Raw genomic sequence first — 57,671 nt, forward strand, 5'->3', positions numbered from 1 at the left:
TCTGACCTTGGATCACGCTCTTTCAGTTGATTCACTGATGAATCACTTCATTGTTCAGTGGGGTACTAATGGTTTCTCAGACGTTGGAGCTTTTGGTTCCAATGGTACCAATCTTTACACTTCTGGCAAGCATATCTATGGTGTAAGACTGGTGGACTGGGGTACCTATGACATTGCCGATTTCACCATTGGCTACGGACTGTTCTGGGGTTACATCAACCATGGTAAACATTCAGACGGCTCCTGGAGCAGACCTAACGATGGCTGGGAGTACAGCATCACTGTGAGACCTTCTTACAAGTGGACAGAATACACCCGCACCACTCTTGAGGCCGGATATTCACAGAAGAAGACTGATCACGGTCGTTGGGGCTGGTTCCAGAAGAATCCTAACCATGATCCTGATATCTACAAGGTTACTCTCGCTCAGGAAGTTACTCCGGGTAAGGGATTCTGGCAGCGTCCGGCTATCCGCTTCTATGCTTCCTACCAGGGTGGCGATCAGTTCGAGAGCAAGGTTGGTCTTAAGAAACTTGGAAATCATAACTTCCAGTGGAGTTTAGGCTCTCAGATTGAAGCTTGGTGGTAATAAGAGGTTTCAGTTTTTTCGTCCTGACGCGAGCCAGAGGATCCTATAATCAGTATCCTCTTGGCGAGGGGATAGAAAAACTCTCTAGGTATTAGCTCTTTCACGGATTTTTGAGAAATGAAGTGAAAGGGCTTTTTTGATCACTGTTATATTTCCACTTTCCTTTTAAAGCCTCATAACTCTGCTACATAAAAAGTCACTTCTAAGTGTTGCCTTGCTTATTCACATCCAATTTTCTCATTCAAAGCAATCATTAAATATCTAACTGTGCACCGCCGTATTCTTCATGGTCTGGCCTGCAGTGTTAGATTTGCAAACCGTGGTTTATTAACTGCTAAACTTTCCTATACCGATATCGGAATAATATTTTGAGAAAACTTCAGAAAATCCCGGATTAGGAATGAATGCGACATTACTCTTCCGTAGTTCAGCAGTCATGTCGGTAAGTTGGAACCAGGCATCTGCAAAGACCGTACTACAATCACGAAATCCGCCCTTAATTGTCTGAGAAGCACATAAAAAAACCGCGACATTTAGCCACGGCTTCAATTTTTCAGAAAACTTCAAAACGGGAAGCTGATAACAATTCCCTTCCGCTCATTATCTGGAGCTACTTCTTCATGGACTGCACGGCATCAATGAATGTCTGCTGCGCCGAAGCAGAACCGGCTCTCTGAGCTTCTCCTACCAAGGACATGGCTCTTGAAAGATCTCCGTTTCTTACGCTGTCCCTGATAAGCTTGTTGTAAAGATCTTCAGTTTCCTTAAGCATGGATCCTGCGGGGGCACTGCTGTTCAGTGAAGTATTCTGCAGACTGGGAGCATTATTGCTGGAGGAATTTACAATTTCATTACCCTTGCCATCCAGTGAAACCACTGCTGTGGAACCGATGGACTGGGAAGACGTGGAAATAGCCTTGCCGTTGGCAAGAATGACGTTCTCTTCACGATTGCTCTTGCCCTCTCCGCCGAACAAAGGCTGATCGAAGTAACTAATGATATCGTTGGTAACATCATCCTCCTTCTGGCGGAAGCGGAAAGAAATTTCAACCTCACCGATAGCGGAATGCTTTACCTGAACATTGGGGAGTGCAGTTTTCTGAAGCTGCAACGCTTCCTGACGGCGAATTTCCGGATTAATAATGGAGGTGGTATCAGCCTTGGCTTCATCGGTGGTGTAAATCACCATATAGGCAAATTCATGTCCCGGGGCAGCGCCGGCATTGTTAATGGCCAGCTTGGCTGAAAGATAACCGTCTCCGATGTAGCTTGCCCTATAACGGAAAGCCGAAGGCTTCAGGGTACTGACCAGCTTGCGATCCTTGTTGTAAAAATCCACCCGGGGCTGAAAAACAGTATTGATAATCGTAGCGCTCATTTCAACCTGAAGGTACGCAATATTCAAAGGTAACTGGAATACCTTGAAGAAACTTTTTCCGGTAGGGAAATTAAAGGCTCTGGCATTATTGGCATCGATAAAATACTTTTCTTCCAGTGCTGAAGTTACACTGATCATTTCCTTATCAAGAATATTGCCATCGGCACAGCAGGCTTCCGCTTCCTGGATCTGCTTTTCTCCTTCGGCCGCAGAAAGGAAGGAAGGACTGGGTTTGGTAAATACATCAGTAACAGTAGAACATGCCGTCAAAGTTAAAAATGAAGTTAAAAGAAGTAACTTTCGCATAAAGCCTCCGTGCTAATGACTCCTATTTTATCCTATAGGACACCTAATTTACGAAAAAGTTTGACGAAAGATCATTTTCAGGAAGATTTCGACGTGCTGCAGATGTGTTGGACCGGATTCAGATACCGAAGATTCCACCACATGAGCCGAATTATTTCTCAAGAAACACAAAAACCGGAAACGAAAAAGGGCAGCTTAATTATGCTGCCCTCTTATTATCAAAATTTAACCAGGAAGTTAAACTTCTCTATTACCACCAAGCTTCAACCTGAGAACCGATGGTGTACTGGAAGTTATGACGATCCTTGTTGTGGTTCTTGTAGCCAGGATTCCAGCTATCACCGAACTGATCACCGCCGATGTAGGAAACATAGAAGCGGATAGCAGGACGAGACCAGAAGCCCTTACCCGGGGTAAACTGCTGAGCCAGGGTAACCTTATGAACCTCAGGATCCTTGCCGGCATGGATAGTAGGATCAACAACCCAGCCAGTGGTCTTCATCTGAGAATAGCCAACTTCGAGAGTGGTACGGGTGAATTCAGTCCACTTGTACTCAGGACGGAGAACAATGCTGTACTCCCAGCCAGAACGGGTATAAGTCCAAGCAGCAGATCTGTTCTGGTGCTTATTCTGGCTGTTCAGGTGGCCCCACAGGAGGGAGTAGCCTAAACCGAAGTTACCCATATCGAGAGTACCCCAGTCGATGAGACGAATACCCTGTACACCGAAATCAGGAGTGTAGTTATCACCAGCGTGGTTCTTGAAAGCACCTACGTAGCCAAAGCCGTTGGTACCAAACTGGAAGATGAACTTATTCATCAGGCTCAGGGAATCGGTGTTTACACTGGAAGAATGGTCGAGGGTGAGGAGAACACCAGAATCAGCCTGGTTTCCACGACGGTCGCCGTCATAAATATCTCTCTGATGGTCAGAGATGTAAGGGAGAGCATAAATTACAGATGCATCAAGGGTGCCGAAGCCAACAGGAATACCATTCCAACGGGCATCAAGCTTGTATACATTTCTCCAAACATCATCATCACCGGCACCGTTGTCATTGGCCCACTTAATAACAGCAAGAGACACATTGCCCAGACCAACGTCAATATTTTCAATACCGGTACCATAGCCGGAGTTGTTCAGGTAGTAGAAATCCAGAATGTGGATATCCTTACGCTGATAGAATCTCTTACCAGCCCAAATGGTGTAGCCTTCAGCAGGAGTGTAGCCAGACCAGAGTTCACGAATAGACTCTCTCTGACCGCCCCAAGGACCATTGCCGCCAATTCCCTGCCAGCCATTGCCCTGCTTGTCAACAGTACCTTCAGTGGTGCCGTAAGCAACGAGAGTATGAACATCAAACTTGGTATTAGCCTTGTTGTAAACGTCCTGAGAAAGAGCGATTTCAGCATAGGTATCGCATTCATCACCAAGACGGCCTACCTTGTGGCCATCAGCGCCGGTGCCAAGGCAGTAAGCATTGCCACCGGAGAAAGCGAGGTTGGTACCAGCACGGAAGTAACCGTGAAAATCAACTGCAGAAGCAGCAACAGAACCAGCAGCAAGAGCAACACCAGCTGCTAAAGGAAGCCATTTTGCCTTCATAATAATTCCTTTTCCCTTTTAGGGTTAAACATTATATTTACCCAGGATTTTGTATATTTAAGACTGACGCTTCCGTTCATGGTTTTAACGCCTATGGAGCAAGTATTTCAGGTCTTCGGTTTTGTTTTTATTGTCCGGTGCATAGTCTCAATACTGAAAACGGATGTTGCTAAATTGTTTGAAAAAACTATTTTTGATGGTGAAATAAACTCCCAGCAGATCTGCTTCCAGTGAGTTCTGGCAGCCTTGTCCGTAATCTCCTTTTTGAAACTGGTGTGTTACTAATTTGTGACCTGGAACGCCGTCCGAAGGCTGATATTGGGGAGTATCTGTGACAAAGATAATGATAGCGGCGGTGCTAAATGGCGATTGTTGGTACATAGGAAATGGAAATTCAGAAACCGGAAATCAGGACACAGAAGGATGTGAAGAACCTTGTGCATTATGATCTTGGAGGCAGAACCTCGGCAATGCTGAAGGTTTACGGAGTCAGGCGCCTTTTTGTCAGAATTCAGAAAAGCACGTCCCGGCTGTCGGTCGCATATGTCTACCGGTATTCGGAACGATGTTTTGAAGCGTCCGGTGATGGTTGTTCTGACGATTCGGTAAAATCGAAATCCCGGTATAAAAGCATGGGGACAGTTTCTGAGATCTCCCTGAGGGAGGTCAGAAAGCAGGCAGGAATGCTGAACCGGAAGATTCTGCTGGAGGGGATCCGGGAAATAGCAGAACGCCGCGACAAAATCCTCCGGAATCAGGGCTTCCGTAAAATAACACTGAAGGATCTCCTGAACCTGTACATCCAGAATCATAATCTTAAGGATAGTTCCGTGAAATCCTACCGGTCGGTGATTTCCGGATACTGTGCCGGTTTTGCGAATACTCCGGTTTCGGAGATTAACCCTGATGAGCTGGATTTTTCTCTCCATAAGAATACCTGCCGGTACTACATTTGCATTCTGAACAGCATTGTTTCATGGGGAGTTAAAAGAAAGCTCATTCCCGATAATCCCTTTCGGGGACTGTACGAGACCTGCGAGGGGGTTCCGGTGAAGCATCGCAGCGCCTTGTCCTGTAATACTTTCGACAATCTGGACATTGCAGCTAAAAGCGTACAAGGGTTTCTCGCGACTTTGGAAAAGGAATGCCGGGAACCGGTCTTTCTGACCTGGCTATGTCACATGATACTGGCCACCCGCATCTCCGAAACCTACCGGGTGATTATGAATGCCTCAGGGATGGAGAATATTCCGGGTTCCGACAGTTTTGTGGTATCCATCGAGGTGAAGTCCACCAGGAAAGGGGACAGTTCAGGCTTCCGGGTTCCGGTCACTCCTGTTATGAAAACTCTGCTACTCAGGCTTAAGGACTATTACCGGGAAATGCCTCCCGATTCCTTTCCGAAATTTCTCAGAAAAAGCATTCCGGAGAGTTATCGGGAACGCATGAGTCTTCACGGCACCCGTTCTGTGTTCCGGACGGTAATTGAGCTTATTAATCCGGAAGGAATATGTTTTACGGCCCGGGAGCTGTATTTGTCCCATGACATCCGAAGTGCCGTGGAGAATTCCTACAACCGGCAGGACTATCTTAACGATCGGGTCAGACTGCAGCAGCTTTACGGAGACTGGATTCTGGGACTTGTTTCAAAAAAAGTCCGGGAGCATATTGCCCGCAGGCTTTCCGAGAATCTCCAGGCCGGCAGGGCGGAATCCGGAGTGTCGGAACTGGTATGAAATATGCTCCGGAATATCAGTTCTGGCAAATGTGAACAGCAGTTTTTTTTTTGGGTAATCCTCAGTTTTCAGGAAATTACCGTTTTTGGTTTTTACGGTGAAACACGATCCCTTTCATGAATTTGAAGCACTGCGGGAGGGACACGGACAGCAATAAACAGCAATGATCATATAATGCCTTAGGTAAGAAAATAGGAAGCTTCTGCTATATGGCTCTGGATCTCTGGAACAGAATTAAAACCCTGCCTGCAAAATCAGTCGGCACTCCGGTACTGGTGCTGATGTGCCTCGGCATGGTTATGCTTCCCATGCCGGCATTTTTGCTGGACATGCTATTTACCTTTAACATTACCATCTCCATGCTGATTCTTTTCGTAACCATTTATACGAAAAAGCCCACGGAATTTGCCTCCTTCCCGTCAGTGCTGCTTATTGCCACGCTGCTTCGTCTTTCTCTCAACGTGGCCTCCACCCGGGTCATTCTGGTTTATGGACACGGGGGAGGGGCCTCTGCCGGAAAGGTTATCGAATCCTTCGGGAATGTGGTAATGGGCGGCAATTTTGTTGTTGGTCTTATCGTGTTTGCCATCCTGGTGATTATTAACTTTGTGGTAATCACCAAGGGCGCAGGACGTATTTCCGAGGTTACCGCGCGCTTTACTCTGGATGCCATGCCCGGGAAGCAGATGTCCATTGATGCTGATCTTAATGCCGGACTTATTACTCAGGAGCAGGCCAAGGTTCGGCGCGCCGAGGTAACTCAGGAGGCCAATTTCTACGGAGCCATGGACGGTGCCAGCAAATTCGTGAAGGGGGATGCCATCGCCGGCATTCTGATCCTGTTTATCAACGTTATCGGCGGCATGATTATCGGAATTGCCCAGCATAATCTGAAATTTGCCGATGCCACTGACATCTACACCAAGCTGACGGTGGGGGATGGCCTCGTTGCCCAGATTCCGTCGCTGCTGCTTTCCGTGGCCACCGCCATAATCATTACCAGACAGAATACCGATCAGGATATGGGCAAGGCGGTTATTTCCGAAATATTCCGGGATTCCCGTTCTCCCACTGTGGCCGCGGCAATTCTCGGGGTCATTGCTATTGTACCGGGCATGCCGCACCTGCCGTTTTTGTTTCTGGCGGCATTGTGCGGGGCACTGGCCTGGTATATGAGAAGGCGGGATCTCAAGAAAAAGGAGGAGGCCAAGAATGCTCCTGTCAGTTCTGCCGGCGCACCATCTCCGGACAAGAAGGAGCTCAGCTGGGACGATGTAGCTCCTGTGGATGTTATCGGACTTGAGGTGGGCTACCGGCTGATCCCTATGGTGGACAAGAAGCAGGGCGGTGAGCTTTTGAGCCGTGTCAAAGGGGTCAGAAAGAAGCTGTCTCAGGAGCTGGGCTTTCTGGTTCCGGCGGTGCATATCAGGGATAATCTGGATCTCTCCCCCAATGCCTACCGCATCACTATGATGGGAGTCAGTCTTGGCGAGGCGGAGGTTTATCCGGATCGGGAGCTGGCTATTAATCCCGGGCAGGTGTTCGGGAATCTTAAGGGAACCCCCACAAAGGATCCCTCTTTCGGTCTTGATGCTGTTTGGATCAGCAAGTCGGAGAATGATCAGGCTCTTGGCTATGGTTATACTGTAGTGGATTCCGCCACGGTGGTGGCTACCCATATGAGCCAGATTCTGGCTCAGAACGCTGCTTCTCTGCTAGGACAGGAGGAGGTGCAGAATCTCCTGGACATTGTTTCCAAGACCCAGCCCAAGCTGGTAGAAAATCTGGTGCCGGGAATTATCAATCTGGGGAACCTCTGTCATGTGCTGCAGAATCTTCTTAACGACGGAGTTCCGATCCGGGATATGCGCACCATCCTGCAGACTCTGACGGACTATGCTCCCAAGAGTCAGGATCCCGAGGTACTTACCGCTGCCTGCCGCATCGGTCTCAGAAGGCTTATTGTGCAGGATATTGTGGGGTCTGCCGCAGTTATTCCGGTTATTACACTGTCCCGGGATCTGGAAAACATTCTGCACAAGTCCCTGCAGTCAGGCGGGGCCGACGGAGCCGGTATCGAGCCGGGACTGGCGGAAAGAATGCAGAAGTCGCTGGCGGATGCGGCCAACCGGCAGGAGATGGAAGGAGAACCCGCAATTCTGCTGACTTCGGGACTTTTACGAAATACCTTGGCACGTTTTGTGAAGAATTCCATACCGGGGCTCAGAGTTTTATCCTATCAGGAAATACCTGACGACAAGCAGATCAAGATTGTCAGTGCCGTAGGACAGTAACAGGGGTAGTAAATGAATCTGAAACGGTTTTTTGCAAAGGATATGCGTTCGGCGCTCCAGGAAATAAAGGAGGAGCTAGGGTCCGAAGCCATTATCATGTCCAGCAAAAATGTCAGCGGCGGAGTGGAGATTGTGGCCGGAGTGGGAGATTCTGCCAAGACCGCGGCCCCGGAAAGCGATCCTGGCACTGCAGGCTACGAGAGGGATATTCCCGATGACAGTGTCAATATATCGTCAGGATCTCTGCCGGAAAAACGTCGCCCTGCCGGAAAAAACGTCAATAAAATGGCTGATTTAAGTCAGCGTCAGGAGAAATTTGCCGATTCTCTGGCGGCTCTGCTTTCCAGACAGGAACAGCAGAATACGGCAGGAGCTCAGAGAGTGCGTGCCGAGAATGTCAAGGCTCCGCCCAGCATCGGTTCCGGAAATGCCTTCAAGGGCTATCAGCCGGCACGGGGAACCGGAGACCGTAAGGATGGCCGGGAACCGGAGAATCGGGTTCTTCAGGATTCCGCTAAACTGACAGAGCTGTCCCGGGAGGTGGAAGCCATAAGACATCTCCTGCAATATCAGCTGGCAGGCCTCATGCATGACGAACGGAGCCGTGAGGAGCCGGTCAGGGCGATGATAGCCAGACTGCTGGTTTCCGGAGGTTTTTCAGAAAAAACGGCCGACCGTGTCACAAACCGGATAGCCGGAGATGCTCAGTTGTCTCAGGCGTGGCGGGATCTGGCACGGATTTTGGAAAACAACGTCAGAGTCGGTCAGGACGTGATACTTAAAAACGGCGGAGCCGTGGCTCTTATCGGTCCCACGGGAGTCGGCAAAACTACCACCATTGCCAAGCTGGCAGCCAGATTTGCCCTGGAGTATGGTCCGGATCAGGTGGCTCTTATCAGCACTGACAACTACCGTATCGGAGCTTCCGAACAGCTGTTGACATACGGCAGAATCATGGGCTGTGCCGTTAAGGTGGTGGAGGATGTGACCACCCTTTCCGAAGCGCTGTATCAGCTCAGAAACCGCAGTCTTGTGCTTATTGACACTGCTGGACTGGGGCAGCGGGATACCAGACTCGAGGAGGAGCTTATGGAGCTGGATCGTAATGCCAGGATCAAGCTCCAGCATTATTTAGTGCTTCCGGGTACCGCGCAGCGGAAGGTGCTTGAGGATGCTGTCAGGCGTTTCGGGAAAGCCGGCGTTGATGGTCTCATAATCACCAAGCTGGACGAGAGTGTCAGTATTGGCGATGCCCTGAGCATCTCTATCGAACAGGATATTCCGATAGCGTATACCACTTCTGGACAGCGGGTTCCGGAGGATCTGGAAATTGGAGATGCCCGCAGGCTGGTTTCCATGCTTCTTTCCCAGATTGAGGATTTGGAACCGGAACTGGAGCTTGGTTCCGAGGATGCCGGGAAGGCGTCATGGGCCAGGGATCTGGACAGGGGAGAGTAGAGAGATTATGGATCAGGCAGAAGGATTAAGAAAAATGGCAGGCGGAAATCTTTCCGGACAGGGTGTGAAGGTAATTACCGTAACAGGCGGCAAGGGGGGCGTTGGCAAGTCCAGTGTGTCCCTGAATATGGCGATTGCCATGTGTGCCCAGGGAAAAAGGGTGATGCTCCTGGATGCGGATCTGGGACTGGCCAACATTGATGTCATGCTGGGTATCAAGGTTAATAAAAACCTGTTCCATGTGCTCTCCGGCGAATGCTCTTTGGATGAGGTGATGGTAGAAGGACCTCATGGACTTAAGATAGTTCCGGCATCATCGGGAAAGCAGGCTATGGTGGAGCTGTCTCCGGCTCAGCATGCCGGGCTTATCCGGGCCTTCAGTGAATTAAAGACTCCGGTGGACGTGCTTATTGTGGACACCGCTGCCGGAATATCGGATATGGTGCTGGCCTTTGCCAGGGCTGCCCAGGATGTGCTGGTGGTGGTTTGTGACGAGCCGACTTCCGTGACTGATGCCTATGCTCTGATGAAGATTCTGAACACTGAATACGGAGTTTCACGCTTTAAGATTGTTGCCAATATGGTTAACAGTCTCAGACAGGGAAAGGACCTTTTTGCCAAATTGACAAAGGTCACGGATCGCTTTTTGGATGTGGCCCTTGAACTTGTTTCATGTGTACCCATGGATAATAATATCAGAATGGCACTGAGAAAAAGGCAGGTTATCGTGGATGCCTTTCCCAAGTCTCCCGCAGCCATGGCCTTCAAAGCTCTGGCTCTCAGAGCTGCTACCTGGCCTATCCCGTACCGTCCGGAGGGACATCTGGAGTTTTTTGTGGAAAATCTGGTTAAACGGTCGGTGGCCAATGACGGAGGCGGGGAAGATAATCAGCTTAGCGGCACGTAAGGAAGCTCAAATTGAATCCGACCAGGGCTTATTTAAGTCAGAAGAACAATCGGGACGGCATGGTGATGCAGTATGCACCGCTGGTCAAGCGTATTGCTCTCTATCTCAAAGCCCGGCTTCCGCCGGTAGTTCAGGTTGACGACCTGATCCAGGCCGGAATGATAGGTCTTATGGAGGCTGTCAGAAATTACGAGGGGTTGCAGGGGGCCTCGTTTGAAACCTATGCCTCCATCAGAATTCGCGGGGCCATGCTGGACGAAATCCGCAACGACGACTGGGCGCCCCGGTCAGTTCATAAAAATGCCCGTTCCATTGCGGCGGTTATCAACAAGCTTTCTCATGAGCTGGGCCGTCAGCCCCGGGACAGCGAGGTTGCCGCAAGAATGCAGATATCCATTGACGAGTACCACCGCATGGTGTCAGAGGAGGCGGTGAGTCACTTTATCGGTATTGACGATCTGGGAGTCAGCGAGGATGTGATTTCGGTGGAGACGGATCCCGGAAGCTCCATGGCGACACCGCTCAGCCAGATTTCACGGGAACAGTTCAGTTCCCATCTTTCTGAAGCTCTGAAACAGCTTCCGGAACGGGAGCAGCAGGTTCTTTCGCTTTACTACAATGATGGTCTCAATCTTAAGGAGATCGGAGCTGTTATCGGCGTCGGGGAATCCCGGGTCAGCCAGATTATGGCTCAGGCTACGGTGAGAATTCGGGCTGTTCTCAGAGATTGGATTGACGATTACTGATTATTATTTTCCGATTTTCCCTGTTTTCTTATGCAGTTCCCCCTGTCATTCCTCTCCTGAGTGCCATATTGGCGACCAGGTTTTCTGAGCTTTGTCACTCCTTCTTGCGTTTTCTGATTTCCCGGTATTTGTTCCGTTTCGGTTTTTCTTTAAAAAAATCCGGTGAGTTCACAGCATATTTTTTCGGATTATCTTTCAATATAGATTATGGGGACAGGTATGCATGCGACTGTTCGGCAGTGGGATGCTTATTTACACGGGATTTTCATCATGCAGCTGTTTTACTCCGCATAATTTAGTAATTTTTTGGGGTGTGACCCTCAATTGAATGCAAATTGCTGTATAGATCTCTGTAAAACTCATCGGACATGTGCATAATGCACTAAGTTATAAGGGGTGAAGTGTTCTTGTTGCATATTGTGCAGGAATCTTATCGAAAGTGTACCTGGAGGCTAATTTTGGACACGAATATCAAGATTTTAATTGTTGATGATTTTTCTACAATGAGGCGAATTATCAAGAATTTGCTCCGCGACCTCGGGTTTAACAATACTCAGGAAGCCGATGATGGAAATACGGCCCTGCCAATGCTCAAGAGCGGCGATTTTCAGTTTGTTATTACCGACTGGAACATGCCTGGAATGCAGGGAATTGACCTTCTGAAGGCAATCCGCGCCGATGATAAGCTAAAGACGCTGCCGGTGCTTATGGTTACTGCAGAGGCTAAAAGAGAACAGATTATCGAGGCTGCTCAGGCCGGAATCAACGGTTACATAGTAAAGCCTTTTACGGCTGCAACACTCAAGGAAAAACTTGATAAGATTTTTGAACGTTTAGGTTAAAAATCGGGATAGTGCTATGACCACGTACAGCAGTGATGAACATGTGAGAGGTCCGTTAATTACCAGAGCAGAAGCCCAGCTCCTTCTGGAATACCTTGAGGACGGCTATCAGGAGGAGGCGGATGCCATGATTGTTGGAATTGTGAACCGCAATCAGGCCGATCTTTTTTCAGAGGTGGGAAAAGTGGCTCGTAATCTTCATGACGAGCTCTCCAATTTCACTGTTGATCCCCGGCTTAAGGATATTGCCGAGACTGAGATTCCCGATGCCACGGAACGGCTGCGCTATATCATAAAAATGACGGATAACGCTGCCAATCGTACCATGGATGCTGTGGATCAGTGCAAACCGCTTGCTGACAAGCTTGATTCCTCGATAAATGCGATTATGCCCCTCTGGGAAAGACTGATGCGCAAGGATATAGACAAGAGTACCTTTGTGCGTCTCTGCCATGGCAGCTATTCGTTGCTCCAGGTGGCTCAGAAGGATGCCAATACCCTGAATAATCAGCTGACCGAAATTTTAATGGCCCAGGATTTTCAGGATCTGACCGGGCAGATGATCAACCGCATTATCAAGCTGGTGGGCGAGGTTGAGGGCAGTCTGGTTGCTATGTTGAAGGCCTATGCCGGAGATAAGGCGATGTCAGGCAGCAGCGTCAGGGGAGGGCATACCGGTTCGGATGCCGAGGGACCGATACACAACCCCGATGACAGAGATGATGTTGCCAAGAATCAGGATGATGTTGATGATTTGCTGGCCAGTCTTGGCTTTTAAATCTTAACCTTCCGGATGTTTTTTTGCAGATTATAGATTAGGTGGATGCTAGATGGCTTTAGAAGGTGTTGATCAGGAGATTCTCCAGGACTTTCTGGTTGAAGCTGGGGAACTAATTGAAAATCTTTCAGAGCAGCTGGTGGCTCTGGAAAAGAACCCGGAAGATTCCGAGCTCCTGAATGCGATATTCCGCGCTTTTCATACGGTAAAGGGCGGTGCCGGTTTTTTGAATCTTACCCCTTTGGTAGAAGCCTGCCATGGTGCTGAAAATGTTTTTGACTGTCTCCGGAAGAAGACGGTGCCGGTTACATCTGATCTAATGGATGTGATTTTTCAGGCATACGATACCATTAACGAGATGTTCCATCAGGTTCAGAACGGAGAAATGCCGGAAGAAGCTCCGGAAGCTCTTTTGAACGGACTGAAGGCACTTTGTACTCCGGGGGCTGTTCCTGCTCCGGCTCCTAAACCTGTAGCTCCGCCGCCGCCGCCACCACCGCCACCTCCTCCGAAACCCGCTGCCGCTCCGGCTTCCGCTGCGGGGATAGATACCATCAGCGATGATGAGTTCGAGGCGCTTCTGGATTCCCTGCACGGGAAGGGAGTGGCTCCGGGCAGTGCGAATGATAAGAACGTCGCTTCGGAAGCAGGCTCTGACATTGAGAGTGAGTTTGATGCCATTCTTGCCGGAGCTGAGGCCAAGCCAGTGCCGATACCCGGCGCCGGCTCAGCGGTTACACCTGCTCCGGAGCCGCCGAAACCCGCTCCGGCACCTGCAGACCCGGTCAAGGATGTGTTTTCCAGCCCCGGGGATACTATGACCGATGATGACTTCGAGGCTCTTTTGGATTCCCTGCATGGCAAGGGAGTGGCTCCAGGCAGCGCCAATGACAAGGCCGCCAGACCTGCAGCTCCAGCCACTCCGGAACCTTCGAAGCCAGCACCGTCAGGCCCGTCTTCAGCTACGGATACGGCGAAGTCTTCCGTAACGTCTAAGGCTCCGTCTTCCGACCCCGCAGCTTCCGGAGATGCTTTGGCGGGAGGGGATCATCATCCCGATAAGGCTGCTGCCGCCAAGGTGACTGTTGATGATACTGTTCGGGTGGAAACAAAGATCCTGGACAATCTCATGAATATGGTGGGCGAGCTGGTGCTGGTGAGAAACCGGCTTCTCAGTATCGGAAGCTCCATGCAGTCTAACGAGGAGCTTAACAAGACAATTTCCAATCTTGATGTGGTTACGGCTGATCTGCAGGGGGCGGTTATGAAGACCCGCATGCAGCCGATCAAGAAAGTGTTCGGCAGATTTCCGCAGCTTATACGCAAGCTGGCCCGCAATCTCGGAAAGAAAATCGAGCTGGTGATGGAAGGTGAGGAAACAGATCTGGACAAGACACTGGTAGATGCCTTGGCAGACCCGATGATTCACCTGGTACGAAATTCCTGCGACCACGGCATTGAGATGCCCGATGTGCGCGCCAGGGCCGGCAAGCCGGAACAGGGAACAGTTACGCTCAGTGCGTCTCAGGAAGGGGATCATATTCTTCTGAAGATTATTGATGACGGCGCCGGTATGGATCCGCAAAAGCTCAAGTCTGTGGCCATAAAACGCGGGGTTCTCGATAAGGAAACCGCGGAACGCATGACTGATGTTGAAGCCTTTAATCTTATCTTCAAGCCGGGCTTTTCCACCAAGGAGAACATTTCGGATATTTCCGGCCGCGGTGTGGGCATGGATGTGGTTAAAACCAACATTACCAAGCTGAACGGCTCCCTTCGTATTGACTCCAAACTGGGGAAGGGAACGATCATCGAGATCAAGGTGCCGCTGACACTGGCGATTCTGCCGACGCTGATGGTCAAGGTGGGAAGCCAGAGTTTTGCACTGCCGCTTACTTCCGTAAATGAGATTTTCCATCTCAGACTGGACGGCGTTAAGAAAGTGGACGGACAGGATACTATCGTGATCCGCGAAAAAGCCATTCCGCTCTTCTATCTTCAGGACTGGCTGATCCGGAATCATTCCCAGGGCTTTATGCATCCGGAATGGGGGCATGTGGTGCTGGTACAGCAGGGTAACGGCAATCAGGTAGCCTTTGTGGTGGATGAACTGGTGGGACAGGAAGAAGTGGTAATCAAGCCTCTGGATCAGCTGCTTCATGGCACTCCGGGCATGGCCGGAGCTACGATTACTTCGGATGGCGGTATTGCCCTGATTCTGGACATTCCGAGCCTGCTCAGAGGATATGCTAAAAAGGATATCTCAAAATCGGCTGTCAGGAGGCCGGCACGCCGGGAAGCTGCTGCCACTGCTTCGCCGCCGGTGGTCTGATCACTGTTAAGGACTCCGGCAAGTAGTATTTCCGGAGTTTTTTTGATTTTTGTGTTTCTGAGCCAGATAATCGGGGTTTTTTAATGTCTGCCGTAAAAGTCCTTATTGTTGACGATTCGACGTTTTACCGTAAGCGTCTTAAGGAGATGTTTGACACAGATCCTGAAATTGACGTGGTTGGTGAAGCCGCCAACGGAAAAATCGCTGTTGAGATGACCAGAACCCTCAAGCCCGATGTGATCACCATGGATGTGGAAATGCCTGTGATGGGCGGGATTGAGGCGGTAAAGAAGATCATGGAGATCTGTCCCACTCCGGTACTGATGTTTTCATCTCTTACCGAAGAAGGTGCCCGTGAGACACTGGAGGCTCTTTCCTCGGGAGCTTCCGACTATCTTCCCAAGGATTTTGCCGGGATAGCCCGGAGAAAGACTCAGGTAGTTCAGGATCTGTGTGCGAAGGTGAAAGCACTCGGTTCCTCCATAATGTACCGTAGCCGCCGCTTGGCTGCCGAGAGTTCAGATCAGGGGGCTGTCGCGGTTTCCAGAACTCAGACTAATGAGAGCTCTTCCAGACGTCTGCGGGGAAGTACCCCAGGATTCATGACTCCGGCGGAATTAAAGTCCCGTCCTGCAGAGTCACGGTGGGACAACAGCCGGCAGACTCAGAAGGCTATTCAGGCCATGAGCAACGTGGAAGCACGTCTGGAAGCACTCATTAACCGTAAAAAAGCTGAGCTGAACGCTCTTACCAATCTTAAGAAAAGTCAAGAGATTAGAAATGAGGTTCTCCAGCACCACAAAAGTTCCGTTCCGGAAGGAAGTACCGACTATCAGATTCTGGCCATCGGAAGTTCTACAGGGGGGCCAAATGCACTCCAGGTGATTATTTCAGAGCTTCCTGAAACGATTCCGTTTCCGATAGTGGTGGCGCAGCACATGACGGCCCTGTTCACCAAATCATTTGCGGAACGCCTTAATAAACTGTCACGGTTAAATGTAAAAGAGGCTGAGGACGGGGAACAGCTCAAGCCGGGGTGGGTATACATTGCTCCCGGCGGCAGACAGATCACAGTTACCTCCCGGTATCCCAGGAATTTTCGGATATCAGTTATTGACAGTCCGCCGGAGGTCTATTACCGGCCCTCTGTTGATATTCTGATGGGTTCCCTGTCCCGGTGTGCCGGGCTTAAGGTGCTGGCCATAATTCTCACCGGTATGGGACAGGACGGAAAAATGGGCTGCAAGCTTTTGCACGACAAGGGGTCTGAAATCTGGGCGCAGGATGAGATGACGTCAGTTATATACGGGATGCCCAAGGCGGTGGCGGGATTTGCCTCCCGGATTCTGCCGCTCCAGGATATTGCCGGTGAGATTGTAGGCACCATTGTGAAGTAGCGGAGAGCAGTAAAGTAGGTAATCTATGAATATTTTAGGATTTTTTGTAGGTGTGGGCTTTATTCTCGGCGGGATGATGATTGAAGGATCTCATCCCACCGCTCTCCTGGATTTGCCGGCCTTCATGATTGTGATCGGAGCCGCCTTCGGAGCGGGCATGGTGCAGTTTCCCATTGGGACCGTTATTGGAGCTCTGGTGCGTCTCAAGTGGCTTATCGCTCCGCCCCGGCATGATTTAATCGGTCAGTCCTCCCTTTTGGAGTCAATGCTCCAAACGGCCCGTCAGCAAGGACTTCTGGCACTGGAAAACACTCTGGGCAACATTAACGATCCCTTTACCAAAAAGGGGATCCAGATGATCGTGGACGGGGTTGACAAGGAGCAGCTCGTCGCTCTTCTGGAGGCAGAAATGGAGCACGAGGAATACGAGGAGGAGCAGTACATCAAGGTTCTGGAGGGTATCGGCGGCTATGCCCCGTGCATGGGAATTATTGGTGCGGTTCTGGGACTCATTCACGCTATGGGGCTTCTGGATCAGCCGGAGCTTCTGGGACCATCCATTGCAGTGGCTTTTGTGGCCACAATTTACGGTCTGGTAGCGGCCAATCTTCTGTTTCTTCCAGCCGGCAACCGGTTTAAGGCGATTCTTCATGACAGACTGGCCTTCAAGGCCATGACGCTTGAGGGACTGGTTTCCATTTCCAATGGCGAAAATTCAATGCAGCTTAAGAGAAAGCTTTCGGTATACACCGGGCAGGAGGTCTGACGTCCATGGCCCGCAAGAAGAAGGTTGCCGCACCCGAAAATGCTGAGCGCTGGATGGTATCCTATGCAGACTTCATGACGTTGCTTTTTGCAGTTTTTGTGGTGCTTTACGGCTTTGCCATGTCTGCCAGAAATGACTTTTCAGCCATGGTGCAGGGTCTTATGGACAGCTTTACCCAGGTAGGCTTTGTAAATGACAAGGCGGAGGCCCCGGGACAGGCGGAAATCATCATTACTCAGCTTATGAGCGAAAATCCTGTAGAGGCTACTGTCAATCTTACTACTCCTGATATCAAGCCGATTCATGCGGATAATCCGGGCGGTGGCGGCATGATTGAGTATGGAGCCTCCCAGGATTCTCCGATTAAAAAGGAAAGCGATCGTGATGACAATAACGGCAACGGTGCGGAAGCATCTGATGCCATCAGCAGCACTTCGGGCGAGAATATTATGGGGGCTCCCCTGGATTCGGTGAGAGAGGATATCTCCAATGCGCTGGAGGAGCTGGAGAGCGAGGGGCTGGTGATTGTGTCCCAGAATCAGAACTGGCTTACTATAGATCTGAACGATGCTCTGATTTTTGCTCCGGAAAGCGCTTCGATCCTGAACAGAGCCCGGCCGGTGCTTGAAAAGATTTCTGATATCCTGAAAAATATCAGCAACTATATCCGGGTGCGGGGATATACTGACAACTCTCTGGTGAAGAACGAAGTGTACCGTTCTAACTGGGAGCTTTCCGCTGCCAGATCCATCAGTGTTATAGAGGATATGGCGGTAAACGGGATAGATCCGCACAGGCTGGGAGTGGAGGCCTACGGTCAGTTTGCTCCTTTTGTTTCGAATTCCACGGAAAGAGGCCGGGCCCGCAATCGCTGTGTGACCGTGGCTGTTTCCAAATATGCCATGAGGCCCGTAAAGCTTGAGGTGCTTCCGGATCTGGTGGATACTTCGCCAGGCGCACGGGAGCAGCTGTCTCCCCGGGATCTGGAGGATCTGGAGATAATCAGAATGCCGGACGGACGCATCAAGGTTTTCTCAAGACAGGAGCCTCAGGGAGCCACAGGTTCCGGAGGAAAAGATTCCGGAAGCGGAACTGCTACGGGCTCGGGAGATAACAGACAGTGAGGACGATCTGATGATTGTATGGACGGTTGCAAATCAGAAGGGCGGCGTTGGCAAAACCACGACAGTGATCACTTTGGCCGGGATTATGGCCAGAAGGGGGATGCGGGTTCTGGTGCTGGATACTGACCCGCACTCCTCCCTTACCAGTTGTTTTGGCTATGATTCTGATGATCTGGAGCATACGCTGTTCGACCTGTTTATCAGCGGGGAAATAACACGGGATCTGGTTAAATCGATTATTATCGACACTCCGGTGAGCAATATTAAGCTGATGGCGGGATCTTTGGCTCTGGCTACCCTGGATCAGACTCTGGGACAGAAGCAGAGCCAGGCGGGACTTATTTTGAAAAAGTCTCTGGCGGTTCTGGGAGATGAGTTTGACTGTGCTATCGTTGACTGTCCTCCGGTGCTGGGGGTGATGATGGTCAATGCTCTGGCGGCCAGTTCCAGCATTATCGTGCCGACCCAGACCGAGTTCTTAGCTCTAAAGGGGCTGGAAAGAATGATGAAGACCTTTGAGATTCTGCGGGGAACCAAGGCCCGGCCGTTGCGATACCTGATTGTGCCCACCATGTTTGACAGGCGTACCCGAGCTTCGAATCAGACACTGGAATCCATAAAGGAAGCCTACGGCGATGTGGTGTGGCGTGATGTGATACCTATTGATACCAGATTCCGGGATTCCAGCGAATTTCATGTACCGGCCCCGATAAAGTTTCCGTATTCAAAGGGGTGCCTGGCCTACGAGAAGCTTCTTAATGACCTCCTGAAAGTGGAGAAGGACAGTTAAAAATGAGCAAATCCATGCAGTATGCGGCAATGGTGAATTATTTTAATTCGCTGCTTGCCGAGGATGAACCCCTGTCCGGGGAGCAGAGCGGGCTGTTGCCGGCCACTGAAAAGGAGCAGGAAAAGACGCCACCTTTGCCGTTTAAGGAGCCGGAAAGCCGTACTTCTCTCCAGTCTTTGCTGGATCAGGTTCCCATAACCGTTGAGGCAGCCGCAGTTTCTGAAGTCAAGGAGGCTGTGGCTACAGAAACACCTTTAGCTGCTGCCGTCAGAACAGAGAGCCGGACGGAAACTGCGGCGTCTGCCGAAACTTCAGTTATAACCGAGACGAAAACTGTGGTCAGTACTCAGGTCTCTGAGCCTGTGGTTGCAACCGCTCCGGAGGTACGGGAAGAGGTCTGTGCTCCTGCAAAGACTGAATGGCAGAATATGGATCTCGGAAAGGAGTTCTCCGCCCTGTTTTTCAAGGTGGCCGGCGTTATTCTGGCCGTGCCTCTCAAGTATCTGGGGGGAATTTACCAGATTGAAAAGATTACCCAGATGTTCGGGAAGCCGGAATGGTTTTCCGGTCTCACCAATATCAGAAAACGCAAGGTGGCAGTGGTTGATACCGCTAGGTGGATGATGCCTGGCAAGGAAATTGTAGCACACGAGTACCGGTATGCCATTCTGCTGGGTAATTCAGACTGGGCTGTGCAGTGTGATGAGCTTATTGGAACCCGCAACCTGAGCGATGGTGCCATTAAGTGGCGTGATAAGCCCGGGGCCCGTCCGTGGCTTTCGGGAATCGTGAAGAACGAAATGTGTGCGCTTTTGCATCCGGAAGAGCTTATAAAAATGCTGGAATCCGGAGATAATGTGCGGGATCTTCTGGATGGCTCCGGAAGGATCAGACAGTAGTGCCGGATTTTTTTGCAGATGTGTCTTAAAATTACGTGTTTCCGCACGGAAAACGCCGGAATTGTCAGTGTATAATGCCGGTATTCTCAAAAACGGATTAGGCCGGGTGTGCCGTCCCGGATATCAGGAGTGGAGGAACAGTCATGGCAGAACAGGATAACAGTCAGGTCAAGGCCAAGAATGGTGAACTGACCAGATGGGTGACCTTTCATCTCGACCGAGAGGTATATGGCATCAATGTGATGCAGGTTCAGGAGGTTTTGCGCTATTCCGAAATTGCTCCTGTTCCCGGATCTCCGGATTATGTTCTGGGCATTATTAACCTCAGGGGCAATGTGGTTACCGTAATTGACACCAGAATGCGTTTCGGAATTGAGCCCATGGAGGTCACCGACAGCTCCCGTATCGTAATTATCGAGGCGGGCGGACAGGTTGTGGGTATTCTGGTGGACAGCGTGGCCGAGGTGGTGGATCTCAGTGCTGATGATATTGATCCGGCTCCGAATATCGGTACCGAGGAAAGCGCTCAGTTCATTAAGGGGGTGGCCAATCTGGGTGAGGAGCTTCTGATTATCATTGATCTTAATAAGCTTCTGACATCCGAAGAATGGGACGAAATCAGCCGTATCTGATTATGCGGCGTTAGGAGATTTCCGTTTCCCCGTGGGCTCTTGCCCCGGGTGGCTTTTGACGGATCTCCGCTCGGGGCCGGGCGGCTTCATATTGATTAGGGACTCCGATGTCATTAGCAGAGGCATTGGAGTTTTTTATATATTTTTTTTGCGATACGGAAATTACCATGAGTGCGGAAGAACTGACAATCTGGTTGTTTGCATTGGCATTTTCAGCTGTCGGAATGGCTCTTGGAGCGCTGGTATGCGCTCTAATGGCACTGCGTCGCATAAGCAGACTCAAGAAGGATGTTTCCACCGCCTTTAATTCCCTTGCTCAAAAGCAGAACAGCTCTAGAAAGGAGCTTAACGAGCTTCTGACCGGCAATATTGGGATTATAAAAAAATTTCAGGATTTTCAGGAATCGGTAGAGCGACTGTCTGACAAGCAGGCGGATCTGGAGTTAAAGGAGCCCGAAGGGAGAATGTATTCCCGGGCCAAGAAAATGATTCAGCTGGGGGCCGGACTTGAGGAGGTGGTAAGGGAGTGTGAAATCCCGCTGCCGGAAGCCGAACTTCTGTTCCGGGTGCTGGGAAAGTCGCCGGAGGGGGACTCTGGTACTCCACCGGTTTCTCTGGCTCCAAAATCTTTGGAAGCCAGAAATATGGAACGTGCCGTTAAGGATGGCATTGCCCGGAATAAGGAACACCCGGGCGTTTCATCGCCGGCCGGAAGCGGTGAGTCCGGATCCAAAGGCGGTCATCAGGCCATGGGAATGCAGGAAGCCTTTAAGGGGCAGATTCGGGAGGAGGAGGCCCGAATTCCGGCCGAGGCTTTGGAGATGATGCGGAAATTTAAAAACCGGAGTGGCACTCCGGCGGAGAAATGAATGAAAAACAGTTTACGAAATAAATGCCGGGCAGAGCGGTCCGGGGAGAACTTCCGGGAGCAGTTCAGGCCTCATCCGGGATGGCTGTGGCCGGATAGCAGCCCAGAATCTTAACCTCTCCGGTTACATCCCTAAGCTGGCGAAGCGCATCCTGAAGCACGGCAGTTTCGGTATTGGCAATTACATCCGCATAGAAGGTTTCCGCCCATATCAGTCCTTCCCGGTTGCCGATTCTGGGACGGGATTCCAGCTTGACAATATTGATGTTTCTTTTGCTGAATACCTCCAGAACTCTGACAAGAGCCCCAGGCCGGTTTTGGGTGGTGAAGGTCAGCGAGGTCTTGGCGGTAATGGTTACAGGTACGGTGATTTCTTCTTTTCCTATCACGATGAATCTGGTGATGTTTACTTTCTGATTGGCAATGTTCGAAAACAGCGGGGTAAGACCGTAAAGCGGTGCCGAATCCTCGCAGCCGATGGCTACTGCTTCCGGCGATTTGAGTCCGGCAACGATTTCCATGGCCTCGGTAGTGGCGCTGGTGGTTTTGAAGATCGCCTCCGGCAGGTTTTTATGCAGCCACTGGGAGCACTGCTGGATGGGCTGGGCGTGAGAATAGACGGTTTTAATCTGGGAGAGATCTGTGGGAGCCGCCGCCAGAACCCCGTGGTTAATGTTGTATGTCAGTTCTCCTGTGATATGTACCCGGGCATTTTGCAGAAGATCGTAAACTTCATTGATACAGCCGGAGGAGGTATTTTCAATTGGCAGAATGCCGCAGTCGGCTTCGTCGTTTTCAACGCTGGAGATAATTTCCTGAAAGGTTGCACAGCCTCTTTCGACGAGCCGTGATTCTACCGGGTGGTAGAATTTATGGGTAGCATGATAGGAATAGGATCCCCGGGTGCCGAGATATGATACCCGGATTTTTTCCAGAGTTCCTCCTTTGGAAGCATCGAGTCCATGGATTAAAGACATCTGCCGGGATCGGGAATCCGTGAATATTGCTGTAAACAGTTTTGCAGTCAGTGCCGGAGAGATTCCCATGGCCTCAGCTTTTGCAAGAAGCTCCTGGAGATGAAGGCTTTCTCTTTCCTGGTTTTTTACCGGAATTCCGTTCCGGTACTTGTTTTCGGCAATGCTGACTACGGCACTGTTTCTTTTTTGAAGAAGCTCGAGGATGGCGGTGTCAATGGCGTCTATTTTGCTGCGGGCTTCGGCAATATCTGTCATAGCTATTTCCTGTTGTAAAGAGGTTTCAGGGGGCGGCCTGATAAGCTTGTTATTGGAACCGGCCACGTGCCATTATAGCAGTTATCGGGGTGATATTCTGCTGGATTCCGGACGGCACTGTAATGCCGGGAATTACGGATCCGGATCGTAAATGACAGAGTATCCAGTCTGATAATGGCGGATTTACTGCAGGATTCTGCTCTCAGGGAATCCCGGAGGAAATACCGCCTGAAGAATGAGCACAAAAAAAGGGAAGCCGATTCTTCCCTTTCTGTGTTCCCGAAGGTGATCGGGAAGTCTGGTTATCAGTATTTCATGGTGTGGATGTAGAGTGTTCCCGGCCCTCTGAATTTGCAGACCAGTCCTTCTCCGGAAGTAACACTGGACACGAAGCCAGAAGCCTTCTGCATGGTGTACTCAAGAGTTTCGTCCCAGGCCAGGAGATGCCCGTTGTCCACTACCAGCTCTTCTCCCGGTTCCAGATCGAAGCGATGGGCGGCTCCCAGGGATGCGATGAAGGCGGTGCCGGAACCGGTGAGCTTTATGAGGAAGAAACCTTCCTTGGAGGTAAAGCCCTTGATAAGTCCCTGCATCTTGGTGCCGATTTCCACGCCGGGAGTACTGGCCAGATAGCCGCCTTTCTGAACCAGCAGGGTTTTGGAGGGAGTTACTTCAAGAGCCAGTATGGAACCCGGAATACCGGCTCCGATGGAGGCTGTGCCGGCTCCTCCGGAGGCGGTGATGTTTTCGGTAAAAAAGCTTTCCTGGGTAAGGAAGCTTCTGATAAGCCCTCCGACAATACCACCCTTGACATCTCCCTGAAGTTCCAGTCCCTGGCTCATGGTGATCATGGCGCCTCTTTCGCAGGAGATTTTTTCTCCCCGTTCCAGATGAACCTGCAACATGGGGAAGGAGTCCTGATGAACAATTTCGTATTTCATAGCTACCTCAAATTCGTACTGGTATGAAAGTCCCGGAGGTTCCGTTCTGGACAAAACACAAATCCCGGCCGTCCGGGGATACTTTGCAGGATACCTCTGGGGACGGGGTTCCGAGAACCGCTGATTCTGGAAATGATTATACATGAATAGGCGAAGGGTTTTGTTTTTAGAGGTCACTAAAATCCAAAAAAGAAATTTCAAGTCGTGAATAGCAGGATCGGAGAGGGCTCAAGGAGTCTCGGGCACAGCAAGATTCGGGAAACAGGAGGCTTGGAAAATAGGAAATATTAATTGAAAAACGGAGCCGCGGTGGTCACGACTCCGTTAAGGTATTGTCATAAACTCTCAACATTCATGCCTTACCTTTAATTATTATGAAGAAAACCGTTCATAGCTTAGGAAACGATTTCATAAATAATAATACCCCTTTTACGGAGGATGATCTACAGAAATTTGAGTTTGCGTGATTAATCTTTCATTTTTTGCTGAAAAACGCTGCAGACAGCTTAATAATGGTTAAATATTGACCGTTTTCTAGGCTTTATTGCTTAAAAAACAACCTGGGTGTATGGAATTAGATCTGGAATTTAACCAACGGTATAAAAACTAGTCTCGAAATTTACATTCTCTCAGGTTTTTGTCAGGAATAGTTTTTTAATGATATTTCAGTTTTTTGCGGAAAGAATACCCGATTTTTTGAAGATTCTCATTTATGCAAAATGGTAAAATAGCTACCGGCTAATGCTGTCTACAATGGTTCGGACAGCGCTATTTGGTTTTCCGAAACGCGGTCTTGCTGCCTGTTCGGAACAAAATCCCCTGAAAGAGGGAGGAGTGCATAATATGGAAACGACCTGGCATGATGTTATAGGTTCCGAAAAGGAAATGCCGTACTTTGCCGAGGTAATGCGATTTCAGAAGGAAAGAAGAAAGGAGACGCAGGTTTTTCCTCCGGAAAAGGAAATTTTCAGCGCCTTCAGAATCACTCCCTTCTGCCAGGTTAAGGTTGTTATTATCGGTCAGGATCCCTATCACGGGCCGGGGCAGGCCAACGGATTATGCTTCTCTGTAAATCCTGGCATCCCGGTACCGCCGTCTCTGAAGAATATCTACCAGGAACTTCATCAGGAGTACGGGCCAGATTTTGCCATTCCTGCTCATGGCTGTCTGACGTCGTGGGCAGAGCAGGGGGTGTTTCTTCTTAACAATACTCTGACCGTTGAGCAAGGGCTTCCCAAAAGTCATTTCGGCCGGGGCTGGGAAATTTTTACTGATCATGTGATTGCCAGAATTAACGAATGTACCGAGCATACCGTGTTTATGCTGTGGGGAAGTCCGGCTCAGACCAAGGGAAAAAATGTGGATACTTCAAGACATCTGGTTTTGAAAGCACCGCATCCCAGTCCGCTGAGCGCCTACCGGGGATTTTTCGGCTGCGGACATTTCCGTGCGTGCAATTCCTATCTGGAAGCCTGGGGGAAGACTCCCATAGACTGGCGTCTTCCCGAGAATCCCGTCCGGCACTGATGGTACAGTTCCCGGAACTGTCTGCATTCCCGGGGTCGACAGTATTATGACGGAAAACCGACAAAGTGTCGAAAATTTGACATAAGCATAGTTATTTTTACTGCGAAAATCTTACAATCGTCACCATGAAATGGGAGGATCTATGGATTTTGCAGGAAATATCTTGATTCTTGAGGAACGCAGTGAGCTGCGTCAGGAAATCGAAACCATCGTAAAATTTCTTGGCTGCGAATGGCAGAGCGGTGAACTTCCTGACTGCCTGAGCTATCTTGACAGTGACAATGCCGGGATTACCCTGGTAATTGCCGGCAATACCGGTGCTGTGACTCCGGCAGATCTTCTTAAAAAACATCCTATGGTTCCATTTATCTTCACTCAGGCGCACGATGAAAGCGAGCTCCCCCGGGAACCCAACATGATCGGAATTCTCGGTAAGGACGGCACCTATGAAGGTTTTTTGCAGCTTCTCAGATTCTGCCAGTCCTTCAATTCTCTCCATAAGAATCTGAAACGCAGTGATAATGCCCAGAGACTTCTCAAATTTCTGGTGGGAAAGGGGCGGGCCATTCAGGAAGTACGGCATCTTATTGAGCAGGTGGCGCCCACCACGGCAAATGTGCTGATCCTTGGTGAATCCGGTACCGGCAAGGAGGTGGTAGCCCGGGCTGTTCATGCTCTTTCCGATCGGAGGAACAAGCCCTTTGTTCCTATTAACTGCGGAGCTATTCCGGCGGAGCTTCTGGAAAGCGAGCTCTTCGGACACGAAAAGGGAGCCTTTACCGGAGCCATTACCAGCCGGGCGGGGCGTTTTGAGCTGGCGGAGGGCGGTACCATTTTTCTGGATGAAATCGGGGATATGCCGCTCCAGATGCAGGTTAAGCTTCTTCGGGTGTTACAGGAGAGAGTGTTTGAGAAGGTCGGCAGTAACAAGCAGATCAAGTGCGATGTCCGGGTGATTGCCGCCACGCACCGTAATCTGGAGGAAATGATCCGTGAAGGTCAGTTCCGGGAGGATCTGTTCTATCGGCTGAATGTTTTTCCCATCATGACTCCGCCGCTCCGGGAAAGAGCTGATGACATTCCGCTTTTGCTTCAGGAGCTTATAAGACGATATTCCGACGAACACCGGGTTAGTGTCAGGTTTACCCAGAGAGCCATGGAATCCCTGATGCAGCATGAGTGGTCCGGGAATGTCCGGGAGCTTTCGAATCTGGTGGAACGCATGATTATCATGCACCCCGATGAGATTGTGGATGCCCAGGATCTCCCGCAGAAATACCAGTATGGTGTGAAGGGAACCCGGCAGGATGAGATCAGTGAAAAGGATGTTCTCTTTGATCTGTTCAGCGATACCGGCAGTGATGACGATCATGATGACTCCGCTGCTTCTGAAGACGGACATGAGGGAGCACAGCATGATGATCTGGGGGCTCCCTTTTCCGGAGTACTGCCACCGGAAGGGGTGAATCTTAAGGATATGGTCAGTCAGATCGAAATTGACATGATTAAACAGGCTCTGGCAGCCACGGACGGGGTAGTTGCCAGAGCTGCGGAGATTTTGCAGATGCGGCGTACCACTCTCGTGGAAAAAATTAAAAAATATGGAATTTCCCAGGACACAGAGTAGTTTATTAGTTTAGTGTTTTATGAAAATTCCGGGTTTGTTTCAGACTTCGGAAAACGATATTGAGATCCGGCAGAAAAAAAGTGCTGCCGGATTTTATTTTCTGTGATTCTGATGGTACACTTTACAGTGTTTTTTAATGCCGCCGCGTTCATCCTGATTTCGGAGATATTTTGTTGCCGGGTGCTTTTTTCTGGTCCGGACAGTCAAAAAATGTCCCGGATAGTTTTTTCAGATGCTTTATGACCGTGGCTGCTGTCGGCAAGTTCTTCCTGATTCCCAGACTGTTTTTTAAAATGCGTCGGCTGTTACTGGCCGGTGCAGGATCGGGGTTTATCCGGGGTTCTCCCGGCTTGCCGGCGTTTATTTATCAGGATGTATAACTGCGGAAGCTCTTTCAGGAGCGTTATTTACAGGAAAATCAAGAAACAGTCTATGGAAAAGGTATCAGCACTTATAAAACAAATTACCGGGTGTTTTTGTCTCTTTGTTCCCAGCGTGCTTGCGCTTTGCGTTACGGCCTGTGCCGGAACCCAGGAACCTCTGACTACCCAGATTAAGCCGGAAACGACGGTGAGCAAGGAAGAGGTGTCAGTTTCCTACAAACATGATTTCATGCATTATCAGGCGGAGCGTCAGAAGTATCTTAAGGCTCTTTCTGCTTATGAGAAGCGCGATTACGACACAGTAAGACGCATTCATTCAGAGCTGGGGGATTACCCGCTTAATGTTTATCTGGAATACCTGCTTCTGAAAATCGAAAAGGCTGATATCAGCAGAATTCAGAAATTTATAAAAAGTGGCGGTCATAGTGGTCTGGCTCGGCATGTGCAGAGCTCCTATATGCACTATTATGCCAATAACGGAGATTATGCCAGTGTGCTTAAAATCGCTCCGGAAAAGCCCGAAGGAACTAAGCTGCAGTGTCTGTGGTACCAGGCAGAGTATCACCACGGCCGCAAGAAGGAGGCTTTGGATTTCATCAGAACGGACTATGAGGAGGGTGAGCCGTTCTCCAAGGAATGTGCTTCCCTGGTCAGTACCCTCAAGACCGGAGGACTTCTTACTAGGGATATGGTGCTTGAAAGAATCCGCAACACCTATTGGACCAAGAACGGCAGCAAGGCTTATCTTGACGCCGTTTCCGAGCTCAGAGGAGAAGGCGACAAGACTCTGGTGAAGACTTTGTCATCATATTACGGAAAGCCTTCAAAGTATGCCTCCATTCCCCAGACTCAGAAAGAGGCTGCTTCCCTAGTGTTTGCCAGATATGCCAGAACCAGTCCGGAAGCTGCTCTTGCTGATGTTGGAAATTTTAAGGACCGCTATCATCCTACCGCAGCTCAGGAGCATACTGTGAACCGGGCTCTCGTTTATGCACTGCTTTATAACAAGAGTGTGGCTCCTCGGCAGCTTTTGGACAGACTTCTTGAGAACGCCGGCACCCCGGCAATGCTGGAACAGCGCATTCGTCTGGCCATCTGGGATCGGGACTATCGCGGGGTGTTGCGTTTCCTGGATCGGCTGCCCGAGGACAAGAAGCAGGCTGAAAATTATCGCTACTGGAAGGCCAGATCCCTGGAGGAGACCGGCAAAAAAGCCGAAGCGGATGTTATTTACCGGAAGCTGGCCGGAGAAAGGAGCTTCTATGGCTTTTACACTGCTGATAAGCTGGGACTGCCCTATGCCATTCAGGCGGTAACCGCAGTGCCGGCAAACGAAAAGCAGCGGCAGGCACTGCTGCAGAAATATCCGGCCTATGCCAGATTCATGGAGTTTTCGTTTTTGAATGACACTCGGGGTATCCGTACCGAATGGCGGGAGACTATGAGCTCCGCTTCTCTTGATGATGCCAGAACCATAGCTGCCACGGAAGCCGAGCGCGGTTTTTCCGATCTTGCCGTATGGGAATCCATATACAAGAAAGACTGGGATGCCTTAAATGTCCGTTTCCCGCTGCCGTATCGCAAGATATATGAGCAGGAATCCCGGAGAAGCGGTACGGATCTCAGCTACATGTATGCCATTACCAGACAGGAAAGCATGATGAATCCTCTGGCCAGATCTCCGGTTGGTGCCCGGGGTCTCATGCAGTTCATGCCGGATACTGCCGCCATGGTCAGCAAGAAGTACGGCTACCCGTACGGAGGCAAGGATGAGCTTTTTAATCCGTCGGTAAATATCAGGCTTGGCGGTGCCTATCTGCATGATCTTCAGGAAAAATTCGGGGGCAACCGGATCTTTGCGACGGCAGGCTACAATGCTGGTCCTGGCAGAGCCTACAAGTGGCAGAGCGGTGACGGCGTGCGCCGGGATGCGATTACCTATATCGAGGCCATACCTTTCAACGAGACCAGAAACTATGTGCAGAAGGTACTGATGTACAACGTCATCTACCAGCACCTTCTGGGGGCTCAGAAGCTGGAGCTTCTGACTCCGTCGGAGCATGAGGCTTTTTACTGATTACGGATGCGGCGAGGCATGGAAAAAAACAGTGTCAACAATGAAATTTGTTTCACATTTTTTCCGTGCTGATACCGCGGAAAATCATGTTAGAATAGACAGAACCGGCCTCCGTTTTTTGTCCTGACTGCCCGGATTACGATCGTGGCTGCGCCCGTAGCAGACGTCGGCAAAAAGCAGGATAAATATTAAGACCAGCCGGTGATTTGTTGTTATCCCGATAAAGTGATGTGAGAATTATGGCAACAATAAAAGATGTTTCGCGCCTGGCAAATGTATCCATTTCGACGGTTTCCAGAGTTATCAATAAATCTGCGAATGTGGCTCCGGAAAAGGAACAGGCTGTGCTGAAGGCGATGAAGGAACTGAATTTCCAGCCTAATAGTTTTGCCCAGGCTCTGGTAAACAAGCGTTCCAACTGTATCGGCGTGCTCGTGGGAGATCTCTGCGGCGGGCCGTTCTTCGCCCAGATGATGCGGGGTATCGAAGATGTCATACTTCCGGAGAAAAAGTATGTGATAGTAATGTCCGGAAATCACAATCACGATCGCGAGAAGGACTGTATCGAAGCGCTTCTGCTGCGTCGTTGCGATGCCCTTATTATCCATTCCAAGGCGCTTTCTGATGACGAGCTTATCGAGTTCAACCAGTCCGGAATTCCCATGGTGTTTGTAAACCGTCTGGTTAATTCCCTGGAGGATCGTTCTGTTTGGGTGGATATTACAGCCGGAATGGCCGACGCTGTGCGGCATCTGATTGCTAACGGGCACCGGAAGATTGCCTATATCTGTTCCGATGATGCCACCTTTGCAGATGAGAAGGATCGGATGGCCGGTTATAAGCAGGCGCTGGAGGAGGCGGGAATCGAATTTGATCCCAATATTGTAAGTGCTGCCTTCCCGGACGAGAATGGCGGTTATCGCGCCATTGAGTCTCTTTTGATGCGCGATGCCGGGTTTACCGCCTTTGTGGCCTATAATGACGCCATGGCCATTGGTGCGATTTCCGCTCTGACTGACAATAATATCGCAGTACCCGGACAGGTGAGTGCCGTGGGCTACGATGATAATCCAATAAGTAACTACATCAAACCGAAGCTGACTACCGTGCGCTATCCTATTGAAGAGGTAGGCAAGAGAGCCGCCACCCTGGCGCTGTCCCTGCTTTATGATCGTGCCGAGGAGTTTAACTGGAGATGGCCGCTTAAGTTTGCTCCGGTGCTTATCGAAAAATCCAGTGTTGCTCAGGTTAAGCCCGAGGATGGTGAAAAGAAGCCGGCAAGAAAGACTGCGAAAAAGTAGCTCTGCCGAATCGTGGTGGGTTTCAGGCTCCCTCCGTTGCTATCAGATGTTTTTCTTCTGTTCTGATAATGACGGAGGGAGTTGTTTTTTCGGAGGAACTGCGTCAGTTATGTGAGGAGCGTGCCGGTTAAAAATCGACGGACAAGCTGATAGTTCCGAAGTTTTGAATCCAGACAAAAAAGGAAGCCGGAGCTTCCTTTTTTACTGTATTTGCATATGGCGCTTGTGATTATGCGCGCGGCACGCTGCTACCAGTCAGCTGTCAGTCAGCCATATGATTAATGATCTCATCGGCAAATTCGGAGCACTTGATTTCGGTGGCGCCTTCCATGAGACGGGCAAAATCGTAGGTAACCTTCTTGGCTCTGATAGCACCTTCCATGCCCTTTACTACCAGCTTTGCTGCCTCGTTCCAGCCCATGTGAGTCAGCATCATTTCTGCGGAAAGAATGATGGAACCCGGATTCACCTTGTCCATGCCGGTGTACTTCGGAGCGGTGCCGTGGGTGGCTTCAAACATGGCGCAGGTGCTGCCGATGTTGGCGCCCGGAGCAATGCCGATACCTCCGACCTGGGCAGCCAGGGCGTCAGACATGTAGTCGCCATTAAGATTCAGGGTGGCGATTACGTCATATTCGGCCGGACGGAGGAGAATCTGCTGCAGGAAGGCGTCGGCAATGCAGTCCTTGATGATGATTTCATGTCCGTTAAGAGGGTTTTTGATCTTCATCCACGGCCCATTGTCGATAAGCTCGCCGCCGAACTGCTCCTTTGCTACCTCGTAGCCCCAGGCTTTGAAGGCGCCTTCGGTGAATTTCATGATATTGCCCTTGTGTACCAGGGTAACCGACTTTCTGTCATTTTTGATGGCATAGTCGATGGCGGCTTTCACCAGCCTCTGGGTTCCTTCCTTTGAAACCGGCTTTACACCGATGCCGCAGTGCTGGTCAAAACGGATCTTCTTCACACCCATTTCGGACTTCAGAAAGCTGATTACCTTCTCAGCCTCAGGGGTATCAGCAGCCCATTCGATTCCGGCATAAATATCTTCGCTGTTTTCACGGAAGATAACCATGTCAACCAGTTCGGGATTCTTTACCGGGCTGGGAACACCGTCGAAATAGCGTACCGGTCTCAGGCAGATGTAAAGATCCAGCTGCTGGCGGAGCGCCACGTTAAGAGAACGGATGCCTCCGCCGATGGGGGTGGTCAGGGGCCCCTTGATGGAAACAACATATTCCTTGAGGAAATCCAGGGTTTCATCCGGAAGCCAGGTGTCAGCGCCGTATACCTTTGTGGCCTTTTCGCCGGCATAGATTTCCATCCAGGCGATTTTCTTGGTGCCGTTATAGGCCTTTGCCACGGCGGCATCAACTACCTTACGCATGGCAGGAGTGATGTCGCTGCCAATACCGTCGCCTTCAATGAAGGGGATAACGGGATTGTCAGGGATATTCAGGGTTCCGTCAGCATTTACGGTAATGCGGGAGCCGTCAGCAGGAATTGTAACCTTGCTCATGAGGAGTTTCTCCATATGTTTACGAAAGAAATTTGTCCTGACAATTATACCCTATTGAGGCTTTTCACCGTAACAGGAGATGAGATCCTCTTTCCGGGACGAAGGGGAGTGCTGAATGAAAACAGCAGGTACGGTTTTTCTGCAGACACTGGTGTGAAAACCCTGTTCCGGGCGTTTCAGGAAGCCTTTGATTCCGGCAATAGTTTGATAGCAGGCATAATATTACAGTTCAGACTGTAAAACCTTTGTTTGATGGTGTTAAAATGCCCCGTGTTGTCGCGAGAATTTTAACAGTTCCGAATTCTGCATTTTCCGGAGGACTCGGAGCTGATCCAGATGTGGTGAAGCCTTATGATCAGAACCTATGAACTTCACAATGAAACTCTTACGTATTCGAATTTTGATGTGAACGGCGTTCTGCCGGAGAATACTATCTGGATCGACATTAAGTGCCCCACGGAAGAAGAAAGAGAATGGATGCAGCACCTGTTCAAGGAGGAGGTGCCGGAGGAGGATGACATTGAGGAAATCGAGTCCACCTCCCGTTTTTACGTTGATACTGACGGCGTTCATATCACCTCTCTGTTTCCGCAGCGAAAAGGACGCGAAACCGAATCTGTCAATGTGCTCTTCACCATTCACGGAAAAATGCTGATTAGCTTCCGCGAGGAGGATGTCAGTATCATCCGTCTCCTCAGACACTATATCAAGCATGACCGGGTAATGATTCAGAATAATCTTGATATTCTTCTGGAGCTTCATGACATCAAGGTCGAATCTCTGTCTGATTATATTGAGGATTCCTATACCACCCTGGAGGAGACTGCTGATCAGATAATGGCCGATGATGACGAAAAGATTCCGGAGCTTATTGAGGAACTTATTATTCAGGAAGGAACCATTTCAAAAATCAGAGTATCCCTGTTCGATACCAGAAAGGCGCTCCGGTTCCTGAGAAAGAATCTTTCCGGCAAGTTCAATCCGGCGCAGTTTGAAATGATAGACGGAATTCTGGCGGACATCGAATCGCTGTTGCCGCATACCCAGTTTCTTTTTGAAAAAATCAATTTCCAGCTGCAGACCTCCATGTCCTATATCAACCACAAGCAGAACAGCATTATCAAGATCTTTTCGGTGGCGGCAGTGGTGTTCATGCCGCCCACTCTGATAGCCAGTATTTACGGCATGAATTTCGGACACATGCCGGAGCTGCAGTGGCAGTATGGCTATCCGATATCTATTGGTCTCATGTTTCTGTCGGCGGTGACGACCTACCTGGTTTTCAAGAAGAAGGGGTGGCTCTGAGTCGTGGCGATTCCGGAGCGGCCTTTTTGTTTCTGATTTGCTGTTCCCGGGGCGGTTTTGGCGTCAGGCCTGCTTCCGAACCCGTTTAAGAATTTCTTTGAAAGCGATAATCGAATCCGGGGCGGCTTCGAATTCCCGTGCCAGTACTTCCTGCTCCGTCAGCATGAGAACGTCAGCCACCTCTTCCGGCTGCATGACGAAGCTGCCGTCGTACCTGCCATAAAAGAGCCCGCCGTAAAGAAAGCTGTCCTGAACGCAGATCCGGAGCCAGCCCAGCCATAAAAGAGGAGTTTCTACTCCCATTTCCTCCAGAAGTTCCCTGCGGGCGCTTTCCTGAATATGGTCTCCGTCCTCGGCGGTAACCACGCCGCCGATACAGGCATCCAGCATTCCGGGACAGTAATCCTTGGTCAGGGTTCTTTTTTCGATAAAGAAGCGTCCGGAGCTGTTTTCCAGAAGCACGTAGGAAGCCCGGTGCGGCATGTGTCCCGCCCGCATTTCCGGCCGGGGAACGATGCCTGTTATTTCATTGTCTTCGTTTACGATAAGTACCATTTCAGTCATGCTGCGCTCCTTGGGTCAGACCATGTGATTGTGTGCCCATGCTGTATTCTGTATTTATGTCAAGAAAGCCAGACTGCGGAATTTCCGGAGATTCTGGCCCCTGGAGTGTTCCGGCCCTGGCGGTTAAAACCGTGGGTTTTCACGGGGGCATGGGGTATAATAGCATCGGTTTAAAGATAAGCTGTAATTATTATTCTGCCGGTTTTTATCGTTATGAAGTATTCAATAGCAACTGCCGTTATGTGTTTTCTCGGAATGCTTGTTGCCGGGTGTTCCAGTCTTTCCGACTATGAGACTCTGCCGTCCATTACTTTATCTGACTGCGACTTTGATCTTTCCGATAAGTCCTTTCCGGTCATTGTTTCGCCTTACTGTATCAGAAATCCGCTGGATATTGATGCGGATATAGCCCGGGTGCATTTCAGCTACAGGGTTAACGGTCTGACTGTTTACGAAAAGGATCGGGAGCTTAATAAATCAGTGGACAGATTCGGTGATTTCTGTGAAAACTACCGGGTATCTCTGGATGCCGTTAATGATCCGAAGGTGGCTTCCACGATTCTTAATACTATGCTGAACCGTACCTGCGAGGTTAATGCTGTGATGTATTTTGACGACAGGGAAATCAGTTCGGTGTCTGGCAGTTTTAAAAAGGTTGTTAAGTAAATCGTGAGGCAGAACAAAGGTATGAAGGTTACCGCAGAATCCGGGTTTGTCAGAACCGAAAACTGGGAACATGACAAGCCTTTGAATCTTGATCTGTCAGGGTATATACGTCCTATGGCCCGGAAGGGACTTTTGGTGTTTTCCTGGTTTTATCTGGGAGCGGCAGCGCTGTTTGTTTTTTTTATTGTATTCCGGAATATCGCGGTGATTTTTCAGAGATATGTTGTTCTGATGGAGGCTGCGGCTGCCGTTCTGCTGTTTCTGGCCGGAAAGTGCTGGTTTGCCTATGCCCGGAACTCCAGCCGCTTTCTGAGATGGGAGCTGACGCCGGGAAGAATTCTCTCCATATCCGAGGATGCCCAGGGGCATTCCTTTCTGGAAATGGAGTTCTGTCCTTCGGGAGTCAGTTCCGACCGGGTGGTGTTTACCGAGGAGTACAACTGTCCTCTTATAGACGAGATCCGGAAAACCGGACTTAATGCTCTTCCGGTACTGTATCAGCCGTCCCGGGCTGATCGCGGAGCGTATTATGTGGATCTCCGGTTCCGGAATGACGGTCTTAACCGTGACAACCTGATCCGTCTGGAGTCCGCAGAATCGGGAGTTCCGGAATAATTACAGAGCAGGCGGGAAGGTACTGCAGCTTTCCTGAATGGAGTTGCTGCTCTTTTCTGGAGCAGTACCGGAGCGGAAGTGTTTTAGTCTTGATGAAACAGGTCTCAGGTACTACAATGAGGCCTGTTTTTAAAGTGCTGCGGCGTTTTTGCGGCATGCCTGACCGCAGCGGAGTTTCCGGCACGAAGCCGGACTTTTAATTTGCCGAAGACTGCGATGGGCGGGGTTTTCCGGAACCGGCGGCGGTTCTGTTTTACCTGGAGAGATTTTTTTTAGCAAGGGTTTATGTTTTCATGAAAATCGTATCAGTTGATGAAGTCCTTAAAGGGCAGGTGAATGTTGGTGACAGGGTGCAGGTTCGTGGCTGGGTAAGAACCCGTCGTGACTCCAAGGCAGGATTTTCCTTTATCGCAGTATATGATGGCTCCTGTTTTAATGCATTGCAGGTTGTTGCCGGTAAGGATCTCTCGAATTATGCTGATGAGGTGATGAAGCTTACCACTGGAAGCTCGGTTATTGCCGAAGGTGTTGTTGTTGCATCCCAGGGCAAGGGCCAGAATTATGAGATGCAGGCAGATTCTGTTTCCGTATGCGGGCTGGTGGATAATCCTGAAACTTATCCTATGAGCGCCAAGCGTCATACCCCGGAATATCTCCGTGAATATGCACATCTCAGAGCCCGTACCAATATTATGGGTGCTGTGCTCCGGGTCAGGAACTGTCTGGCGCAGGCTATTCACAGATTTTTTAATGAAAACGGCTTTATCTGGATCTCTACTCCGCTGATTACCACCTCTGACTGTGAGGGGGCTGGGGAAATGTTCCGTGTTACCTCTCTGGATCTGAATAATCCTCCCAGAACTCCGGATCAGAAGGTGGATTTCAGCAAGGACTTTTTTGGGAAGGAGGCCTTCCTGACTGTTTCCGGACAGCTTAACGCCGAAACCATTGCCAGTGCCATGTCCAAGGTTTATACCTTCGGACCTACCTTCCGCGCTGAAAACTCCAATACCACCAGACACCTTGCAGAATTCTGGATGGTGGAACCGGAAGTAGCCTTTTATGATCTTAATGACAACGCCCGTCTTGCTGAAAATATGCTGAAGTATGTTTTCAGGGCTGTTCTAGACGAGCGGCGCGACGATATGGAGTTTTTCTGCGAGAGGGTTGATCCGGAAGCCATTAACCGTTTGGAGCACTTCATAAACTCCGATTTTGCCCAGGTTGACTATACCGATGCCATTGAAATTCTGAAGAACTGCGGCAAGAAGTTTGAATATCCAGTGGAGTGGGGGATTGATCTTCAGAGCGAGCACGAGCGCTATCTGGCCGAAGAGCATTTTAAGGCTCCGGTGGTGGTAAAGAACTATCCCAAGGATATCAAGGCCTTCTACATGCGTCTTAATGATGACGGCAAGACCGTTGCTGCCATGGATGTTCTGGCTCCGGGAATCGGCGAAATTATCGGAGGCTCACAGAGAGAGGAGCGTCTGGACATGCTTGACAGGAGAATGGCAGAGATGAATCTTGATCCCAGCAATTACTGGTGGTATCGGGATCTCCGCCGTTATGGTTCTGTGGTGCATTCCGGATTTGGTCTGGGCTTCGAGAGACTGATTGTATATGTAACCGGACTGGGCAATGTCCGCGACGTGATTCCGTTCCCGCGTACTGTTAATAACGCACTCTTCTGATTTAACTGGGGGAGACTCTGAATTAGGTCCGGTGCGGGAATGCTCAGAGATATATACCGTACTGCAGAGGTTGTTTGAGAGATTGCCGGCATCGTCCTTGAGTATGGACTGTGCCGGTTATTTTTTTGATGGCGTTTTGGCGTTCCGAATGTCTGAATTTCGATGGCAGGAGCATGAAGCGCCTGCCCCAGACGGGAGTTCCGCTAATAGAGTCTTCCCGTCTTCCGTCTATTCAGCCCCTTCGGCCTCCTCCTGTTTCTTGCGGTTTTCCACAAGCTTGATTATCTCCACGTTGATTTTTTCCACAGGTGAAAGCTTAATGTCCTGCGATACCGGTTTGTACCAGCCGGTTTTGTCAAAATAGCTCTGGAGATCTGGGCTGTTGAAGCTGTAGCCGTGTCTGGCCATGATCTCGTTCCGCATGAGGCGCAGCGTCTGGTAATCGTATTGTTCCAGAAGGCCTTCGTTTATAACCTGATCTGCAGTAAAAAGGAATCTGGGAGTATTGGGATCCGGATAGAGCATTTTGTAAATCCCTTCCGTGGGGGTTCCTTCGGGATTCTTGATGTCCTCAAAATCCTTGATGTAGCGAATTTCGAGCCCCTTTAAGGTTTGCTGCGCTTTTACGTAAATGCCGTCCATTTTGAAAACCGGTATCGTAAAGTCGTACTCTTCTGCAAATTCCAGCCGCTCTGTTCCTTCTGGAGTTATAAGAATGCAGCCATCCTCCCGTTCTCCGGGGTTGAATGATGAGGGATCTTTCACTTCCTTGAGATTGTTCGTGAGATCCCCCAGAGTGAACACATAGAGATTCCCCTTGTTGTCCAGATAGCGCCCCCGGAGGGTGAGGTAAACGTTATTCAGGTCAATAAAGTGGGTTCCCCAGACGTCAATTACTGATTTGTCGAGAGGGGTATAGATGTGAGTCAGGTGTCCCTTGGAATCCTTGATGTGGAGCATGCTGTATTTTTTGCCGTTGCCCTCTGTAATGACCAGCTGAGCCTGTTTGTCATCAGAGAATTCCGATTTTACCGTGCCGCCCGTAACTTTGCCGTTCTTGGTTTTAAGGTCGGTAAGGGTTGCCTCGTATCCGCCCTCATGCATGGTACCGCCGGTAAACTTTAGAGATTTGGCGTTTTTAGTATGCTTTTCGGGATGGTAGAACACAAAACCGTCATGCCAGCTGCTGTTACGGAGATCGTCATAGAATCCCATCTCGATGGCCATGACATTATTAAGTGATGATGTTGTCAGCAGCATCCCGGCTGCAGCAACAATAAGCTTCAGAGATCTGTTCATATTACTGCTCTTGTGATTATATTAAGATGGTCGTAATCATTTTAAGGCATCAGGAATTATAAGCAAATAGGGCAGGGAAATATGGTGTTCCCGGCGGATTTGCGGAAATTCATGCGTGAAGGGGCTATAAACCCGCGTTACGTAAATCCTTGCATGATTGTGATCTCGGATGGTATTCCACTTTGGTATTTTGAGATCTTTCTTGTTTTTTTGACAATAAATCTTCTTTAGGCTGCTGATTTATGTGACAATGATTTGAGGCATGACCTCTTCGTTGTTTCTCCTCTTCTCCTTTCATTTCGAAGAGGCATGTCTTTTGTTGTAATGTTTGTACCGAAAAGGTTCCAGACATGTTTGGATGTTGTGTAAAAATATGTCTGAGAGACGTTTTTATTGTGCAGACGGTGTGCAGGCATAGTCCCGTAACAGCTTCAGAACGAGACTGAAACCGGAGAGGTGGTGCTGATGTTTTTTGGCACGAATCCCGGATTTCATTAAATTATTACTATTATTATCATGGAACATCGAAAAGCCACTCGCTCTTTTACCAATCATATTGCGTATGTATTTATAACACTGATTATCTGTGTAATTATTGCTCTTACCTCGGTGTCCTACCTGATTACCTCTACCAATATTACCAACGGATTTATCCATCAGTATGTTCCCAACCGAACAGAGCTGGTTCTGAATAAAATTGAAAGCTATATTAAGCCTTATATCAGCGTGTCGGCCAATATGGCAAACTCCTATTACACTATTCGCTGGCTTCTTGACGAACACGAGAGCGAGGAAGGCCGAATTCAGTATGAACAGGATCAGAAAGCGATAATAAAGCAGAATCAGCTGACCAGCACTTTTCTGGTTTCCCTGATCAGCAATACCTACTACATTCAGGGGCAGAATGAAGGCGGGATTGATCTCAACGGTAAAGATTCCTGGATGAACTATATTATAAATTCCGATCGTGATTTTCAGGTAAACATTGATTACCGGCGTGGCAATGACAACGATGCGATATTCATGTTTATCAACTACAAGGTAAAGGATCCTGCGGATGGACGGCTTATAGGAATTACCGGTACTATTGTGAAAATCGATAAGGTTATGCAGATGTTTTTCGACCGCAGGCTAGGCGAATCCGGGTATTATTATGCCATTAATAATGATGGCCTTATTCAGATGCATCCGAACAAGGAATATATCCTGAAGACCAAGGTTAAGGATCTAGATGGAAATTTCCCGTCTCTGGTAAAGGGGGATGGTAACAAATTTCGGATTACCCGTTACACTTCGGCAGTGGATCATCAGGATTACATTATTGCGGCGGAGTACCTTCCGGAACTTGAATGGACCGTTGTCGGCAAAATATCGGTGAAGGAAAGCTTTGCGCAGCTGACGAGAATTCTGCATGTTTCGATTTTCATTTCAGTCGTGGTTCTGCTACTGGCCTTGATAGTCACCTCCATAATTTCACACCGATTCAGGCACCGTATTGGTGAGATGACTAACAATATGACGAAGTTTATGAGTTTCATCTCCAAGGAAATTGATGCTCATGATATTGAACTGAGACGTACCTCCATTTGCGACGAGCTGGGCAATATGTCCAATGAAATCTGCGACAGTGCCGAGTATGTGCAGGAGCTGATGAGCATGCAGGATCTGCTACGCACGGAAATCGAGAAAAATACCTTTGAGATTATCGATAAGAACAAAAAGCTGCGGGCGCTATCCAATCAGACCATTTATGCTTTGGCCAGTGCCATTGATGCCAAGGACCACTATACCAGGGGACATTCGCTGCGGGTGGCCCAGTATTCCCGGGAACTGGCGCGGCGTATGGGAAAAACTGAATTGGAGCAGGAGGAGATATTCAATGTGGCGCTCCTGCATGATGTGGGCAAAATAGCGATTCCTGATAGTATTATCAACAAGCCTGCCAAACTGACAGACGAAGAATTTGCTCTGATAAAAAGTCATCCGGTCAAGGGGTATGAGATTCTGAAGGATATTTCGGTAATGCCCAATCTTTACATCGGGGCGCGCTGGCATCATGAGCGCTACGACGGCCGCGGTTATCCAGACGGTAAGTCGGGGATCGCTATTCCGGAAATAGCCAGGATTATCTGTGTTGCCGACTGTTATGATGCCATGACATCCGATCGCAGCTACCGCAAAGCGCTGCCGCAGAATGTGGTGCGTTCCGAAATCGAAAAGAATAGCGGAACCCAGTTTGATCCTGAAATTGCGAGGATTATGCTGGAGATGATCGATGAGGATCGGGAGTACATGATGAGAGGGATTTTTTCCGTCCAGTCTTCCCGTTATGCGGATATTCAGATCACCAGTCCACTGAACCCGGCTCCCTTGAAAACCTGTCAGCAGCTGGTTTAGTGTTCCGGATCTGCTTTAGCTCCTGATGCTGGTTATAGAGGGGTTATTTCAGTGTAGTAGCCTGCTGCGGGGGAGTTTTGGGCGGGGGAGCTTTGCGGTCCGGCTCCCGTTTTATGCATTTAACGGGACAGACGCTGATACAGTGAGGCTCGGGATAAAAACCGGCGCATTCGGTGCAGAGCCCGGGATCAATGACAAAGGTTTTGCCGTTAAAGGAAATAGCTCCCAGAGGGCAGTCGGGCTCGCACATTTCGCAGTTAACGCATTTATTGTTTATTTTACATGCCATGCCGTTTTTTTCCTGTATTTGTTCATGAAGCGACACGCGGCAGCCGTACTACCAGGGCAAAGGCGGCATTTTGCGGTTTTGCCGGGGTTTTCAGGGATACCGTATGACCGTCTCCCAGGGCCGCGGCCACTGAGACTCCTTTTTCGGTCATGGCCTCTACAGTCATGAAGAAGCTTCTGCCCGGGGTCAGGATCTCAAGGCGATCTCCGACATCAAAGCGATTTTTTACTGCAATCTGTGCTGTGCCGTCTTCGGCAATATTCAGCACCTCGCCTACCACCTGGCTTCCGTCGGTAACGCTGTTGCCCCATTCGTAGTTCTGATAGTCCTGAATCGGGTGTCTGACCAGAAAGCCGTCAGTCCAGCCCCGGTTTGCCAGGGTACTGACCTCGGCTAGAATTTCCGGTGTTACGTCTTCGCCCTGCACGGCAAGATCAATGGCTTTCCGGTATATCGATGCGGTGCGGGCACAGTAGTAGAAGGACTTGGTTCGTCCTTCAATTTTCAGAGAGTCGACACCGATTTCCGCAAGCCTTTTAACATGCCGTACAGCGCAGAGATCCCGGGAATTCATGATATAGGTGCCATGCACATCCTCATCCACAGGCATTGGTTCTCCGGGGCGGCCCGGTTCTTCAATGAGATAGCTGTGATCCGCAACGGGGCCGATACCGATATCGGGAGAGGCGGAGACAAGATCACCTTTACTGTCCTCACGGGCCTGCCTAAGGGTGTATTTCCAGCGGCAGGCATTGGTGCAGGCTCCCTGATTGGAATCCCGGTGGTTAAGGTATCCCGACAGAAGGCATCTTCCGGAATAGGCCATGCAAAGTGCGCCGTGGATGAATACTTCAAGCTCGATATCCGGACAATGCTGCCGGATTTCCGCGATTTCCTCCAGAGAGAGCTCCCTGGAGAGGATGACTCTTTTTATCCCCTGACGTTCCCAGAATTTAACACTGGCATAGTTAATGGTATTGGTCTGCACGGACAGATGAACAGGCATCTCCGGAAAGTTTTCCCGCACCATCATGATAAGTCCGGGATCGGACATGATGAGGGCGTCCGGGCCTAGTGCCACCAGATCCCCGATATCATGGACAAAGGTTTTCAGCTTGCTGTTATGAGGCTGCAGGTTTGCAACTGCGTGCATGCGCTTTCCGGCCTGGTGCAGCTCCTGAATTGCTGTTGCCATGGATTCCAGATCGAATTCGTTGTTGCGTACGCGGAGGCTGTATCGCGGCAGACCGGCGTAAACGGCATCGGCACCGTAGGCTATTGCATACTGCATGTTTTTGAGAGTTCCGGCAGGGGAGAGCAGTTCTGGTTTTTTCATGAGGGATCCTTAATTGCGGATAGCGCGCTATCAGTGTCCTGTCCTGTTCCGGTACTTGCAAATCCGGCGGGGCCGGAATCCGGAAATAAAAAATCCTCCTGCCGGCTGGCAGAAGGACGGTAATTGGTGGAGATGGCGGGATTTGAACCCGCGTCCCAAAAGGATCCATCTCTATGTCTACATGTTTAGTCGCATTTATTTAGTGCTTTCGTCCCGGACCGCGAACCGACACGCTGTCTTAGGATATAGCCTGGTTGATTTAAGATTACTCCTGCAGACGAAGGATACATCCGATTCGGTATAAGTGACCCAAGATTGCTCCCCTACCGAAGAGAGAGGTCTCAGGGTAGCCTGCCAGGTTTTTAAGCTGCGGCTACTGGCGCATGTACTGCTTTAGGCAGCCATTGCAAAAGAGTCATCGTTTGCGATTATCTTTATTGTGTGTGTTTTAAGAGTTACGCACAACCCTCTACATGCGATATTGACTTCACTCTTCCGGTCGAATCCAGAATCATCCCCTCTGTTAATAAAAAAAGTTACTGCGTTAATTTTACACTGCCGGTCTGAAAAAGTAAAGAACCGGAGGCTCAAAGCATTGAACGGCACGAATCAGTTATGCCCGTGACATAAGGGATTAGCCGCGGAGACTCTTTTTCATGATGCGCTCCTTGCTTCTCTGCCACTCTTTCTCCTTGAGGGAATCCCTCTTGTCGTGAGCCTGTTTGCCGTGGGCGATAGCCATTTCCAGCTTTACGAAGCAGCGGGACCAGTAAAGCTTGAGCGGTACTGCTGTAAAGCCGCTTTTCTGGGTCATGCCACGTACCTTGTCAATCTCCCTTCTGCTGAGAAGGAGCTTTCGGGTTCTGGTGGGATCGCAGACCACATGAGTTGATGCCATTTTGAGCGGTGTGATGTTCGCTCCGATAAGAAAGGCTTCTCCATCCTTGATCAGAATATAGCCGTCTACGATACTGGCTCTTCCCGCTCTCAGTGATTTTACTTCCCACCCCTCCAGGACGATACCGGCTTCGATTCTCTGATCGATGAAATAATCGTGACTGGCCCGCTTGTTTACGGCTATGGGACGATCATTCACAGTTTTTTTGTTATTCATGTCATCTCCGCAACGTATTTGAAATCTTCCTGGTTTCATGGCTTCTCAGAATACATTCAATGTTTCTTTATTGCAATAGTATCCTGCAGGAACACCACCCCGGGAATAAAAAAGTGCAGAAATTTTCAGGCATAACGGAATTCTTCGGGAGGTTCAGCTGTGATTTCGGCTGCTTCCTGTTGCAAGCAGGAAGGAGATCCCCCGGTAAAGCCGTTCCTCCGGATGATTGAAATGGCCTCCAGGAGTTCTTTCGAATACTGTCCGAAAGCCAGGACGGTTTCGGGCAGCCCGGAAAAAGGCTGCGCAGTTTGTACTGCAGGAATTCAGAATCATGCTGGCACTCCGGCATTCTCCGGTTCCCAGGCTGAGGTAAATATCACCCGTCAGATTACCGGCACGGGGAAGAATACAGTCCCGGAATCCTGGATACCACAGGGAAGGAGATATTGCAGCAGCTCCCGAAAACACAGAGCTTTCCATAAGGAACCAGATTGCAAAGAGTCCGCCCAGGGAATATCCGGCGAGATATCGTTTTCTGACAGTGCTGTTTCTGCCTTCTGCTTCCGGAATAAGACGCTGCTCCAGAAATTCACGGGTTTCTCCGGCCATTCCGGCAAATTCCGGGCCTCCGAAGGGAGACGGGGCGGGCCAGGGGGTGAGTCCGGAATTCCAGTCCGGTATTCTGAAGGAGCAGATCATGAGTGCATCCGGATTTGTTTCCAGATTCTGAACGGGAGATCTGAGCTTTTTTGCGATAAAACCGGATACGGGCCAGCTTTCGAAGGGCGGTTCCGGAGTCCGGAAGCTGCGTGGGGGTGGCGGTTCCGGATAGAACACTGCGGTATCCGGACTGTCTGAAATGGAGAATACGGCATATTCCGCTTTGGGCCCGATGCTGTCCCGGTATGGAAGAACGCCCTTACGGACAAACAGCGGTTTGTCATAATGACGTGTCATGGACATCATACCTCCCTGCCTGTCCCTCGGACGGCATTACTGTACCGTTTTCCAGGATTTCTGCGACCATGATCTCTCTTTACCGTAAATCGCAATTGTTTTAAAATTGTCCTCTATATGATTTTTAATGCTGATCACAAAATTGATATTCAGGAAATTCAGATGACGGAAAGATTTCGCCCTTATGTAACCGTAGCGGCCATTATTGAATGCCGGGGAAAATTTCTTCTTGTTTCAGAGTATGACGAGGCGCCATACCCGGTATACGGACAGCCGGCAGGACACCTGGAGGGGGGCGAGGATCCCGTGGCCGGAATCCGCCGTGAGATTCTTGAGGAGACCGGGCTTCAGTTGAACCCTGACGGTCTTTCCGGAATTTATACCTATGTAAAGAAAAACGAAACTATTCAGAGATACTGCTTTTATGTTCACGACGATTCTCTCCCTGAAATTCTGAAGCCTCATGACCCGGATCAGGAGATTCTTAATGCCCGCTGGTATTCCAGGGAGGAGCTTAAGGAGCTGGAGCCTCAGTTCAGAACTCGGCTGGTTAAACTGTCTCTGGATGATTATTTTGCCGGTGCCAGGTACCCTCTCAGCATTCTTCGTGAGGTCAGACCGTAGTTTACGATCCGGTTTTCGGAATCTGGACGGAAAAACGGAATCGGGCGGCCTGGAGTATAGATGCCAGAACGGCGTCTTGTGAAAGCGGAGGATATATGGCTGAAAAAGTGGTGGTAGGAATGTCAGGCGGAGTGGATTCTTCGGTATCCGCTCTTCTTCTCAGAGAACAGGGCTACGAGGTGGTGGGCCTTTTCATGAAAAACTGGGAGGAGGACGATACTGATACCTACTGTTCCGCCGCCCAGGATGTGGCCGATGCCAGGGCTGTGTGCGACAAAATCGGCATTGAGCTTAAAACCGTTAATTTCGCGGCCGAGTACTGGGATCGGGTTTTTGAAAACTTCCTCTCCGAATATCAGGCCGGCAGAACCCCGAATCCGGACATTCTCTGCAACAAGGAAATCAAATTTCGGGCTTTTCTGGAATATGCACTGGAAGATCTGGACGCGGATTATATGGCTACGGGGCACTATGTGAGACGGACCTTTGAGCAACATCCGAAGCTGCTTCGCGGCACAGACCCCAACAAGGATCAGAGCTACTTTCTCTATACCTTAAGCTACGAGCAGATAGGGCATTCCCTGTTCCCGGTAGGAGATCTGCTAAAGCCCGAGGTCAGAAAAATAGCAGAAAAGGCTGGTCTTGTTACAGCCCGGAAAAAGGATTCCACCGGCATCTGCTTTATCGGAGAAAAACGTTTCAATGAATTCCTGAACCGGTTTATTCCTGCTCAGAAGGGACCGATTGAAACAGTGGACGGTCTGGTTATCGGTGAGCATGACGGACTTATGTTTCATACTCTGGGGCAGCGCAAGGGACTGGGTATCGGCGGGCGGAAGGACAGTACCGACGACCCGTGGTACGTGGTGGACAAGGATGTGCCGCGGAATGCCCTTATTGTGGCTCAGGGCCAGAATCATCCCCGACTGATGTCCCGGGGGCTTATTGCCGGAACTCTCTGCTTCACCACAAGGGAGACTCCTGCGGAGGGCCGTTATACTGTGAAGACCAGGTACCGGCAGCCGGATATTCCCTGTGAGCTTATTGACATCGGTGATGGTAAAATTAAAATTATATTTGATACCGAGGTGGCGGCGGTTACTCCGGGACAGAGCGCAGTGCTTTATGACGGTGAAGTCTGTCTTGGCGGCGGCATAATCGAGGAAAGGCTAAAGGAAGTATAATCCGGAGGAGTTTTTTTATGGCAGACAATATTGCCGTGCAGGCGCTGGCACTGGCGGCTGTGAGTCAGGGAGCCGCTATTATTCAGCAGATTTCCCGCTTCGGAACCTGGGATCAGGACAGATCCGAGGAGGCTCCGCTGGCGCTTCTCAGGGCTCTCAGGGTGGAAAATCCCGGTACTGCCTACGATGTGTATCCGGACAGGGATATGGTCCTTGGCTATCAGACATTCGTGGATGCCTTTTCGGTTTCCGGCGGCTCTGAAAAGCAGGAGATGGAGCTGGCAAAATATATCCTGACCTTTTTGAGCCTGGGCACTAAGGTTTTTTATGACAGTGCCATGCTGAACAGCATCGACCGGGAGCTTCACAGTCTGGATGCCGTTTATTTTGCCGGAGAGGAACCTCGGGATATTCAGGACGAGTATGTTAAGGGGCTGGCCGAGCTTTACAAGAAGCTGATATCCTCCTGTCCCTACGGCAAGATCATGATTTACGGGAATGAAGAATATCTCAAGCAGGAAAAGATTCAGCAGCGTATCAGGGCACTTCTTCTGGCCGTGGTGCGGGCGGTGATTTTATGGAGACAGCTGGGCGGAAGCCGTCTCAGACTGTTTTTCCGGCGCCGGAGAATTATGGATTACATGGCTGATCATGTTCAGCGCATCTGAGTTTTTAGCGGGGGGGGCTGGAGATTGCTTCATGCCGGCCATTCCGGGGTAGCGTGTTAATCGTCAGATCAGGCGGAAGTGTCGGCATCTGACTTTTTTTGTTTATAACTGGAGTTTTCTGATGGAACTTGAACTTTCAACTCTGACGGCGGTTTCGCCTATTGACGGCCGTTATGCCGGCAAATGCTCCGAGCTGCGGGAAATTTTTTCTGAATACGGGCTTATGCGTTTCCGGGTAACCGTGGAGATTAACTGGCTTAAGAAGCTGGCTCAGGAACCGGGAATTACCGAGGTTCCGCCTTTCAGTGCCGAAGCTGTAAAATTCCTGGACGGCATTGTTGAGAACTTCAGCATTGAGGATGCCCGGGCCATTAAGAAGCACGAAAGTGTCACCAACCACGATGTGAAGGCCGTGGAGTATTTCCTGAAGGACAAGGTGGCTGCTTTCCCGGAAATCAGTGCCGTTAAGGAGTTTATCCATTTCGCGTGCACTTCGGAGGACATCAACAACAACTCCCACGCGCTGATGCTGAAAACCGCACGGGAACAGGTCATTGTTCCTCTTTTCACCAAGGTAATTGATGCCATTGCTGATCTGGCTCACCGTTATGCCAATGATCCCATGATGTCCCGTACTCACGGGCAGCCAGCATCGCCTACTACCCTGGGCAAGGAAATGGCTAATGTTGCCTACCGTCTGAGAAGACAGCTTAAGCAGATTGAAGACATTGAGATCATGGGGAAGATCAATGGTGCGGTAGGCAATTACAATGCTCATATGTCAGCCTATCCCGATGTTGACTGGAACAGATTCAGCAAGGAATTCGAAGAAAGTCTCGGACTGGTCTGGGATCCCTACACCATTCAGATTGAACCCCATGACTACATAGCCGAGCTTTTTGACGCCATTGCCAGGTTCAACACTATTGTGATGGATTTTGACAGAGATATCTGGGGTTATATCTGTCTCGGCATCTTCAAGCAGCGTACTATTGCCGGAGAAGTGGGCTCTTCTACTATGCCGCACAAGGTTAACCCGATTGATTTCGAAAATTCCGAAGGCAATATCGGCATTGCCAATGCCGTGTTCCGGCACCTGGCTATGAAACTTCCGGTAAGCCGCTGGCAGCGCGATCTCACAGACTCTACTGTGCTTCGCAATCTTGGGGTGGCAGTAGGCTATACCGAAATTGCCATGAAATCCACTCTCAAGGGTGTTAGCAAGCTGGAAGCCAATACTGCTCATATGCTGGAAGAGCTGGATCAGAACTGGGAGGTTCTGGCGGAACCGTATCAGACCGTGATGCGCCGTTACGGAGTGGACAAGCCTTATGAAAAGCTCAAGGCTCTGACTCGTGGTCAGAAGGTGAATCGCGAGATAATGATGAACTTTATTGAAACTCTGGAGATTCCTGAGGAGGGCAAGGCTGCTCTCCGGAAGCTGACTCCGGCCAATTATATTGGCAGAGCCGCTGAGTTTGCCCAGGAGATTTAATCTGATAACTAAAGATTCCGGTTTCAGGCTTTGCATTCCCTACCCGGAATCATAAGCCCTGCGTAATCACTGTCGTAAGCGCCGCAAATTCCCGTTTTCACGAGGATTTGCGGCGCTTTCTGTTGTTCAGGTTATCAGGTAATAAAAAATGATGATGCCCGGAAAACTTCCTTCGTGAGTTATCCCGGAAGGGCAAGATGAGCCTGGTGTAAATTTCAGATTTGGATAAGGCTTTTAAGGCGGAATTGATAGATGACGAAATGACACTGACTGTTCACATAATGGTTTAACCTGCTCCTTAAGCTATTCCCGTCAGGCCCAGTTAGTTTTTCTCGGCAGCACGATAGGTACTGCAGTGCGGGAGAAGCACGAATATCTGCCCTGTTTCCATGAGAAATGTATATCGTTCCAGCCCCTCTATTAACCGGCAGAATTCCTTTAGTTCTGCACGTGTCATTGCAGAGGACGTCTTTATGCTGGCAGACAGAATGACAGCCGGGTATTTCTGTTAATAACATTGCTGATAACTATGTGAATAAGTATGTGACAAATTTGTTGATAATCACTTCCTATCGGAAGATTGGACACGGGAGGAGGTGATTTTTGGATTTGCAATGAAATCATGCCGGTCGTGTTTGCGGTATGGTGGCAGGTGCTGGTTTCGGAGCCTTGTCGCAGTGATGGCTTTCCGGTTTCCGTCAGATGGGCAATGGTGTTTTTGAAATCATGGTTTTCCTTCATTCTGACTGCCGGAGGTGTAGGACTCTCCTCACGCGAAGCCGGGCGTATCGGATATCTGAGCCATGGACTCTCGCAATGGCAGTGTCATGCCTGAGGACTGGAGCTTCTGAAAATCTCGCCGGTGCTGTTGTTGAGACTGATAATGGTTTATTCGGAATGTTAAGCTGTGTATGCATGATCAGTGTATCGAAATGATCGCACAGACTGGAGGTGCCTCCGGAGTGAAAATGGTAAAATAGGTCTGATATGCTTCTGCAGTTCTTGGTGTTTTTTAAAGAGTCTGGCTGCCGAAAACGAAGGTGCACAGAGTACTGCGACGGATTTATAATTGTCCTCTGAGATGTGTTTGAGTAGTCCCCCTCAGATGGTGTAGATATTTCCGGCACGTTGTTTTTGAAAGTCTGTTTTTTTTTATGATGGTGATTGTCTGTCCCCGAGCCTGGGGAGAGATTACAGGATAAGAATTTTTAATGGAATTTCTGCTTGCTCTTGCGGCTTTTCTGACTGGGCTTGCCGTTCTGGTGTGGAGTGCCGACAGGTTTGTGGACGGGGCTTCCGGGACTGCTGTATGTCTTAGGATTCCGGTTCTCATTATCGGAATGGTTATCGTTGGTTTTGGTACTTCGGCTCCGGAACTTCTGGTTTCGGCACTGGCCGCTCTTGACAGCAAGCCGGAGCTTTCCATCGGAAACGCCTATGGCTCGAATATTGCCAATATTGCTCTTATTCTGGGAGTGACGGCACTGTTTTCTCCGGTGCTGGTAAGACGAACAGTCCTGAAAAGAGAGATGCCGGTTTTGCTTTTGGGGACACTGCTGTCCCTGGTGCTGCTTTGGGATCTGGAGGTTTCCCGTGCCGATTCTGTGCTCCTGCTGCTGTTTTTTGCGGTTGTCATGACCGTTTCTGTGCTGATTGCCGTCAAAAAAAGAGGACTGGGACCGGCATTGGATACCGAAAGCGGCAGTCGTCCTCCGGAATCTCCTGCGCCGTCTCTCGGAAAATCGCTGTTCTGGCTGATAACGGGACTGGTGGTGCTTATCGTCTCCTCCAAGATGCTGGTATGGGGGGCAGTGGAGATGGCAGCCATTCTGGGAATAAGCGATATCATTGTCGGTCTTACTGTGGTGGCGGGAGGCACTTCGGCACCGGAGCTGGCCTCCTCCATTATTGCGGCCAAAAAAGGACAGGACGATCTTGCCGTGGGCAATGTTGTGGGTTCTAATCTTTTCAATACTCTGGCGGTGGTTGGTGTGGCGGGGGTTATTCAGCCTTTTTCCATTACTCCTGATGTGATATACCGTGATATGCTTTTGATGACGCTGCTTACATTGGGCGTGTATGTTTTCGGATATTCCCGGGGCGGTGACGGCAGGATTTCCCGGAAAGAAGGCATCGTTCTGACACTGATATATGCCATTTACACAGCATTCCTGATTTGTATGGCCTTTTACGGTCAGTCATGATGTTTTTCATTTTTGGGAAGACATGGTTTTCGGAAACAGTTTTACAGGATCTCAGAACTGATGCAGGACAGTTATCAGAAACACTATCGCAACATCCGTGACTATCCGCGTTTCCAGGGGCGGAAGGGGGCGGTTCCCTTTCTGCCCATGAGCCGGAAGGAGATGGATGACCTTGGCTGGGATTCCTGCGACATCATTCTGGTTTCCGGGGACGCCTATGTGGATCATCCCAGCTTCTGCACGGCTATTATTGGCAGATATCTGGAGGCCTTCGGTTTTCGGGTGGGGGTGATTTCCCAGCCGGACTGGCACAGCCGGGATGCTTTTATGGTTCTGGGAAGGCCCCGGCTGTTTTTCGGGGTTACTGCCGGAAATATGGATTCCATGATCAATCACTATACCGCTGAGAGACGGATTCGCAGTGATGATGCCTATACTCCCGGCAATGTGGCCGGCAGGAGGCCGGATCGGGCCACAGTGGTGTACACCCAGCGGATCAAGGAGGCTTTTCGGGGAATCCCGGTGGTTCTGGGAGGGATTGAGGCATCTCTCAGACGTTTTGCTCATTATGACTATTGGTCTGATACGGTGAAGAATTCTGTACTCCCGGATTCCAAGGCGGATATTCTGGTATACGGAAACGGCGAGCGTCCTATCATTGAGATTGCCTGGAGACTTTCGCTTGGTGAGGACATTAAAAGTCTCACGGATATCAGGGGAACTGCCGTGATGCGGGGAGAAATCCCTCCGGACTTTATCGGTATTGATTCCAGAAAACCTGAAGCCGGTATTCCGATTCCGCCTCGCAAAAATCCCTACTGCGATTACTGCGCCGGCGGTCACCGCGATTCCGCAGTATCCTCTGCAAATGATTCGGATAACTCTTCGGAAGCCCCGGTGCCGGAGGCTCCCTCCCCGGTTTTGGCGGGGGCAGATCCTGATTATGATGCCATTCCTCGCAAATATGTGCTGATGCCGTCAGCCGAGGATGTAAAAAAGGATCGGCTGCTGTATGCTCAGGCGGCTCATCTTATGCTTCTGGAGACCAATCCATTCTGTGCCAGGTGCCTGGTTCAGGCACACGGCAGCCGTTATGTATGGGTGAATCCGCCTTCTTTTCCGCTGACCGCTCCGGAATATGACTTTGTGTACGAACTTCCGTACCGGAGAGTTCCTCATCCCGCCTACCGGGGGGAGCGGATCCCGGCCTATGAAATGATAAAGGATTCGGTGTCCATCATGAGAGGGTGTTTCGGAGGCTGCAGCTTTTGTTCCATAACCGCGCATGAGGGAAAGATTATTCAGAGCCGTTCCGAGGAATCAGTGGTTCACGAGGTGGCGGCGGTGCGGGACAATACTCCGGGATTCAGAGGAGTGCTGTCGGATCTGGGCGGGCCTTCTGCCAATATGTACCGGCTGGGATGCAGCGATCCCAGGGCGCAGGCCTCCTGCCGGCGACCTTCCTGCCTGTATCCGGAGCCGTGCCGGAAGCTGAATACGGATCATGGCCCTCTGATACAGCTTTATAGGCGAATTCGCAGTCTGCCCTATATCAGGAAGGTATTTATTGCCTCCGGTGTCAGGATTGATCTGGCACTCCGGGATCCGGAATATATCAGGGAGCTGGCGTTTCATCACGTTGGAGGTCTTCTGAAAATCGCTCCCGAACATACTGAGCCTGAGGTGCTTTCCCGGATGCTGAAGCCTGCCATATCAGGCTATGACGAATTTAAGAGGCTTTTTGACGAATTTTCCCGGGAGGCCGGAAAAAAGCAGTATCTGATACCTTATTTCATGTCCTCGCATCCCGGTTCTGATTTGGAGTCCATGATCCGGCTGGCGCTGTGGCTTAAGAAGCGCGGTTTTGAGCTGGATCAGGTGCAGAACTACATTCCGACCCCAATGGCCGGAGCTGCGGTCATGTATTATACCGGGCTGAATCCGTACGAAAGACTGAAAGCCCAGGATAACAGCACGGTTTTTGTGGCCAGGGGGGATATCGCCAGAAAGAGACAGAAGGCAATTCTGAGATACCATGATCCGGATAATTTTCCGGTTATCAGGGAAGTGCTTCGGGAACTTGGTCTGGAGCGGCTTATAGGTACAGGCCCTGAGGCTCTGGTTCCGCCTCCGGGGGGAGATGTCCGGAACAATTCCGGTCATCCCCGGTATGGTTTTGCCGGGGATCGCGACCGAGTCTCCGGCCGTGGTGAACATCAGTCCCCCGGGGCCTCCGGAAGCCGGGGAGATCGGAACCGAAATGGCGGGAATTCCTACCGAACCGGCAGAACCGGGGAAGGGAACCGGGGCAGGAGAGGCGCGAAGCCTGGGGAAAGCGGCAGTAGCGACGGCAGAGAAAAGCAGCGTAAGAAAGGAAACAGATGAAATACAGCGACGGCAGAGTAATGCATATCGGGGATGTGGTGCTGTTCCGGCAGAAGATGCTGGGAACGGTGCAGGCAGTGCTGGATATGCGGGAGTTTTCTCCGGTAATGGATCCCTCGGAGTTTTCGGGAATCGAGACGGGGCTTATGGTAGAATTTCATGATGGAAGTGCGCTGTTTTTTGAGGAAACTCCCGGGGAGCTTCTGCTTCTCAAAAGAAATGACTCCTATGCTGAAGAGGTCAGAGAAAGCATCAGACGACGGATGTCCGGCACCGGGGAGAATCCGTTTTCAGAAGCGGAGCTGTAGCGGAAACGGCGTCAATTTACTGGAACAAGACGATGAAAGCTTTTGGAAAAATACTGATACTGCTCTTGGCACTGGTTGTGGTGGCCGGGCTTCCTGGATGCAAAAAGCACGGAAAGAAGGTGGCGGATGAACCAGAGGATGAAACACTTCTGGGGATTGATGCCGATCATGACGGGATCCGGGATAATGTCATGGCCAAAATGAAGAAGGATTTCTACATGATTGCCCCTGATGAAATGAAGGTGCTGGAACAGAATGCCCGGGTGTTTCAGGAAATCCTGGAGACCAGACCGGAGGATCGTACTGGAATACTGCTGGCCCGGGGACACCTGGATGATGCCTTTAACTGTGGCATTACGGTTTATGGTGAAGAACTTAATTATGACAACTTTTCGGTAATGCTGACACAGCTCCGCCAGTGGTATTTTGATAACCCTAAAAGAAAGGCCGCCCACCAGGAATTTCTTCTCAGAAGCCGGGAGTATATGTACCAGCCTCTGAATCTTGAAGGTAACAACACCTGTGAATTTGAGCTGTCTCCCGAGACCCTGAGGCTTATCGAAATAAGGACGGAAATTAAAAAACAGAAGGAAGCCCGAAAAGCTGTGAATAATTCGTGATGGTGCTTACAGGGCGGATTCATGAAAGGTGCATTTTTTGAAAACAGGGATGAAAACACAAGGATAACTTTATGCATTATGAAATTTTGAGTCAGGATACCTTTCCGATGCTACAGGTGTCGCTGGAGCAGGGAGAGAAGATTTGCTGCGAACGCGGAGCCATGATTTCTATGTCCCAGGGGCTGGAACTTGAGGGGACCGTCAAGGGGGGATTGGTCGGAGGCCTTGTCCGCAAGTTTTTCACCAACGAGTCGTTTTTCACTCAAAGCATTACTGCTTCGAGAAATGCCGGTGTTGCCTGTGTGGGAGCTGGAGATCAGGGAAGCATTCTGGCCCTTGGTGTTACTCCGTCAAGGGGGCTTCTGGTTCAGAAGGGATCATATCTGGCAAGCACTCCGGAGGTGGAGATCGGCACCCGGATGCAGGGTATTATTAAAGGGCTGACCTCGAAGGAAGGTTTTTTCCTTATCAGACTTTCCGGAACCGGAACGGCGTTTCTGACATCAAGAGGCGCAGCGCATCGCTTTGATCTGGAGCCTGGAGAGGTGCTGACGGTGGATAACGGCCATCTTCTGGCCTGGGATGAGGGGCTTTCCTACACCATGACCAAGGCTGCGGGATTTATTTCCAGTGTAACCTCCGGGGAAGGGCTGGTATGCAAGTTTACAGGTCCGGGAACTCTTTATATTCATACCATGAAGTATTCATCGGTTGAAAGGGAGAAGCGGGGCTGTCTGGGCTTGCTGTTAAATATAGTCTGATAATAAAGTCCCGCGCTGCCAAACCGGAATTATTGCTGATTCCGGTTTACAGATTCTGGCAGCATTCGGCTTTCCTGATTTTTTTCAGCTGCCTTTTTCTGTTTCTGGCAGAACTGCGCCTATCTGGTTTTATGTAAAAATCGAGAGGTCTGTACTTCAGAAATTTGCATTTTGCTGCAATAAAGCTCATTGTTTTGTATGAAATTTTGTGTAACAGGTATTATTCCAGTTACATAAGCAGTGAAACAGATGATCAGGATCGGTATATTTATCATGTAAAATTGTTTAACAGCGATCTTTTTCTTATAATGTGAAAAGGTTTTCGTTATAAGGCTGATGTTGATGAAAATTCGAGATTCTGGACAAACTGCCAAGAGAGTATTAAAGAAAGTTTTTTCCAGGCTGAGTATAAAGAATATCTCGCTCCTCTACCGGATATATATATCATTTGCCATTATTGTTCTGGGATTTGCTGTAAGTTTCGGACTGACAAGTCTTTATCAGATTGATATTAACAGTTCTTTTACTGCCGTGGAGCAGGAAGCCAGTCCTATCGGTATCAGTTCCCACACGTTGCAGACTTCTCTTCTGGCGGCTAATCAGGCATTGTTTCGCATTATCGGATCCCAGACTCCTGAGGAGGTGGATAATCTGACAAACGGATTTCGGGGGGCCAGGGTGCAGCTTGAGGCCGATCTTGAGGTTTTGGAAGATCTGGTGGACAGCAGTTCTGTGATCCATAAGTCCTCTCCGGAAATTCTGGAACGGGTAAAGTCGCTTCATAGGTCGGTGCATGAATATCTTGATGTAACCGAAGAGATTCCGACAAGCAGGCGCAAATACCTGGAGCATCAGGCAAAGATCAATAAGGCTCAGACTGCAACGCAGGGACTGATAAACCTCATGACGCTGGAAATCGATCGTACAGCCGAAGCTACAGGCGACGACTTTGTTAGAAACATTGTGGTTTACATGAATCCAATTCGTATCGGAATTGAGAATCAGCTTTACGATGCCTTCAAGCTCAGCTCCTCCAAGAAGATCAAGGAAATCTATGACAGGATGCCGATACAGTTTGATATGTTTATGGAAAAAGTTCAGGAACTTGACGGTGAGGTTCCGGGGACTATTGATAATATTAAAAACGGGTATCTGGATCCCTTTAAACGGGATATCATGGAGCCTAAGGGAGTGCTCTACCAGACTTACGAGCTGGCTCTGGAGGGTGAAAATCTGGATGTGGTTATCGACAAGGGTATCAAAATAATTCAGAGCACTGAGGAAAACCTGATAGTCCTTCAGAACAATTCCCGTGATTTTACTCTTAAGGCATCCCAGAAGGTGCATACCAACATCAATCTTGCCATGTTTACCTTTTTGGTGGGGTTTATCGTTATTATGCTGGTGGTGTTCCTGGTGTGCGTTAATCTTGCGGTCAGCATTAAAAAGCCAATGTACCATCTCATAGGGGTGATGGAGTCTTCAGCTGAGGGCGATCTTACAGCCAGCTACACCTTTGAGGGAGAGAATGAATTCGGCAGAATAGGGCAGGGACTCAACAGCCTAATCGAAAAGAACCGCAATCTTCTGAAAACCCTGTCTGAAATGGTCAAACAGCTTAATGACACTTCATCCCGGAATACCAAGATTGTCAGTGAAGCCAAGGATGCGATTGAAGTGCAGCGACGCGAGGCCACTATGGTGGCAACAGCAACCCATGAACTGGAAAACACCATCAGGATGGTAGAGGATTCCTCCAAGCAGACTCTCAGTGAAGTTATCAATGCCGGCAAGGTGTCTGATGAAGGCCGGAAGATTATGAGCCAGAACATTACTACCACTCACAAGCTGGACAAGAAACTAAAGGAAACCACTGAGAGCATTACCAGGGTTAATGAAATGGGGAAACGCATAAGTTCCGTGATTTCCATAATCCGCGGTATTGCCGAACAGACCAATCTTCTGGCACTGAATGCAGCCATCGAAGCGGCCAGAGCCGGCGAGCAGGGCCGGGGTTTTGCGGTGGTTGCCGATGAGGTACGAACTCTGGCCAATAAGACCAGTGATTCCACTAAACAGATAACCGGAGTTATCGAAGAGCTTCAGAGGACCATCATTCAGGCTGTGAATACCATTGCCACCTGCGATGAGGAAATGAACGCTTCTCTGGAACAGTCTTCCCGGGCTAACAGTGCCATTGAGGAAATCATGGGCTGTATTACCACCATTGATGAAATGAGCTCCCAGATAGTGGAGTCCACCCATGAGCAGTCCCAGGCTATTAAGGAGATCAGCAAGAACATTGTCCGGATAAGCTCGCTTTCTGATGAAAATGCCGAGAACATGGAGGTTATTAAGAAATCCTGCGATGATCTGGATAGCATTGCCGGAGTGCAGTCGGGGATTATCAGGAAGTACAAGATCTGATATTGCAGAAATTCGATGGATCCCGGAATAGTTCCGGGATTTTTTTATTTTCTGCTTCCATGGCTGTGATTGCCGTCAGAGGTCTTTAAGGAAAGGGCCGGGGGAATCTGCAATCTTTTGTTCAGTTTTGCGGCGGGCTTTGCTAATATAGTCAGGTTTTATGCGGAGGTATCGGAAAGGTCTTCCGGATCCGGTTTTCAGACGAACAGGAGGTATTTCTATGGAGCAGCTCAGACTTTCAAAACGGACCAGGAGTTCTGGGGTTATCAATCTTCCCGGTTCCAAGAGCGTGTCTAACAGAACCCTTCTGCTGGCGGCTCTGGCGTCGGGCACTACCAGAATTACTAATCTTCTCAGAAGTGACGATACTGAACGAATGCTGGAATCCCTAAAGACTCTGGGGGTTCCGGTTGCTATTCAGAATGATGGTACTGCATGTACAGTAACGGGACTGGGGAGAACCTTTAAGGCGGATGTGCCCATGAAGCTTTTTCTGGGAAATGCAGGAACTGCCATGAGACCGCTGGTGGCAGTGCTGGCATCATCCCGGGGGAATTTTGAGATGACCGGGGAACCTCGAATGGAGGAACGTCCCCTGGGGCCGCTTCTGGAGGCACTGCGGTCTGCCGGTGCTGATATTGTCTGTCTTAAGAATGAGGGGTATCCGCCCCTGAGAATTACGGGAAGGGAGCTATCAGGCGGTG

48 protein-coding genes, 1 other RNA gene and 1 pseudogene (2 of these 50 running past the window's edge) are annotated in these 57,671 nt (G+C 49.9%); 38 read left to right on the forward strand and 12 right to left on the reverse strand.

The genetic code is table 11. The annotated features are described in order from the left end of the window. Positions 1 to 589 carry the end of a carbohydrate porin gene (locus F557_RS0104720; protein WP_019001092.1) on the forward strand. Its footprint begins 758 nt before the window's first position, so only the last 589 of its 1,347 coding nucleotides appear in the window; the start codon falls outside the window, past its left edge; the stop codon is at positions 587 to 589. A gap of 610 nt (positions 590 to 1,199) precedes the next feature. Here F557_RS0104720 and F557_RS0104725 read toward each other — a convergent pair. Both F557_RS0104725 and F557_RS0104730 read right to left on the reverse strand, forming a co-directional pair. After that, positions 1,200 to 2,273 (reverse strand): MalM family protein, encoded by a 1,074-nt coding sequence (locus F557_RS0104725; protein WP_019001093.1) that lies wholly within the window; start codon positions 2,271 to 2,273, stop codon positions 1,200 to 1,202. 250 nt (positions 2,274 to 2,523) lie between these two features. Continuing rightward, on the reverse strand, positions 2,524 to 3,879 hold the full coding sequence (locus F557_RS0104730) for a carbohydrate porin (protein ID WP_019001094.1): 1,356 nt from the start codon (positions 3,877 to 3,879) through the stop codon (positions 2,524 to 2,526). Positions 3,880 to 4,265: 386 nt separating this feature from the next. On the opposite strand from F557_RS0104730, the gene F557_RS0104740 reads away from it, so the two are divergent. The 15 genes and pseudogenes from F557_RS0104740 to F557_RS23640 form a co-directional block, all read left to right on the forward strand. Then, positions 4,266 to 5,615, forward strand: a complete 1,350-nt coding sequence (locus tag F557_RS0104740) for a tyrosine-type recombinase/integrase (protein WP_019001096.1) — start codon at positions 4,266 to 4,268, stop codon at positions 5,613 to 5,615. Between the two features lie 209 nt (positions 5,616 to 5,824). After that, entirely contained in the window at positions 5,825 to 7,909 is a 2,085-nt protein-coding gene (gene flhA, locus F557_RS0104750) for a flagellar biosynthesis protein FlhA (RefSeq protein WP_019001098.1), read from the forward strand. Between the two features lie 12 nt (positions 7,910 to 7,921). Then, complete coding sequence (flhF, locus tag F557_RS0104755) at positions 7,922 to 9,367, forward strand: flagellar biosynthesis GTPase FlhF (protein ID WP_019001099.1); 1,446 nt, start codon at positions 7,922 to 7,924, stop codon at positions 9,365 to 9,367. Positions 9,368 to 9,374: 7 nt separating this feature from the next. Further along, the gene (locus F557_RS0104760) at positions 9,375 to 10,274 is read left to right on the forward strand and encodes a MinD/ParA family ATP-binding protein (RefSeq protein WP_019001100.1); all 900 of its coding nucleotides are present in this window, start codon (positions 9,375 to 9,377) and stop codon (positions 10,272 to 10,274) included. An 11-nt stretch (positions 10,275 to 10,285) separates the two neighbouring features. Continuing rightward, positions 10,286 to 11,020: an RNA polymerase sigma factor FliA gene (locus tag F557_RS0104765; RefSeq protein WP_019001101.1), complete on the forward strand. Its 735-nt coding sequence runs from the start codon at positions 10,286 to 10,288 to the stop codon at positions 11,018 to 11,020. 458 nt (positions 11,021 to 11,478) lie between these two features. Next, entirely contained in the window at positions 11,479 to 11,862 is a 384-nt protein-coding gene (gene cheY / locus F557_RS0104775; protein ID WP_019001103.1) for a chemotaxis response regulator CheY, read from the forward strand. A gap of 16 nt (positions 11,863 to 11,878) precedes the next feature. After that, complete coding sequence (locus F557_RS0104780) at positions 11,879 to 12,640, forward strand: protein phosphatase CheZ (protein WP_019001104.1); 762 nt, start codon at positions 11,879 to 11,881, stop codon at positions 12,638 to 12,640. A 52-nt stretch (positions 12,641 to 12,692) separates the two neighbouring features. Then, positions 12,693 to 14,972 carry a chemotaxis protein CheA gene (locus F557_RS0104785; protein WP_019001105.1) on the forward strand — a complete coding sequence of 760 codons (2,280 nt, stop codon included), beginning with the start codon at positions 12,693 to 12,695 and terminating at the stop codon, positions 14,970 to 14,972. Positions 14,973 to 15,055: 83 nt separating this feature from the next. Then, the gene (locus tag F557_RS0104790; protein ID WP_019001106.1) at positions 15,056 to 16,369 is read left to right on the forward strand and encodes a protein-glutamate methylesterase/protein-glutamine glutaminase; all 1,314 of its coding nucleotides are present in this window, start codon (positions 15,056 to 15,058) and stop codon (positions 16,367 to 16,369) included. 25 nt (positions 16,370 to 16,394) lie between these two features. Continuing rightward, positions 16,395 to 17,135 (forward strand): flagellar motor protein, encoded by a 741-nt coding sequence (locus F557_RS0104795; protein WP_019001107.1) that lies wholly within the window; start codon positions 16,395 to 16,397, stop codon positions 17,133 to 17,135. A 5-nt stretch (positions 17,136 to 17,140) separates the two neighbouring features. Further along, on the forward strand, positions 17,141 to 18,259 hold the full coding sequence (locus F557_RS0104800) for an OmpA family protein (RefSeq protein WP_019001108.1): 1,119 nt from the start codon (positions 17,141 to 17,143) through the stop codon (positions 18,257 to 18,259). Between the two features lie 10 nt (positions 18,260 to 18,269). Continuing rightward, positions 18,270 to 19,049, forward strand: a complete 780-nt coding sequence (locus tag F557_RS0104805) for a ParA family protein (RefSeq protein WP_019001109.1) — start codon at positions 18,270 to 18,272, stop codon at positions 19,047 to 19,049. Positions 19,050 to 19,051: 2 nt separating this feature from the next. Further along, the gene (locus F557_RS18845) at positions 19,052 to 19,948 is read left to right on the forward strand and encodes a chemotaxis protein CheW (protein ID WP_019001110.1); all 897 of its coding nucleotides are present in this window, start codon (positions 19,052 to 19,054) and stop codon (positions 19,946 to 19,948) included. 143 nt (positions 19,949 to 20,091) lie between these two features. After that, a complete protein-coding gene (locus F557_RS0104815; protein ID WP_019001111.1) occupies positions 20,092 to 20,580 on the forward strand; it encodes a chemotaxis protein CheW in 489 nt (162 codons plus the stop codon). Between the two features lie 254 nt (positions 20,581 to 20,834). After that, positions 20,835 to 21,140, forward strand: a pseudogene (locus F557_RS23640) (DUF2802 domain-containing protein); the annotation flags it as partial. 373 nt (positions 21,141 to 21,513) lie between these two features. On the opposite strand, the gene F557_RS0104825 reads toward F557_RS23640, so the two are convergent. Further along, positions 21,514 to 22,680 carry a prephenate dehydratase domain-containing protein gene (locus F557_RS0104825; protein ID WP_019001113.1) on the reverse strand — a complete coding sequence of 389 codons (1,167 nt, stop codon included), beginning with the start codon at positions 22,678 to 22,680 and terminating at the stop codon, positions 21,514 to 21,516. Positions 22,681 to 22,985: 305 nt separating this feature from the next. After that, positions 22,986 to 23,675, reverse strand: a complete 690-nt coding sequence (locus tag F557_RS18855) for a TIGR00266 family protein (protein ID WP_019001115.1) — start codon at positions 23,673 to 23,675, stop codon at positions 22,986 to 22,988. Positions 23,676 to 24,464: 789 nt separating this feature from the next. Between F557_RS18855 and ung the strand changes: the two genes are divergently transcribed. The 4 genes from ung (at position 24,465) to F557_RS18865 (ending at position 30,536) form a co-directional block, all read left to right on the forward strand. Next, positions 24,465 to 25,148, forward strand: a complete 684-nt coding sequence (gene ung / locus F557_RS0104840; protein WP_019001116.1) for a uracil-DNA glycosylase — start codon at positions 24,465 to 24,467, stop codon at positions 25,146 to 25,148. A gap of 142 nt (positions 25,149 to 25,290) precedes the next feature. Continuing rightward, positions 25,291 to 26,775, forward strand: a complete 1,485-nt coding sequence (locus F557_RS0104845) for a sigma-54 dependent transcriptional regulator (RefSeq protein WP_019001117.1) — start codon at positions 25,291 to 25,293, stop codon at positions 26,773 to 26,775. Positions 26,776 to 27,207: 432 nt separating this feature from the next. Continuing rightward, the gene (locus tag F557_RS18860) at positions 27,208 to 29,235 is read left to right on the forward strand and encodes a transglycosylase SLT domain-containing protein (protein WP_169335160.1); all 2,028 of its coding nucleotides are present in this window, start codon (positions 27,208 to 27,210) and stop codon (positions 29,233 to 29,235) included. Between the two features lie 239 nt (positions 29,236 to 29,474). After that, positions 29,475 to 30,536 carry a LacI family DNA-binding transcriptional regulator gene (locus F557_RS18865; RefSeq protein ID WP_044142988.1) on the forward strand — a complete coding sequence of 354 codons (1,062 nt, stop codon included), beginning with the start codon at positions 29,475 to 29,477 and terminating at the stop codon, positions 30,534 to 30,536. 262 nt (positions 30,537 to 30,798) lie between these two features. Here the strand turns inward: F557_RS18865 and icd are convergent, their stop codons facing one another. Continuing rightward, on the reverse strand, positions 30,799 to 32,055 hold the full coding sequence (icd, locus tag F557_RS0104880) for an NADP-dependent isocitrate dehydrogenase (protein ID WP_425425320.1): 1,257 nt from the start codon (positions 32,053 to 32,055) through the stop codon (positions 30,799 to 30,801). Between the two features lie 15 nt (positions 32,056 to 32,070). On the opposite strand from icd, the gene F557_RS0104885 reads away from it, so the two are divergent. Together F557_RS0104885 and corA are read left to right on the forward strand one after the other, a co-directional pair. After that, positions 32,071 to 32,295 (forward strand): hypothetical protein, encoded by a 225-nt coding sequence (locus F557_RS0104885; protein ID WP_019001124.1) that lies wholly within the window; start codon positions 32,071 to 32,073, stop codon positions 32,293 to 32,295. Between the two features lie 111 nt (positions 32,296 to 32,406). Continuing rightward, positions 32,407 to 33,360 (forward strand): magnesium/cobalt transporter CorA, encoded by a 954-nt coding sequence (gene corA, locus F557_RS0104890; protein WP_019001125.1) that lies wholly within the window; start codon positions 32,407 to 32,409, stop codon positions 33,358 to 33,360. Between the two features lie 63 nt (positions 33,361 to 33,423). Here corA and F557_RS0104895 read toward each other — a convergent pair whose 3' ends face one another. Then, complete coding sequence (locus tag F557_RS0104895; protein ID WP_019001126.1) at positions 33,424 to 33,924, reverse strand: NUDIX hydrolase; 501 nt, start codon at positions 33,922 to 33,924, stop codon at positions 33,424 to 33,426. A 213-nt stretch (positions 33,925 to 34,137) separates the two neighbouring features. On the opposite strand from F557_RS0104895, the gene F557_RS0104900 reads away from it, so the two are divergent. From F557_RS0104900 to asnS, 3 genes are all read left to right on the forward strand, one after another. Further along, positions 34,138 to 34,590: a hypothetical protein gene (locus F557_RS0104900; protein WP_019001127.1), complete on the forward strand. Its 453-nt coding sequence runs from the start codon at positions 34,138 to 34,140 to the stop codon at positions 34,588 to 34,590. A gap of 21 nt (positions 34,591 to 34,611) precedes the next feature. Next, the gene (locus tag F557_RS0104905) at positions 34,612 to 35,205 is read left to right on the forward strand and encodes a hypothetical protein (protein WP_019001128.1); all 594 of its coding nucleotides are present in this window, start codon (positions 34,612 to 34,614) and stop codon (positions 35,203 to 35,205) included. A 293-nt stretch (positions 35,206 to 35,498) separates the two neighbouring features. Beyond that, positions 35,499 to 36,899, forward strand: coding sequence for an asparagine--tRNA ligase (asnS, locus tag F557_RS0104915; RefSeq protein WP_019001129.1), 1,401 nt, complete (start codon positions 35,499 to 35,501; stop codon positions 36,897 to 36,899). 228 nt (positions 36,900 to 37,127) lie between these two features. Here asnS and F557_RS0104920 read toward each other — a convergent pair whose 3' ends face one another. Continuing rightward, the gene (locus tag F557_RS0104920; protein WP_019001130.1) at positions 37,128 to 38,198 is read right to left on the reverse strand and encodes a YARHG domain-containing protein; all 1,071 of its coding nucleotides are present in this window, start codon (positions 38,196 to 38,198) and stop codon (positions 37,128 to 37,130) included. Positions 38,199 to 38,714: 516 nt separating this feature from the next. On the opposite strand from F557_RS0104920, the gene F557_RS21015 reads away from it, so the two are divergent. Beyond that, complete coding sequence (locus F557_RS21015; RefSeq protein WP_019001132.1) at positions 38,715 to 40,595, forward strand: HD domain-containing phosphohydrolase; 1,881 nt, start codon at positions 38,715 to 38,717, stop codon at positions 40,593 to 40,595. 43 nt (positions 40,596 to 40,638) lie between these two features. Here F557_RS21015 and F557_RS0104935 read toward each other — a convergent pair whose 3' ends face one another. From F557_RS0104935 to F557_RS18875, 5 genes are all read right to left on the reverse strand, one after another. After that, positions 40,639 to 40,884: a 4Fe-4S dicluster domain-containing protein gene (locus F557_RS0104935; RefSeq protein WP_019001133.1), complete on the reverse strand. Its 246-nt coding sequence runs from the start codon at positions 40,882 to 40,884 to the stop codon at positions 40,639 to 40,641. A gap of 22 nt (positions 40,885 to 40,906) precedes the next feature. Beyond that, positions 40,907 to 42,220, reverse strand: a complete 1,314-nt coding sequence (trhP, locus tag F557_RS0104940) for a prephenate-dependent tRNA uridine(34) hydroxylase TrhP (protein WP_019001134.1) — start codon at positions 42,218 to 42,220, stop codon at positions 40,907 to 40,909. Between the two features lie 124 nt (positions 42,221 to 42,344). Beyond that, positions 42,345 to 42,739: a transfer-messenger RNA gene (ssrA, locus tag F557_RS21715) on the reverse strand. A 115-nt stretch (positions 42,740 to 42,854) separates the two neighbouring features. Then, positions 42,855 to 43,334, reverse strand: coding sequence for an SsrA-binding protein SmpB (smpB, locus tag F557_RS0104950; protein WP_019001136.1), 480 nt, complete (start codon positions 43,332 to 43,334; stop codon positions 42,855 to 42,857). A 153-nt stretch (positions 43,335 to 43,487) separates the two neighbouring features. Continuing rightward, complete coding sequence (locus F557_RS18875; protein ID WP_019001137.1) at positions 43,488 to 44,297, reverse strand: alpha/beta hydrolase-fold protein; 810 nt, start codon at positions 44,295 to 44,297, stop codon at positions 43,488 to 43,490. Between the two features lie 156 nt (positions 44,298 to 44,453). On the opposite strand from F557_RS18875, the gene F557_RS0104960 reads away from it, so the two are divergent. The 12 genes from F557_RS0104960 to aroA form a co-directional block, all read left to right on the forward strand. Then, positions 44,454 to 44,915, forward strand: a complete 462-nt coding sequence (locus F557_RS0104960; RefSeq protein ID WP_044142993.1) for an NUDIX domain-containing protein — start codon at positions 44,454 to 44,456, stop codon at positions 44,913 to 44,915. A 95-nt stretch (positions 44,916 to 45,010) separates the two neighbouring features. Beyond that, positions 45,011 to 46,099, forward strand: coding sequence for a tRNA 2-thiouridine(34) synthase MnmA (gene mnmA, locus F557_RS0104965; RefSeq protein WP_019001139.1), 1,089 nt, complete (start codon positions 45,011 to 45,013; stop codon positions 46,097 to 46,099). Between the two features lie 17 nt (positions 46,100 to 46,116). After that, the gene (locus tag F557_RS21020; protein ID WP_019001140.1) at positions 46,117 to 46,767 is read left to right on the forward strand and encodes a DUF489 family protein; all 651 of its coding nucleotides are present in this window, start codon (positions 46,117 to 46,119) and stop codon (positions 46,765 to 46,767) included. A gap of 121 nt (positions 46,768 to 46,888) precedes the next feature. After that, positions 46,889 to 48,262, forward strand: a complete 1,374-nt coding sequence (gene purB / locus F557_RS0104975; protein ID WP_019001141.1) for an adenylosuccinate lyase — start codon at positions 46,889 to 46,891, stop codon at positions 48,260 to 48,262. Between the two features lie 622 nt (positions 48,263 to 48,884). Then, positions 48,885 to 49,097 carry a hypothetical protein gene (locus F557_RS22135; protein ID WP_157617748.1) on the forward strand — a complete coding sequence of 71 codons (213 nt, stop codon included), beginning with the start codon at positions 48,885 to 48,887 and terminating at the stop codon, positions 49,095 to 49,097. A 376-nt stretch (positions 49,098 to 49,473) separates the two neighbouring features. Continuing rightward, positions 49,474 to 50,466 carry a calcium/sodium antiporter gene (locus F557_RS0104980; RefSeq protein WP_019001142.1) on the forward strand — a complete coding sequence of 331 codons (993 nt, stop codon included), beginning with the start codon at positions 49,474 to 49,476 and terminating at the stop codon, positions 50,464 to 50,466. A 60-nt stretch (positions 50,467 to 50,526) separates the two neighbouring features. Further along, positions 50,527 to 52,851, forward strand: coding sequence for a YgiQ family radical SAM protein (locus F557_RS0104985; RefSeq protein WP_019001143.1), 2,325 nt, complete (start codon positions 50,527 to 50,529; stop codon positions 52,849 to 52,851). After that, a complete protein-coding gene (locus F557_RS0104990) occupies positions 52,848 to 53,159 on the forward strand; it encodes a hypothetical protein (RefSeq protein WP_019001144.1) in 312 nt (103 codons plus the stop codon). Before F557_RS0104985 ends, F557_RS0104990 begins: the two co-directional genes overlap by 4 nt. A 32-nt stretch (positions 53,160 to 53,191) precedes the next feature. Continuing rightward, complete coding sequence (locus tag F557_RS0104995; protein WP_019001145.1) at positions 53,192 to 53,779, forward strand: hypothetical protein; 588 nt, start codon at positions 53,192 to 53,194, stop codon at positions 53,777 to 53,779. Between the two features lie 71 nt (positions 53,780 to 53,850). Further along, positions 53,851 to 54,540, forward strand: coding sequence for a TIGR00266 family protein (locus F557_RS0105000; RefSeq protein ID WP_019001146.1), 690 nt, complete (start codon positions 53,851 to 53,853; stop codon positions 54,538 to 54,540). 342 nt (positions 54,541 to 54,882) lie between these two features. Continuing rightward, positions 54,883 to 56,967: a methyl-accepting chemotaxis protein gene (locus F557_RS0105010; protein ID WP_019001148.1), complete on the forward strand. Its 2,085-nt coding sequence runs from the start codon at positions 54,883 to 54,885 to the stop codon at positions 56,965 to 56,967. Positions 56,968 to 57,187: 220 nt separating this feature from the next. After that, positions 57,188 to 57,671, forward strand: the 5' end (the start) of a protein-coding gene (gene aroA / locus F557_RS0105015; protein WP_019001149.1) for a 3-phosphoshikimate 1-carboxyvinyltransferase. Its footprint extends 794 nt past the window's final position; 484 of the gene's 1,278 nt are visible here — the first part of the coding sequence; it begins with the start codon at positions 57,188 to 57,190; the stop codon falls past the right edge of the window.

It is taken from the genome of Succinimonas amylolytica DSM 2873, from assembly GCF_000378405.1.
GTDB lineage: Bacteria > Pseudomonadota > Gammaproteobacteria > Enterobacterales > Succinivibrionaceae > Succinimonas > Succinimonas amylolytica.

What these genes read in the sequence shown, in the direction of transcription:
- F557_RS0104725 (WP_019001093.1), bottom strand. Translation starts at nt 2,273, where the DNA reads ATGCGAAAGTTACTTCTTTTAACTTCATTTTTAACTTTGACGGCATGT.
- F557_RS0104730 (WP_019001094.1), bottom strand. Translation starts at nt 3,879, where the DNA reads ATGAAGGCAAAATGGCTTCCTTTAGCAGCTGGTGTTGCTCTTGCTGCT.
- F557_RS0104740 (WP_019001096.1), top strand. Translation starts at nt 4,266, where the DNA reads ATGGAAATTCAGAAACCGGAAATCAGGACACAGAAGGATGTGAAGAAC.
- flhA (WP_019001098.1), top strand. Translation starts at nt 5,825, where the DNA reads ATGGCTCTGGATCTCTGGAACAGAATTAAAACCCTGCCTGCAAAATCA.
- flhF (WP_019001099.1), top strand. Translation starts at nt 7,922, where the DNA reads ATGAATCTGAAACGGTTTTTTGCAAAGGATATGCGTTCGGCGCTCCAG.
- F557_RS0104760 (WP_019001100.1), top strand. Translation starts at nt 9,375, where the DNA reads ATGGATCAGGCAGAAGGATTAAGAAAAATGGCAGGCGGAAATCTTTCC.
- F557_RS0104780 (WP_019001104.1), top strand. Translation starts at nt 11,879, where the DNA reads ATGACCACGTACAGCAGTGATGAACATGTGAGAGGTCCGTTAATTACC.
- F557_RS0104785 (WP_019001105.1), top strand. Translation starts at nt 12,693, where the DNA reads ATGGCTTTAGAAGGTGTTGATCAGGAGATTCTCCAGGACTTTCTGGTT.
- F557_RS0104790 (WP_019001106.1), top strand. Translation starts at nt 15,056, where the DNA reads ATGTCTGCCGTAAAAGTCCTTATTGTTGACGATTCGACGTTTTACCGT.
- F557_RS0104795 (WP_019001107.1), top strand. Translation starts at nt 16,395, where the DNA reads ATGAATATTTTAGGATTTTTTGTAGGTGTGGGCTTTATTCTCGGCGGG.
- F557_RS0104800 (WP_019001108.1), top strand. Translation starts at nt 17,141, where the DNA reads ATGGCCCGCAAGAAGAAGGTTGCCGCACCCGAAAATGCTGAGCGCTGG.
- F557_RS0104805 (WP_019001109.1), top strand. Translation starts at nt 18,270, where the DNA reads ATGATTGTATGGACGGTTGCAAATCAGAAGGGCGGCGTTGGCAAAACC.
- F557_RS18845 (WP_019001110.1), top strand. Translation starts at nt 19,052, where the DNA reads ATGAGCAAATCCATGCAGTATGCGGCAATGGTGAATTATTTTAATTCG.
- F557_RS0104815 (WP_019001111.1), top strand. Translation starts at nt 20,092, where the DNA reads ATGGCAGAACAGGATAACAGTCAGGTCAAGGCCAAGAATGGTGAACTG.
- F557_RS0104825 (WP_019001113.1), bottom strand. Translation starts at nt 22,680, where the DNA reads ATGACAGATATTGCCGAAGCCCGCAGCAAAATAGACGCCATTGACACC.
- ung (WP_019001116.1), top strand. Translation starts at nt 24,465, where the DNA reads ATGGAAACGACCTGGCATGATGTTATAGGTTCCGAAAAGGAAATGCCG.
- F557_RS0104845 (WP_019001117.1), top strand. Translation starts at nt 25,291, where the DNA reads ATGGATTTTGCAGGAAATATCTTGATTCTTGAGGAACGCAGTGAGCTG.
- F557_RS18860 (WP_169335160.1), top strand. Translation starts at nt 27,208, where the DNA reads ATGGAAAAGGTATCAGCACTTATAAAACAAATTACCGGGTGTTTTTGT.
- F557_RS18865 (WP_044142988.1), top strand. Translation starts at nt 29,475, where the DNA reads ATGGCAACAATAAAAGATGTTTCGCGCCTGGCAAATGTATCCATTTCG.
- icd (WP_425425320.1), bottom strand. Translation starts at nt 32,055, where the DNA reads ATGAGCAAGGTTACAATTCCTGCTGACGGCTCCCGCATTACCGTAAAT.
- F557_RS0104885 (WP_019001124.1), top strand. Translation starts at nt 32,071, where the DNA reads ATGTTTACGAAAGAAATTTGTCCTGACAATTATACCCTATTGAGGCTT.
- corA (WP_019001125.1), top strand. Translation starts at nt 32,407, where the DNA reads ATGATCAGAACCTATGAACTTCACAATGAAACTCTTACGTATTCGAAT.
- F557_RS0104895 (WP_019001126.1), bottom strand. Translation starts at nt 33,924, where the DNA reads ATGACTGAAATGGTACTTATCGTAAACGAAGACAATGAAATAACAGGC.
- F557_RS0104900 (WP_019001127.1), top strand. Translation starts at nt 34,138, where the DNA reads ATGAAGTATTCAATAGCAACTGCCGTTATGTGTTTTCTCGGAATGCTT.
- F557_RS0104905 (WP_019001128.1), top strand. Translation starts at nt 34,612, where the DNA reads ATGAAGGTTACCGCAGAATCCGGGTTTGTCAGAACCGAAAACTGGGAA.
- asnS (WP_019001129.1), top strand. Translation starts at nt 35,499, where the DNA reads ATGAAAATCGTATCAGTTGATGAAGTCCTTAAAGGGCAGGTGAATGTT.
- F557_RS0104920 (WP_019001130.1), bottom strand. Translation starts at nt 38,198, where the DNA reads ATGAACAGATCTCTGAAGCTTATTGTTGCTGCAGCCGGGATGCTGCTG.
- F557_RS21015 (WP_019001132.1), top strand. Translation starts at nt 38,715, where the DNA reads ATGGAACATCGAAAAGCCACTCGCTCTTTTACCAATCATATTGCGTAT.
- F557_RS0104935 (WP_019001133.1), bottom strand. Translation starts at nt 40,884, where the DNA reads ATGGCATGTAAAATAAACAATAAATGCGTTAACTGCGAAATGTGCGAG.
- trhP (WP_019001134.1), bottom strand. Translation starts at nt 42,220, where the DNA reads ATGAAAAAACCAGAACTGCTCTCCCCTGCCGGAACTCTCAAAAACATG.
- smpB (WP_019001136.1), bottom strand. Translation starts at nt 43,334, where the DNA reads ATGAATAACAAAAAAACTGTGAATGATCGTCCCATAGCCGTAAACAAG.
- F557_RS18875 (WP_019001137.1), bottom strand. Translation starts at nt 44,297, where the DNA reads ATGTCCATGACACGTCATTATGACAAACCGCTGTTTGTCCGTAAGGGC.
- F557_RS0104960 (WP_044142993.1), top strand. Translation starts at nt 44,454, where the DNA reads ATGACGGAAAGATTTCGCCCTTATGTAACCGTAGCGGCCATTATTGAA.
- mnmA (WP_019001139.1), top strand. Translation starts at nt 45,011, where the DNA reads ATGGCTGAAAAAGTGGTGGTAGGAATGTCAGGCGGAGTGGATTCTTCG.
- F557_RS21020 (WP_019001140.1), top strand. Translation starts at nt 46,117, where the DNA reads ATGGCAGACAATATTGCCGTGCAGGCGCTGGCACTGGCGGCTGTGAGT.
- purB (WP_019001141.1), top strand. Translation starts at nt 46,889, where the DNA reads ATGGAACTTGAACTTTCAACTCTGACGGCGGTTTCGCCTATTGACGGC.
- F557_RS22135 (WP_157617748.1), top strand. Translation starts at nt 48,885, where the DNA reads ATGCCGGTCGTGTTTGCGGTATGGTGGCAGGTGCTGGTTTCGGAGCCT.
- F557_RS0104980 (WP_019001142.1), top strand. Translation starts at nt 49,474, where the DNA reads ATGGAATTTCTGCTTGCTCTTGCGGCTTTTCTGACTGGGCTTGCCGTT.
- F557_RS0104985 (WP_019001143.1), top strand. Translation starts at nt 50,527, where the DNA reads ATGCAGGACAGTTATCAGAAACACTATCGCAACATCCGTGACTATCCG.
- F557_RS0104990 (WP_019001144.1), top strand. Translation starts at nt 52,848, where the DNA reads ATGAAATACAGCGACGGCAGAGTAATGCATATCGGGGATGTGGTGCTG.
- F557_RS0104995 (WP_019001145.1), top strand. Translation starts at nt 53,192, where the DNA reads ATGAAAGCTTTTGGAAAAATACTGATACTGCTCTTGGCACTGGTTGTG.
- F557_RS0105000 (WP_019001146.1), top strand. Translation starts at nt 53,851, where the DNA reads ATGCATTATGAAATTTTGAGTCAGGATACCTTTCCGATGCTACAGGTG.
- F557_RS0105010 (WP_019001148.1), top strand. Translation starts at nt 54,883, where the DNA reads ATGAAAATTCGAGATTCTGGACAAACTGCCAAGAGAGTATTAAAGAAA.